The organism is Enterobacter sp. UPMP2061, assembly GCF_053709615.1.
On sequence record NZ_JBSKJP010000005.1, the window covers coordinates 1 to 57,671 of the forward strand.

General features: G+C 54.4%; 53 protein-coding genes (1 of these 53 running past the window's edge). 34 read left to right on the forward strand and 19 right to left on the reverse strand.

Going from position 1 to position 57,671, the window contains the following annotated elements; genetic code table 11:
• Window positions 1-305: 305 nt before the first annotated feature.
• Entirely contained in the window at window positions 306-1,013 is a 708-nt protein-coding gene (locus ACWKXX_RS12030; RefSeq protein WP_003862405.1) for a FadR/GntR family transcriptional regulator, read from the forward strand.
• Window positions 1,010-2,443, forward strand: coding sequence for a multidrug transporter subunit MdtD (gene mdtD / locus ACWKXX_RS12035; protein WP_015570156.1), 1,434 nt, complete (start codon window positions 1,010-1,012; stop codon window positions 2,441-2,443). Before ACWKXX_RS12030 ends, mdtD begins: the two co-directional genes overlap by 4 nt.
• On the opposite strand, the gene rbsR is transcribed toward mdtD, so the two are convergent.
• The 7 genes from rbsR to kup form a co-directional block, all read right to left on the reverse strand.
• Window positions 2,409-3,401 (reverse strand): ribose operon transcriptional repressor RbsR, encoded by a 993-nt coding sequence (rbsR, locus tag ACWKXX_RS12040; RefSeq protein WP_003862402.1) that lies wholly within the window; start codon window positions 3,399-3,401, stop codon window positions 2,409-2,411. The two genes, mdtD and rbsR, sit on opposite strands and share 35 nt — an antisense overlap.
• 3 nt (window positions 3,402-3,404) lie before the next feature.
• Window positions 3,405-4,334, reverse strand: coding sequence for a ribokinase (gene rbsK, locus ACWKXX_RS12045; protein WP_015570155.1), 930 nt, complete (start codon window positions 4,332-4,334; stop codon window positions 3,405-3,407).
• A 108-nt stretch (window positions 4,335-4,442) separates the two neighbouring features.
• A complete protein-coding gene (rbsB, locus tag ACWKXX_RS12050) occupies window positions 4,443-5,333 on the reverse strand; it encodes a ribose ABC transporter substrate-binding protein RbsB (protein ID WP_003862397.1) in 891 nt (296 codons plus the stop codon).
• Window positions 5,334-5,360: 27 nt separating this feature from the next.
• Window positions 5,361-6,326 (reverse strand): ribose ABC transporter permease, encoded by a 966-nt coding sequence (rbsC, locus tag ACWKXX_RS12055; RefSeq protein WP_003862395.1) that lies wholly within the window; start codon window positions 6,324-6,326, stop codon window positions 5,361-5,363.
• 4 nt (window positions 6,327-6,330) lie between these two features.
• Window positions 6,331-7,836, reverse strand: coding sequence for a ribose ABC transporter ATP-binding protein RbsA (rbsA, locus tag ACWKXX_RS12060; RefSeq protein ID WP_015570154.1), 1,506 nt, complete (start codon window positions 7,834-7,836; stop codon window positions 6,331-6,333).
• 7 nt (window positions 7,837-7,843) lie between these two features.
• Window positions 7,844-8,263: a D-ribose pyranase gene (gene rbsD / locus ACWKXX_RS12065; protein ID WP_003862392.1), complete on the reverse strand. Its 420-nt coding sequence runs from the start codon at window positions 8,261-8,263 to the stop codon at window positions 7,844-7,846.
• Window positions 8,264-8,458: 195 nt separating this feature from the next.
• Complete coding sequence (kup, locus tag ACWKXX_RS12070) at window positions 8,459-10,327, reverse strand: low affinity potassium transporter Kup (RefSeq protein ID WP_006808744.1); 1,869 nt, start codon at window positions 10,325-10,327, stop codon at window positions 8,459-8,461.
• Window positions 10,328-10,549: 222 nt separating this feature from the next.
• Between kup and ravA the strand changes: the two genes are divergently transcribed.
• Window positions 10,550-12,046: an ATPase RavA gene (ravA, locus tag ACWKXX_RS12075; protein WP_454540825.1), complete on the forward strand. Its 1,497-nt coding sequence runs from the start codon at window positions 10,550-10,552 to the stop codon at window positions 12,044-12,046.
• Window positions 12,040-13,491: an ATPase RavA stimulator ViaA gene (viaA, locus tag ACWKXX_RS12080; protein WP_261665873.1), complete on the forward strand. Its 1,452-nt coding sequence runs from the start codon at window positions 12,040-12,042 to the stop codon at window positions 13,489-13,491. Before ravA ends, viaA begins: the two co-directional genes overlap by 7 nt.
• On the opposite strand, the gene asnA is transcribed toward viaA, so the two are convergent.
• Window positions 13,492-14,484, reverse strand: coding sequence for an aspartate--ammonia ligase (gene asnA, locus ACWKXX_RS12085; RefSeq protein ID WP_003862385.1), 993 nt, complete (start codon window positions 14,482-14,484; stop codon window positions 13,492-13,494).
• Window positions 14,485-14,635: 151 nt separating this feature from the next.
• On the opposite strand from asnA, the gene asnC reads away from it, so the two are divergent.
• From asnC to phoU, 24 genes are all read left to right on the forward strand, one after another.
• Window positions 14,636-15,094 (forward strand): transcriptional regulator AsnC, encoded by a 459-nt coding sequence (gene asnC / locus ACWKXX_RS12090; RefSeq protein ID WP_003862383.1) that lies wholly within the window; start codon window positions 14,636-14,638, stop codon window positions 15,092-15,094.
• A gap of 90 nt (window positions 15,095-15,184) precedes the next feature.
• The gene (mioC, locus tag ACWKXX_RS12095; RefSeq protein ID WP_003862381.1) at window positions 15,185-15,634 is read left to right on the forward strand and encodes an FMN-binding protein MioC; all 450 of its coding nucleotides are present in this window, start codon (window positions 15,185-15,187) and stop codon (window positions 15,632-15,634) included.
• A 374-nt stretch (window positions 15,635-16,008) separates the two neighbouring features.
• Entirely contained in the window at window positions 16,009-17,898 is a 1,890-nt protein-coding gene (gene mnmG, locus ACWKXX_RS12100; protein ID WP_003862379.1) for a tRNA uridine-5-carboxymethylaminomethyl(34) synthesis enzyme MnmG, read from the forward strand.
• A gap of 107 nt (window positions 17,899-18,005) precedes the next feature.
• Entirely contained in the window at window positions 18,006-18,629 is a 624-nt protein-coding gene (gene rsmG, locus ACWKXX_RS12105) for a 16S rRNA (guanine(527)-N(7))-methyltransferase RsmG (RefSeq protein WP_261665871.1), read from the forward strand.
• Between the two features lie 615 nt (window positions 18,630-19,244).
• Entirely contained in the window at window positions 19,245-19,625 is a 381-nt protein-coding gene (gene atpI, locus ACWKXX_RS12110; RefSeq protein ID WP_003862375.1) for a F0F1 ATP synthase subunit I, read from the forward strand.
• Between the two features lie 8 nt (window positions 19,626-19,633).
• Window positions 19,634-20,449 (forward strand): F0F1 ATP synthase subunit A, encoded by an 816-nt coding sequence (gene atpB, locus ACWKXX_RS12115; RefSeq protein ID WP_261665870.1) that lies wholly within the window; start codon window positions 19,634-19,636, stop codon window positions 20,447-20,449.
• 49 nt (window positions 20,450-20,498) lie between these two features.
• Window positions 20,499-20,738, forward strand: a complete 240-nt coding sequence (gene atpE, locus ACWKXX_RS12120) for a F0F1 ATP synthase subunit C (RefSeq protein WP_000429386.1) — start codon at window positions 20,499-20,501, stop codon at window positions 20,736-20,738.
• A gap of 48 nt (window positions 20,739-20,786) precedes the next feature.
• Window positions 20,787-21,257, forward strand: coding sequence for a F0F1 ATP synthase subunit B (gene atpF / locus ACWKXX_RS12125; protein WP_003862370.1), 471 nt, complete (start codon window positions 20,787-20,789; stop codon window positions 21,255-21,257).
• 14 nt (window positions 21,258-21,271) lie between these two features.
• Window positions 21,272-21,805, forward strand: a complete 534-nt coding sequence (atpH, locus tag ACWKXX_RS12130) for a F0F1 ATP synthase subunit delta (RefSeq protein ID WP_015570151.1) — start codon at window positions 21,272-21,274, stop codon at window positions 21,803-21,805.
• Window positions 21,806-21,817: 12 nt separating this feature from the next.
• Window positions 21,818-23,359: a F0F1 ATP synthase subunit alpha gene (atpA, locus tag ACWKXX_RS12135; protein WP_003862367.1), complete on the forward strand. Its 1,542-nt coding sequence runs from the start codon at window positions 21,818-21,820 to the stop codon at window positions 23,357-23,359.
• A gap of 51 nt (window positions 23,360-23,410) precedes the next feature.
• Window positions 23,411-24,274, forward strand: a complete 864-nt coding sequence (gene atpG, locus ACWKXX_RS12140) for a F0F1 ATP synthase subunit gamma (protein WP_003862364.1) — start codon at window positions 23,411-23,413, stop codon at window positions 24,272-24,274.
• 31 nt (window positions 24,275-24,305) lie between these two features.
• Window positions 24,306-25,688: a F0F1 ATP synthase subunit beta gene (gene atpD / locus ACWKXX_RS12145; protein WP_015570150.1), complete on the forward strand. Its 1,383-nt coding sequence runs from the start codon at window positions 24,306-24,308 to the stop codon at window positions 25,686-25,688.
• Window positions 25,689-25,708: 20 nt separating this feature from the next.
• Complete coding sequence (locus ACWKXX_RS12150) at window positions 25,709-26,128, forward strand: F0F1 ATP synthase subunit epsilon (protein ID WP_006177560.1); 420 nt, start codon at window positions 25,709-25,711, stop codon at window positions 26,126-26,128.
• Window positions 26,129-26,266: 138 nt separating this feature from the next.
• Window positions 26,267-27,637 carry a bifunctional UDP-N-acetylglucosamine diphosphorylase/glucosamine-1-phosphate N-acetyltransferase GlmU gene (gene glmU, locus ACWKXX_RS12155; protein WP_063624058.1) on the forward strand — a complete coding sequence of 457 codons (1,371 nt, stop codon included), beginning with the start codon at window positions 26,267-26,269 and terminating at the stop codon, window positions 27,635-27,637.
• Window positions 27,638-27,862: 225 nt separating this feature from the next.
• The gene (gene glmS / locus ACWKXX_RS12160; protein WP_015570148.1) at window positions 27,863-29,692 is read left to right on the forward strand and encodes a glutamine--fructose-6-phosphate transaminase (isomerizing); all 1,830 of its coding nucleotides are present in this window, start codon (window positions 27,863-27,865) and stop codon (window positions 29,690-29,692) included.
• Window positions 29,693-30,023: 331 nt separating this feature from the next.
• On the forward strand, window positions 30,024-30,548 hold the full coding sequence (locus ACWKXX_RS12165) for a fimbrial protein (protein WP_049134783.1): 525 nt from the start codon (window positions 30,024-30,026) through the stop codon (window positions 30,546-30,548).
• Between the two features lie 95 nt (window positions 30,549-30,643).
• Complete coding sequence (locus ACWKXX_RS12170) at window positions 30,644-31,327, forward strand: fimbrial chaperone (protein ID WP_049134782.1); 684 nt, start codon at window positions 30,644-30,646, stop codon at window positions 31,325-31,327.
• A gap of 38 nt (window positions 31,328-31,365) precedes the next feature.
• The gene (locus ACWKXX_RS12175; protein WP_261666489.1) at window positions 31,366-33,843 is read left to right on the forward strand and encodes a fimbria/pilus outer membrane usher protein; all 2,478 of its coding nucleotides are present in this window, start codon (window positions 31,366-31,368) and stop codon (window positions 33,841-33,843) included.
• 9 nt (window positions 33,844-33,852) lie between these two features.
• Window positions 33,853-34,905 carry a fimbrial protein gene (locus ACWKXX_RS12180; protein ID WP_261665864.1) on the forward strand — a complete coding sequence of 351 codons (1,053 nt, stop codon included), beginning with the start codon at window positions 33,853-33,855 and terminating at the stop codon, window positions 34,903-34,905.
• Window positions 34,906-35,151: 246 nt separating this feature from the next.
• Window positions 35,152-36,192, forward strand: a complete 1,041-nt coding sequence (pstS, locus tag ACWKXX_RS12185) for a phosphate ABC transporter substrate-binding protein PstS (protein WP_017383706.1) — start codon at window positions 35,152-35,154, stop codon at window positions 36,190-36,192.
• 128 nt (window positions 36,193-36,320) lie between these two features.
• Window positions 36,321-37,280 (forward strand): phosphate ABC transporter permease PstC, encoded by a 960-nt coding sequence (pstC, locus tag ACWKXX_RS12190; protein ID WP_015570141.1) that lies wholly within the window; start codon window positions 36,321-36,323, stop codon window positions 37,278-37,280.
• Window positions 37,280-38,170 carry a phosphate ABC transporter permease PstA gene (gene pstA / locus ACWKXX_RS12195; RefSeq protein WP_003861156.1) on the forward strand — a complete coding sequence of 297 codons (891 nt, stop codon included), beginning with the start codon at window positions 37,280-37,282 and terminating at the stop codon, window positions 38,168-38,170. The genes pstC and pstA overlap by 1 nt, the downstream gene beginning before the upstream one ends.
• 47 nt (window positions 38,171-38,217) lie before the next feature.
• Entirely contained in the window at window positions 38,218-38,991 is a 774-nt protein-coding gene (gene pstB / locus ACWKXX_RS12200; protein ID WP_003861154.1) for a phosphate ABC transporter ATP-binding protein PstB, read from the forward strand.
• Between the two features lie 26 nt (window positions 38,992-39,017).
• Window positions 39,018-39,743: a phosphate signaling complex protein PhoU gene (phoU, locus tag ACWKXX_RS12205; protein ID WP_003861153.1), complete on the forward strand. Its 726-nt coding sequence runs from the start codon at window positions 39,018-39,020 to the stop codon at window positions 39,741-39,743.
• 44 nt (window positions 39,744-39,787) lie between these two features.
• On the opposite strand, the gene yieH is transcribed toward phoU, so the two are convergent.
• Entirely contained in the window at window positions 39,788-40,453 is a 666-nt protein-coding gene (gene yieH / locus ACWKXX_RS12210) for a 6-phosphogluconate phosphatase (protein WP_017383705.1), read from the reverse strand.
• A gap of 165 nt (window positions 40,454-40,618) precedes the next feature.
• On the opposite strand from yieH, the gene adeP reads away from it, so the two are divergent.
• Window positions 40,619-41,956, forward strand: coding sequence for an adenine permease AdeP (gene adeP, locus ACWKXX_RS12215; protein ID WP_017383704.1), 1,338 nt, complete (start codon window positions 40,619-40,621; stop codon window positions 41,954-41,956).
• Between the two features lie 88 nt (window positions 41,957-42,044).
• Here adeP and ACWKXX_RS12220 read toward each other — a convergent pair whose 3' ends face one another.
• From ACWKXX_RS12220 to rpmH, 9 genes are all read right to left on the reverse strand, one after another.
• Window positions 42,045-42,611 carry an NADPH-dependent FMN reductase gene (locus ACWKXX_RS12220; RefSeq protein ID WP_003861147.1) on the reverse strand — a complete coding sequence of 189 codons (567 nt, stop codon included), beginning with the start codon at window positions 42,609-42,611 and terminating at the stop codon, window positions 42,045-42,047.
• A gap of 36 nt (window positions 42,612-42,647) precedes the next feature.
• Window positions 42,648-43,394 carry a 4'-phosphopantetheinyl transferase family protein gene (locus ACWKXX_RS12225; RefSeq protein WP_017694032.1) on the reverse strand — a complete coding sequence of 249 codons (747 nt, stop codon included), beginning with the start codon at window positions 43,392-43,394 and terminating at the stop codon, window positions 42,648-42,650.
• A gap of 122 nt (window positions 43,395-43,516) precedes the next feature.
• Window positions 43,517-44,488 (reverse strand): HTH-type transcriptional regulator YidZ, encoded by a 972-nt coding sequence (gene yidZ / locus ACWKXX_RS12230; protein ID WP_261665863.1) that lies wholly within the window; start codon window positions 44,486-44,488, stop codon window positions 43,517-43,519.
• Entirely contained in the window at window positions 44,457-45,632 is a 1,176-nt protein-coding gene (locus ACWKXX_RS12235) for an MFS transporter (protein WP_015570137.1), read from the reverse strand. The genes yidZ and ACWKXX_RS12235 overlap by 32 nt, the downstream gene beginning before the upstream one ends.
• A 111-nt stretch (window positions 45,633-45,743) precedes the next feature.
• On the reverse strand, window positions 45,744-47,108 hold the full coding sequence (gene mnmE / locus ACWKXX_RS12240) for a tRNA uridine-5-carboxymethylaminomethyl(34) synthesis GTPase MnmE (protein WP_015570136.1): 1,365 nt from the start codon (window positions 47,106-47,108) through the stop codon (window positions 45,744-45,746).
• Window positions 47,109-47,180: 72 nt separating this feature from the next.
• Window positions 47,181-48,824: a membrane protein insertase YidC gene (gene yidC, locus ACWKXX_RS12245; RefSeq protein WP_003861138.1), complete on the reverse strand. Its 1,644-nt coding sequence runs from the start codon at window positions 48,822-48,824 to the stop codon at window positions 47,181-47,183.
• A 2-nt stretch (window positions 48,825-48,826) separates the two neighbouring features.
• The gene (yidD, locus tag ACWKXX_RS12250) at window positions 48,827-49,084 is read right to left on the reverse strand and encodes a membrane protein insertion efficiency factor YidD (protein ID WP_001307474.1); all 258 of its coding nucleotides are present in this window, start codon (window positions 49,082-49,084) and stop codon (window positions 48,827-48,829) included.
• Window positions 49,048-49,407 (reverse strand): ribonuclease P protein component, encoded by a 360-nt coding sequence (rnpA, locus tag ACWKXX_RS12255; protein WP_006808764.1) that lies wholly within the window; start codon window positions 49,405-49,407, stop codon window positions 49,048-49,050. Before rnpA ends, yidD begins: the two co-directional genes overlap by 37 nt.
• 16 nt (window positions 49,408-49,423) lie before the next feature.
• A complete protein-coding gene (gene rpmH, locus ACWKXX_RS12260; protein ID WP_000831330.1) occupies window positions 49,424-49,564 on the reverse strand; it encodes a 50S ribosomal protein L34 in 141 nt (46 codons plus the stop codon).
• A gap of 638 nt (window positions 49,565-50,202) precedes the next feature.
• On the opposite strand from rpmH, the gene dnaA reads away from it, so the two are divergent.
• Genes dnaA through gyrB form a run of 4 tightly spaced genes read left to right on the forward strand, consistent with a single transcriptional unit; the run spans window position 50,203 to window position 56,215 of the window.
• Window positions 50,203-51,597 (forward strand): chromosomal replication initiator protein DnaA, encoded by a 1,395-nt coding sequence (dnaA, locus tag ACWKXX_RS12265; protein ID WP_017383700.1) that lies wholly within the window; start codon window positions 50,203-50,205, stop codon window positions 51,595-51,597.
• Between the two features lie 4 nt (window positions 51,598-51,601).
• Complete coding sequence (dnaN, locus tag ACWKXX_RS12270) at window positions 51,602-52,702, forward strand: DNA polymerase III subunit beta (RefSeq protein ID WP_015570134.1); 1,101 nt, start codon at window positions 51,602-51,604, stop codon at window positions 52,700-52,702.
• Window positions 52,702-53,775: a DNA replication/repair protein RecF gene (recF, locus tag ACWKXX_RS12275; RefSeq protein WP_214587281.1), complete on the forward strand. Its 1,074-nt coding sequence runs from the start codon at window positions 52,702-52,704 to the stop codon at window positions 53,773-53,775. The genes dnaN and recF overlap by 1 nt, the downstream gene beginning before the upstream one ends.
• Window positions 53,776-53,803: 28 nt before the next feature.
• Window positions 53,804-56,215, forward strand: coding sequence for a DNA topoisomerase (ATP-hydrolyzing) subunit B (gene gyrB / locus ACWKXX_RS12280; RefSeq protein ID WP_006808766.1), 2,412 nt, complete (start codon window positions 53,804-53,806; stop codon window positions 56,213-56,215).
• 33 nt (window positions 56,216-56,248) lie between these two features.
• Here gyrB and ACWKXX_RS12285 read toward each other — a convergent pair whose 3' ends face one another.
• Entirely contained in the window at window positions 56,249-57,184 is a 936-nt protein-coding gene (locus ACWKXX_RS12285; RefSeq protein WP_017694028.1) for a LysR family transcriptional regulator, read from the reverse strand.
• Between the two features lie 113 nt (window positions 57,185-57,297).
• Between ACWKXX_RS12285 and ACWKXX_RS12290 the strand changes: the two genes are divergently transcribed.
• Window positions 57,298-57,671: the 5' portion of a zinc-dependent alcohol dehydrogenase family protein gene (locus ACWKXX_RS12290; RefSeq protein WP_017694027.1), read on the forward strand. 652 nt of this gene lie beyond the right edge of the window; only the first 374 of its 1,026 coding nucleotides appear in the window; it begins with the start codon at window positions 57,298-57,300; the stop codon falls past the right edge of the window.

The following is a 57,671-nucleotide window of genomic DNA, read 5'->3' on the forward strand; positions in this document are numbered from 1 at the left end:
CCGCTTCGTTTTCGCTGCGGCGCGGGGTGTGCATATTACGCTTTCCCGCTTCAGAGTCAAGCGTTTGTTTTGCTTTTCTCTGCTGACCCGGCGGCTTGCGTGCCGTTGTTCCGTGTCAGTGGAGGCGCATTATAGGGAGTTCTTCTGAAGTGACAAGAGGAAATTTAAAAAAAGTTTCTGACCGTGTTTTTTTTCACCAAAAGCGATGAGATCCAGCTACAAATTGTTCTATTTGATGTATCTGCAACCACAATCACACCTGAGATGGCATAATTAACCGCATCAATATTTAAGGAATAAAAGCGATGCCATTAAGCGCACAACAGCTGGCAGCTCAAAAAAACCTGTCCTATGTGCTGGCAGAGAAACTGGCGCAGCTGATCTTAGCGGGTAAATATGCTCCAGGTAGCATCCTGCCAAGCGAGATGGAGCTGGGAGATCAGTTTGGCGTTAGCCGTACCGCCGTTCGCGAAGCGGTAAAAACATTAACGGCGAAAGGGATGGTGCTTCCACGTCCGCGCATTGGCACCCGCGTTATGCCTCAGGGAAACTGGAACTTTCTCGATCAGGAGTTACTCACCTGGTGGATGACCGAAGATAACTTTAATCAGGTCGTCGATCACTTTCTGGTCATGCGCAGCAGTCTTGAGCCTCAGGCCTGCCTGCTTGCCGCCACGCTCGGCACAGCAGAGCAAAAAGCGCAGCTCAATACTTTGATGGAAGAGATGGTGGATCTGAAAAAGCACTTTAACCGCGAGCGCTGGATAGCGGTCGATATGGCCTGGCATGAACATATCTATAATATGAGCGGAAATCCTTTCCTGACCTCCTTTGCTTCTTTATTCCATTCTGTGTACCACACTTACTTTACCTCTATTACGCAGGATGAGGTGGTGAAGCTGGATCTGCATCAGGCGATAGTCGATGCCATTCAGGAGAGCGACGGGCAGCGAGCCCTGAGTGCGTGCCAGGCGTTGCTGGCCGCGCCAACCCACCAGCAGGTAAATAAATGACAGAGAAAAAAGCACGCAGTATGGCCGGACTGCCGTGGATTGCAGCCATGGCGTTCTTTATGCAGGCACTGGATGCCACTATCCTCAATACCGCCCTTCCCGCCATAGCCCAAAGCCTTAACCGCTCCCCGCTGGCGATGCAATCCGCCATCATCAGCTACACCCTGACAGTGGCGATGCTTATTCCGGTCAGCGGCTGGCTGGCCGATCGTTTCGGCACACGCAAAGTGTTCATGCTGGCGGTGACGCTGTTCACGCTCGGTTCTCTGGCTTGCGCCCTCTCCACCTCTCTGACGGAACTGGTTATCTTCCGCGTTCTACAGGGGATAGGCGGCGCGATGATGATGCCCGTCGCGCGTCTGGCGTTATTACGCGCCTATCCGCGCAGCGAACTGCTCCCGGTGCTCAACTTTGTGACTATGCCGGGGCTGGTCGGCCCGATACTTGGCCCGGTTCTCGGCGGCGTACTGGTGACCTGGGCTAGCTGGCACTGGATCTTCCTGATTAATATTCCGATTGGTGTGGCAGGGCTGATTTATGCCCGCAAATATATGCCGAACTTCACCACGCCAAGACGCAGCTTCGATATGGGTGGTTTCTTCCTGTTTGGCCTGAGCCTGGTCCTGTTCTCCAGCGGGATGGAGCTGTTTGGCGAGAAAATCGTAGCGACGTGGCTGGCGCTGGCCGTCATCCTCAGCGGTATTCTGCTGTTCCTTCTATATATACGTCATGCGCGTCGCCATCCGACACCGCTTATCTCTTTATCTCTGTTTAACACCCGAACGTTCTCCGTCGGGATCGCGGGCAATATTGCCTCGCGTCTGGGCACGGGCTGCGTACCGTTCCTGATGCCGCTGATGCTCCAGGTCGGTTTCGGCTATCCAGCCCTGATTGCTGGCTGCATGATGGCGCCCACGGCGATGGGCTCGATTCTGGCAAAATCGACGGTCACGCAGGTGCTGCGCTGGTTTGGCTATCGTAAGACGCTGGTTGGCGTGACGATCTTTATCGGATTGATGATTGCGCAGTTCTCCCTGCAATCTGCGGCGTTACCAATCTGGATGCTGATCCTGCCGCTGTTTGTGCTGGGTATGGCCATGTCGACGCAGTTTACGTCGATGAACACCATCACCCTTGCGGACCTCACCGACGAGAATGCCAGCAGCGGCAACAGCGTACTGGCGGTCACTCAACAGCTGTCGATCAGCCTCGGGGTTGCCGTGAGCGCGGCGGTACTGCGGTTTTATGAAGGGTTCGAGGGAACCAATACCGTTGAGCAGTTCCACTATACCTTTATCACTATGGGCGCGCTTACCGTGGTATCGGCGGTGGTCTTTATGTTGTTAAAACCAAAAGACGGCCGGAACCTGATTAAAGAGCGTCACAAAGAGAAGGCTAAACCGAACCGCGTTCCATCAGAACAGGAGTAAGCTGCAAACGTTGCTGTTGCAGCGTGGGCTGGGCCATGCGGTGGATCAACACATCGATGGCCAGCTCGCCCAGTTCATCTTTCGGCTGATGGATGGTGGTCAGTGGGGGCGTCATGTAGCGCGCCAGTTCGATATCATCGTAACCGACGATCGCCATGTCGTCCGGAACACGTAATCCCGCCTGATACAGCGCCTGATATGCTCCGAATGCCATCGCATCGTTACCGATAAACACCGCCTGCGGACGCGGCTCTTGCGCCAGCAGTTTCTGCATTGCTTCAAATCCACCGTTAAATTCGAAATCGCCGGTGATGCGATAGCCATCAGGAATGGCAAGCCCCGCCCGTTCCATGGCCGAAAGATAGCCTTCCAGACGCAGGCGCGCCGGGGTTTTATCCAGCGGGCCGGTAATACAGGCAATGCGGGTATGACCTTTATCGATCAGATGCTGAGTCGCCATATCGCCGCCCAGCAGCGAGTTATCCTGAATCAGATCGCTGGTGCCGTCGAACGGCGCCCAGTCCATCATCACCGTGGGAATAGAAGGGTAGCGCTGGATGATCTCTTTCGAGGGTTGATGCGTTTCGGTACAGAGCAGCAGCAGCCCGTCGACGCGTTTTTGCATCAGCGTTTCCAGGTTACGGTTCATGCGCTGCTCATCGCCTTCGGTATTGCACAGCACCAGGCTGTAGCCGCGCTCGAAGCAGCTGCGCTCCACGCCGCGCACCAGTTCAGAATAAAAAGGGTTGGTACTGGCTGTGATCAGCATGCCGATGGTGCGCGTTTGGTTGAGCTTCAGGCTGCGGGCCAGCGCAGACGGCGCATAGTTGAGTTCTTTAATTGCAGCGTCAACTTTCTCCCGAATCGCCTCGCTGACGAAGCGATCGTTATTGATTACGTGGGAGACAGTCGAGGTAGAAACGCCCGCCATACGGGCGACATCTTTCATTGTGGCCAAGCGTTACCCCTGCTGACTTAAGAATTCATCAATCTCTTTACGCCATGGAACAGAAGGCTGAGCGCCTTTACGCGTCACCGCAATCGCAGCGGCGGCATGCGCGAAGCGGATCGCGTCATCCATTGCTTTTCCTTCCAGCAGCGCCGTTACCAGTGCACCGTTGAAGGTGTCTCCTGCGGCGATGGTATCAATGGCTTTGACCTTAAAGCCCGGTACGCGACGGCCTTCGCCATTGACGCTAGCCCACACCCCACGGCTGCCGAGGGTGATGATTACGGTGCCGATGCCTTTTTCATGCAGTGCAAGCGCGGCACGCGCGGCATCGTCATCATTTTCGACACGGATACCCGTCAGCTTTTCCGCTTCGGTTTCGTTCGGGGTGATGATATCCACCAGCGCCAGCAGCTCATCTGATAATACACGGGCAGGCGCAGGGTTAAGTACGACAGACGTATGATTTTCATGCGCAATTTTCGCGGCGGCCAGCACGCTTTCAACCGGTGACTCCAGCTGCATCAGCAGGGCTTCCGCTCCGGCGATGATTCCACGCTGCGCTTCGACGCGTTCAGTCGTTAACGCGGCATTAGCCCCTGCATGAATACCGATGACATTCTCACCTTCCGCATTGACGAAAATCAGCGCCACGCCGGTAGATTCCCCTGCAACCACGCTGACGGGTGCAATGTCGATGTTGTCGCTTGCCAGCTGTTTGCGTACGCGCTCGCCGGTATCGTCATCACCCGTACAGGCGATAAACGCGATATTCGCCCCGCTGCGTCCGGCGGCAACCGCCTGGTTTGCGCCCTTACCGCCGAACGCCACCTGATACTGATTGCCAGTGACGGTTTCGCCCGGAGTGGGGAACGTTTCAAGGTTAAGAATGTGATCGGCATTGATACTGCCAAGGACGACGAGGTTGCCTGCGGTTTTCATGTATTGAGGTGTCCATCTGAGAGCGCCACCGGTCTTACCCGGTGGCGTATGCCACACTTTTCTTTTATTTGGTGTCCCTCAGGCAGCCAGCGACTGCCTGAATCGCCTTTACTGCTTAATGACCAATTTCAGGTCAACAGGATATTTGGCCTGAACTTTTTCGCCCTTCAGCACTTTATCGGCAGTTTGCACGCCAGTCGCGCCAATCTGCTCAGGCAGCTGAGCGATGGTCGCAGCCAGTTTGCCATCATTTACTGCTTTTTCACCATCCGGCGTGCCGTCAAATCCGACAACCATCACATCTGATTTACCCGCAGTCTGGAGCGCACGCAGCGCACCGAGCGCCATTTCGTCGTTCTGTGCGAATACCGCCTGCACATCAGGATGCGCGGTCAGCAGGTTCTGCATGACGTTCAGGCCCTTTGTACGGTCGAAGTCTGCCGGCTGGCTCGCCAGCACGTTGAATTTGTGCGCCGCTACAGCCTGCTGGAAGCCTTCACCACGTTCACGGGCTGCGGAAGTCCCGGCGATACCCTGCAACTCGATCACTTTCGCGCCTTCACCTGCTTTCTTCGCGATGTAGTCACCGGCGATTTTACCGCCCAGTACGTTATCAGACGCAATGTGGCTGACCACATCCCCTTTCGTTGCCTGACGGTCAAGGGTGATGACCGGGATCTTCGCCTGGTTTGCCATCTTCACGGCGTTACCGACCGCGTCGGAATCGGTTGGGTTGATCAGCAGGATTTTGGTACCACGAACGGTTAAGTCCTGAACGTTAGCCAGCTCTTTCGCCGGGTTGTTCTGAGAATCCAGCACCACCAGGTTGTAGCCCAGTTTATCTGCTTCTTTCTGCGCGCCATCCTTCAGGGAGACGAAGAACGGGTTGTTCAGGGTAGAGACAACCAGCGCGATGGTGTCCTTCGCCATGGCGTTAGCACTTACGGTTGCGCTCAGCGCGACAGCAGAAACCAGGGTAGCCAGTTTTTTCATGTTCATATCTAAGATGTCCTGTAGTGTCGTCAGTTACTGTTTTTTGTTGTCTACCAGTACCGCCAGCAAAATCACCACTGCCTTAACGATCATCTGGTAATAGGAGGAAACACCTAACAAATTCAAACCATTATTCAGGAAACCGAGGATCAGTGCGCCGATCAATGTCCCAACAATGCGACCTTTACCACCCGCAAGGCTCGTACCGCCCAGAACCACTGCCGCGATGGCATCCAGCTCATAGCCCGTACCCGCCGTTGGCTGCGCGGAAGAGAGGCGCGCCACTTCGATGATGCCCGCCAGAGACGCCAGCAGGCCGCACAGGGAGTAAACGATAATTTTGACTTTATTAACGCTGATACCGGACAGGCGCGTTGCCGCTTCGTTACCGCCCAGCGCATAGATATAACGACCCAGACGGGTATGGTGCAGCATGTACCATGCCGCCAGGAAGACGATAGCCATGATCCAGACCGGGGTCGGGACACCCAGCGGGCGACCAATACCGAACCAGCCAAACAGATCGGCGTTATCGGTAAAACCGGTATTAATCGGGCTGCCGTTGGTGTACACCATGGTCACACCGCGCAGCAGCAGCATCATCACCAGCGTGGCGATGAACGCCTGAACGCGACCTTTCGCCACAATCACGCCGGTTACGGCGCCAATTGCCGCACCTGCCGCCAGCGCAGCGGCAACGGCCACCAGCGCGTTGACCTCAATACCAACAATCGACGCGGCGATCGCGCCGGTGAGGGCCAGCAGGGAACCGACGGACAGATCGATACCCGAGGTCAAAATCACCAGCGTCATCCCCACCGCCATAATGGCGTTGACGGAGGTCTGCTGAAGAATGTTGAACAGGTTATTGACGGTAAAAAAGTTCGGGCTCATGGTCGAGACAATCGCGATCAGCACCAGCAGGGCAATCAGCGATTTTTGTTCCATCAGCCATGCCTTTGTGAAATAGCGGCGACCAGAAACAGCCTGGGTAGTCATCTTCTTACTCCTGATTCACGCGATTAAGCTTGCCCACAGCGGCAGCCATCAGAACTTCCTGGGTGGCCTGCTCGCGAGTGAATTCACCGCCGAGATGCCCTTCATGCATGACGATAATGCGATCGCTCATGCCTAATACCTCTGGCATCTCGGAAGAGACCAGAATGATGCTCAGACCGTCGGCCTTGAACTGGTTAATCAGCTGATAGATCTCTTTCTTCGCGCCCACGTCCACGCCGCGGGTGGGCTCATCCAGGATCAGCACTTTCGGGCGCGTCATCAGCCCGCGGGCAATCGCCACTTTCTGCTGATTCCCGCCGGACAACAGGCCAATCGCCTGCTCCATAGACGGGGTTTTAACGTTAAAGAGACGGATAAAATCGCTGACCGCCTGCTGCTCATCTTTGTGTTTCAGGCTGCCGCCGCTGCGGCTGAAATAGCCTAGCGCAGTCAGGGACATGTTCTCTTTCACCGACATGCCCAGCACTAAGCCGTCGCGCTTACGGTCTTCGGAAATATAGACAATGCCGTTCGCCAGGCCATCCTGAGGCGAGCGGGTGACCACCTCATGGCCGTCGAGGGTAACGTAGCCGCTGGTGCGCGGCAGTGCGCCATAGAGCACTTTCATCAGTTCGGTGCGCCCCGCGCCCATCAGGCCCGCGACGCCAAGGATCTCGCCCTTGCGCAGAGTAAAGGAGACGTCATTCACGCCCGGCCCGCAGAGATTATCCACCTTCAGGCGGATCTCTCCCGGCGCTTTCTCCAGATGCGGATACTGATCTTCGAGCTTACGTCCCACCATCATTTCAATCAGCGTATCTTCGGTCAGGGTTGCTACTTCGCGCTCGGCAATAAACTGCCCATCGCGAAACACGGTGACGTCGTCGCAGATCTCGAAGATCTCTTTCATGCGGTGTGAGATATAGACAATGCCGCGGCCCTGGGATTTCAGCTCACGGATCACGCGGAACAGGGATTCGGTTTCGGTATCGGTCAGGGCGTCGGTCGGTTCATCCATAATGATGACCTTCGACTCGAAGCTCAGCACCTTCGCGATTTCCACCATCTGCTGATCGCCGATGGAAAGGTCGCCCACCAGTCGGTCGCTCTTAAAGCGCAGATTCAGCTTCGCCAGCAGTTTGTCCGCTTCGGCATACATGGTTTTCCAGTCGATTTTGCCAAACCGGTTCACGAACTCACGGCCGAGGAAGATGTTCTCCGCAATGGTGAGCTGCGGGATCAGGTTCAACTCCTGGTGGATGATGCCGATGCCCGCTTCCTGAGAGGATTTCGGGCCGTTAAAGGTGGTCTCTTTACCCAGCCACAGCAGCGAACCGGCATCGCGTTGGTAGATACCGGTCAGCACTTTCATCATGGTGGATTTGCCGGCGCCGTTTTCGCCCACCAGCGCCATGACGCGCCCGGAATAGACGTTCAGCGCCGCACCGGAGAGGGCTTTTACGCCCGGGAACGACTTATCGATCCCTTTGAGTTGCAGTAATGCGTCCATGATGGCCTCAGAAGGTGACGCCAGCACAGAGAATGATATTCGCATACGGGGAGCACTCCCCGCTGCGAATCACCGCCTGACTGTCTGCGGTTTGTTGTTTGAACTGCTCGTGCGTTGTGTAACGAATTTCTATGGTGTTTCCCTGGTGCTGTTGCAGTTGCTCAATGTGGCTGAGCAACGTTTCGTGGAGTTGCGGATTATGTTGTTTGATTTCCGCCGCGAGAATGGCCGCCTCAACCTGCATCTCCGCGGTGACCACTTCCAGTACCTGCATGAACGAGGGTACGCCCTGCGTTAACGCCATATCGATACGGGTTGTGCTGCGCGGAACCGGTAAGCCTGCATCGCAAACCACCAGCGTATCGGTATGCCCAAGACGGGAAATCACCGATGAGATTTCTGAGTTGAGTACTGTGCCTTTCTTCATTTTTTGCTCCACTAGCGAAACGTTTCGCTAAAAACAGTGTAGCCGCAGAAGTGTTCAGAAAACCATCATGACGTAACGGATTTGTGATCAACGTCGAAACGTTTCGCTAAGTGAAACGTAGAGGTAATTTAGGCAGGTATGTTGAGGGTTTAGTAGGCCGGGTAAGCGCAGCGCCACCCGGCATATTCAGAAGGGTTAAATCTCGACCTGCGTCCCCAGCTCAATCACGCGGTTAGGCGGGATCTCAAACTGGTCAGGCGCACGCAGGGCGTTACGTTGCAGAATGAGATACAGCTTGCCGCGCAGGCGCAGATACCATGGGCGCTTGCCGATGATCAGCGACTCGTGGGACATAAAGAACGACGTCTCCATCATGCGGCAACTCAGGCCTTCCAGACCGCAGCGGTGGAACACCTCTTCCACGTTCGGCGTTTCGCGCCAGCCGTAGCTTGCCACCACGCGCCAGAAGGTTGGCGATAGCTGTTCAATCTGTACGCGACGCACGTTGTGAACGTACGGCGCATCTTCGGTACGCAGCGTCAGCAGGATCACGCGCTCGTGCAGCACTTTGTTGTGCTTGAGGTTATGCATCAGCGCAAACGGGATCACGTTCAGCGCGCGAGACATATACACCGCTGTGCCCGGCACGCGCACCGGTGGGGATTTCTCCAGCGAGGCGATCATCGCCTCCAGAGAGTTACCGTGCTCGTGCATACGACGCAGCAGGCGGAAACGTTCGCTCTTCCACGTCGTCATCACAATAAACATCACCAGACCCAGCGTCAGCGGCAGCCAGCCGCCGGAGACAATCTTGTCGAGGTTCGCAGAAAACAGCGGCACGTCGATGCAGAGGAAGCCAACCAGGATCAGCCCCACGAGGAACTTATTCCAGTGCCAGTTACGGTACGCCACGGTAGTGGAGAGAATAGAGGTCAACACCATCGTTCCGGTTACCGCGATACCGTACGCCGCCGCCAGATTACTGGAGTGCTCAAAGCTGACGATAACAATCACCACCGCGAAATAGAGCAGCCAGTTGACGAAGGGAATGTAGATCTGGCCAGACTCCATCTCCGAGGTATGGATAATGCGCATTGGGGAGAGATAACCCAAACGCACGGCCTGACGCGTCAGGGAGAATACGCCGGAAATGACAGCCTGAGAGGCAATGACCGTCGCCAGCGTCGCCAGGATCAGCATCGGAACCAGCGCCCAGTCCGGCGCCAGCAGGAAGAACGGGTTTTTAATCGCTTCAGGGTGTGCAAGCAGCAGAGCGCCCTGACCGAAGTAATTCAGCACCAGTGAAGGCAAGACCACGCTAAACCAGGCGACGCGAATAGGGAGTTTCCCGAAGTGGCCCATATCCGCATACAGCGCTTCAACACCGGTAATGGACAGCACCACCGCGCCCAGCGCCACAAACGACACCACTTTATATTCAAGGAAGAAATGCACCGCCCACATTGGGTTCAGCGCGTGCAGGACATCCGGGTTGGCGATAATACTGCGTAAGCCCAGCGCCGCCAGGATCAGGAACCAGGCCAGCATAATAGGCGCGAACAGCTTACCCACCAGCCCGGTACCGTGTTTTTGTATGGCAAACAGCAACGTCAGCACGATAATAGCGAGTGGCACCACCCACGTATCAAGCTGTGGCGCGACAATCTCCAGCCCCTCTATGGCCGACATTACAGAAATCGCCGGCGTAATCACGACTTCTCCATAGAAGAAGCTGCCGCCAATCAGGCCGATGATGACCAGCACGGAGGTCATTCTTGCAGACGTATTGCGCCCGGCAAGGGACATCAGGGTCAGAATACCGCCCTCGCCCGCGTTATCAGCCCGCATTACGAAAGAGAGATACTTAAGGGAGACCACCAGGATCAGCAGCCAGAAGATGAGCGAGAGGAAACCAAATACGGCGTCACGCTCTACACCAAAACCAAACTGACCGGACAGACATTCACGAAGCGTATAAAGCGGGCTGGTGCCGATATCACCGTAGACAACCCCGATCGCCGCAAGCGTTACAGCGGGTAATGATTGCTTATTATCAGTGCTCATAGACTAGTCTTTTCGTTTGAATAACAAATGTGTGCTTAGTCCCTTGGCCCACAAAAAGCGCACAGTATGCACGATTCAATGCAAAATCGTACCCCTAAATGCAGCCGCATTAATGTAGCGCAAAGAAAATAGCGCCGCACTTCAGCCTATTACCAGGCCAGACCGAAACGTCTATACTCGCTTCAATTAGCCGCCACGACGGCGAAAGGATGCAAAACTATTATGGCTCACTCACATTTATTAGCAGAAAGAATTTCCCGCCTCAGCAGTGCGCTGGAGAAAGGCCTTTACGAGCGTAGCCACGCCATTCGCCTCTGTTTACTGGCGGCGCTGAGTGGGGAAAGCGTATTTCTGCTGGGCCCGCCGGGCATTGCCAAAAGTCTGATCGCACGCCGCCTCAAATTCGCTTTCCAGAACGCGCGCGCATTCGAGTATTTGATGACGCGCTTCTCCACGCCGGAAGAAGTTTTCGGCCCACTCTCCATTCAGGCGTTAAAAGATGAGGGACGCTATGAACGTCTGACGGCGGGCTATCTTCCGGAAGCGGAAATCGTCTTTCTTGATGAGATCTGGAAAGCCGGCCCGGCCATACTGAATACCCTGTTGACGGCAATTAACGAACGCCGCTTCCGCAACGGCGCCAGCGAAGAGAAGATCCCCATGCGCCTGCTGGTGGCCGCGTCTAACGAATTGCCCGAAGCCGACAGCAGCCTGGAAGCGCTGTATGACCGTATGCTGATCCGCCTGTGGCTGGATAAAGTCAAGGATAAATCAAACTTCCGTTCCATGCTGGTAAGCCAGCAGGATGAAAACGAAAACCCGGTGGCAGCGTCATTGCAGGTCACGGACGAGGAATACCACCAGTGGCAGGAGGAGATCGGCAAGATAAAACTGCCCGATCCCGTTTTTGAGCTGATCTTTATGCTGCGCCAGCAGCTTGATTTGCTGCCCTCCGCGCCGTACGTCTCCGATCGTCGCTGGAAAAAAGCCATTCGCCTGCTCCAGGCAAGCGCGCTGTTTAGCGGCCGCGATGCTGTCGCCCCAATCGATCTGATCCTGCTGAAAGACTGCCTGTGGCACGACGCAGAAGGGATGAATCTGATGCAACAGCAGCTGGACGTTTTGATGACCGGACACGCGTGGGGTCAGCAGTCGATGCTCAATCAGCTGGGAGCGATTGCCCAACGTCGCCTTCAGCTCCAGCAGCAGCAAAGTGACAAAACCGCGCTGAAGGTGAACCGTCTTGGCGGGATGTTTACCCGTAAACCGCACTATGAACTGCCCGCCGGGCTGACTGACGCCTCGCTCACGCTTCTTCTTCAGCAACCGCTGAAGCTTCATGATATGCAGGTTGTGCACGTGACGATCGAACGCGTTGCGCTGGTTCAGTGGCTGGATAAAGGCGGTGAGATCCGCGGTAAACTCAACGGTATCGGCTTTGCACAGCCGCTGTCGATGGAAGTCGACAGCAGCCAGCACCTTGTGATCCGCGACGTCAGCCTTCAGGGATCGCGCCTGGCGCTGCCGGGCACGGCCTCCGATACTGTTCCGGAGGAGATCAAACAGCAGCTCGACGCGCTGGATAACGAATGGCATCAGCAGCACACGCGCTTCAGCGAGCAGCAGAAATGCCTCTTTATCCATAGCGACTGGTTAGGTCGCATTGAAGCCAGCTTGCAGGATGTCAGCGCGCAGATCAAACAGGCGCGTCAATGCTAACGCTGGACACGCTTAACGTCATGCTGGCGGTTAGCGAGGAAGGGTTGATCGAAGAGGTCGTCATTACCCTGCTCGCTTCACCGCAGCTGGCGGCCTTCTTTGAAAAATTCCCGAAGCTCCGAAAAGCAATGACGGACGATCTGCCCCGCTGGCGCGATAACCTGCGACAGCGGTTTAAGGAGACGGAAGTCCCGCCGGAACTGACAGAGGAAGTGGCTGGTTACCAGCAGTGCCAGCGGCTTTCAACGCCGCAGTTTATTGCCCAGCTACAGCAAACCCTGACGCTGCTTGATAACGTTCACTCCCCGTTTGCCAGCCAGGCCAGAGCGCTGGTCACGGACAACCCCAGCTTTACTCCCGCCCTGCATACGCTGTTTTTACAGCGCTGGCGTCTGAGCCTTGTGGTCCAGGCCACGGCCCTTAATCAGCAGTTGCTGGACGAAGAGCGCGAACAGTTGCTCAGTGAAGTCCAGGAGCGAATGACCCTGAGCGGCCAGTTAGAACAGGTGCTGGTGGAGAATGAAAACGCCGCCGGTCGACTCTGGGATATGAGTGCCGGCCAGTTAAAGCGGGGCGATTATCAGCTGATCGTGAAGTACGGCGACTTTCTGGCACAACAGCCGGAGCTGATGAAGCTCGCAGAACAGCTCGGCCGCTCCCGGGAGGCCCGGTCGGTCCCAAAGAAAGATGCGCCGATGGAGACCTTCCGTATGCTGGTACGCGAACCCTCCACCGTACCGGAGCAGGTGGACGGGCTACAGCAAAGCGATGACATCCTGCGCCTGCTGCCCACGGAACTCAGCACGCTGGGAATGACCGAACTGGAGTATGAGTTTTATCGTCGGCTAGTGGAAAAACAGCTCATTACCTATCGACTGCATGGCGAAGCCTGGCGCGAGAAGATCAGCCAGCGTCCGGTAGTGCACCAGGATTTTGATGAGCAACCGCGCGGCCCATTCATTGTTTGCGTCGATACGTCTGGATCGATGGGGGGCTTTAATGAACAGTGTGCAAAAGCGTTCTGCCTGGCTCTGATGCGCGTGGCGCTTGCCGATCGTCGTCGCTGCTACATCATGCTCTTTTCCAGCGAAGTTGTTGGGTATGAACTGACCAGCCCACAGGGGCTGGAGCAGGCGATCCGCTTTTTAAGCCAGCGCTTTCGCGGCGGCACCGATCTGGCCAGCTGTTTTCGCAGCATCATTGAGCGCATGCAGGGCGGAGACTGGTACGACGCGGATGCGGTGGTGATTTCCGATTTTATCGCCCAGCGGCTGCCGGACGACGTCGTGAATAAAGTGAAGGAGATGCAGCGCGTGCACCAGCACCGTTTCCATGCCGTGGCGATGTCTGCACATGGAAAACCCGGCATCATGCGCATCTTCGATCACATCTGGCGCTTTGATACCGGGTTGCGTAGCCGCCTGCTCAGACGCTGGCGACGTTAATTAAAGAAGAGAACCGACGCTCTCACGTACCTGCTGCGGCCAGACCCCACACTGTACCTGACCAATGTGAGAGAGTTGCAGCAGCAGCATGGTCAGACGAGACTGGCCAATACCACCGCCGATGGTCTGCGGCATTTCACCGCGCAGCAGTGCCTGGTGCCACTCCAGTTGCAGACGATCTTCATCACCGGTCACGGCCAGCTGACGCTTCAGTGCTTCAGCATCCACGCGGATCCCCATCGAAGAGAGTTCAAACGCATCTTCCAGAACCGGGTTCCAGACCAGAATATCGCCGTTCAGACCGGCATATTCGCTTTCGCCCACGGTGCTCCAGTCATCGTAATCCGGCGCACGGACGTCGTGACGTTTACCATCAGACAATTTCCCGCCAATGCCGATAAGGAATACCGCGCCCAGCTCTTTGGCGATCGCGCGTTCACGGCCTTTGGCATCCAGATCCGGGAAACGGCTCAGCAATTCCTGACTGTGAACAAAGTGGATCGTTTCCGGCAGGAACGGTGCCAGACCAAACTCTTTGCTCACGGCCGCTTCGGTTGCTTTGATCCCGGCGTAGATCGCCTCAACAGTGGATTTCAGCGTACCGACGTGACGCTCGCCATCTCCCATTACACGCTCCCAGTCCCACTGGTCAACGTAGACAGAGTGAATCGGGGAAAGGCGGTCTTCATCGGGGCGAAGGGCTTTCATGTGCGTGTAAAGCCCTTCGCCCGCGCTGAAGTCGTGTTGTCCCAGGGTTTGACGCTTCCACTTCGCCAGGGAATGAACCACTTCGAACTGGGCGTCTGGCAGTGTTTTCACTTTTACCTGTACCGCTTTTTCGCAACCAGACAAGTTATCCTGCGTCCCGTCACCCACGCGGCTCAGAATCGGCGCCTGAACTTCAATAAGGCCAAGCTTCTCTTCCAGCTGGCGGGAAAAATGGGATTTTACGAAACTGATCTGGCGTTGTTTTGCGATGTAAGCGGTTTTCATTATTTATACTCCTGCGTCCTGTTGATACTGATTAAGCAACAGAACAGGCGCTTAATTCAATAACCCATCAACAAAAAGCCGCCTTCACTTTTTATTCGTTAAAATAAGACGCTAGAATAGAGGGAATCATTAATCTTCATAAGAAAAACCTATGGAAAATTATCAGATCGACAATCTGGACCGCGGCATTCTGGAAGCGCTAATGGCCAACGCACGCACCGCGTATGCCGAACTGGCGAAACAATTTGGCGTCAGCCCGGGGACCATTCACGTTCGCGTCGAGAAAATGAAGCAGGCCGGGATCATCACCGGCGCACGCATTGATGTCAGCCCGAAGCAACTTGGCTACGACGTCTGCTGCTTCATTGGCATTATTCTGAAAAGCGCCAAAGATTACCCCTCCGCGCTGGAGAAACTGAACGCGCTGGATGAAGTCACCGAGGCGTACTACACCACCGGGCACTACAGCATCTTTATAAAGGTGATGTGCCGATCCATTGACGCCCTCCAGCAGGTACTTATCAACAAGATCCAAACAATCGATGAAATTCAGTCCACTGAAACCCTGATCTCCCTGCAAAACCCGATCATGCGTACTATCCGCCCGTGATCGGGCAATTTCATTCCCACATTTTCCACAGGTAGATCCCAGCTCGTTCACAGCGTACAATGGCCGCCTCTTTATCTGAGCGAGCGATCAATGGCGGACATTACTCTTATCAGCGGCAGCACCCTGGGCGGTGCGGAATATGTAGCGGAACATCTGGCTGAGAAGCTGGAAGATGCGGGCTTTTCTACACAAACGCTGCACGGACCGCTGCTGGAAGATCTCCCGACTGACGGGGTCTGGCTGCTGATCACCTCCACGCACGGCGCGGGCGATCTGCCGGATAACCTGCAACCTTTATATGACGAACTGCTGGAACAACAGCCCGATCTGTCAAACGTCCGGTTTGGCGCTGTGGGGATCGGCAGCCGTGAATATGACACTTTCTGTGGCGCCATAGAGAAAGTAGAAGCTGCGGTGACCGCCTGCGGAGCAAAACAGCTGGGTGAAACGCTGAAGATCAACATCCTCGATCATGACATTCCCGAAGATCCAGCCGAGATCTGGCTCGCGGAATGGAAAAATTTACTCAAAAACGATTAAAGATCGTGCGATCAGATGTGGATAACTCTGGTTAAAAGCTCGTATTAAGCCGTAGTTATCCAAAGAACAACGTTGGTTTAGTTTTTGACCTGTGTATAAAGTGGCGATCTGATCCCAGCTTATACGGTCCAGGATCACCGATCATTCACAGCAAACGATCCTTCCTAACTGCATGATCTTATTTATGGGATCGGACTTATCCACAAAGGTCTGCGATCCTAATAAGAGATCACAATAGAACAGATCTCTAAATAAAAAGATCTTCTTTTTAATAGCCCAGGATCCCAATGCTTTCTCGAAAGACTAAAGTTGAGTAGAATCCACGGCCCGGGCTTCAATCCATTTTCATACCGCTTTACGCGAGGCAGACCACCATGTTTTATCAGGATCCTTTTGACGTCATCATCATTGGCGGGGGTCACGCAGGCACTGAGGCCGCAATGGCCGCAGCGCGAATGGGTCAGCAGACCCTGCTTTTGACACACAATATCGACACGCTGGGACAAATGTCCTGTAATCCGGCGATTGGCGGCATTGGGAAAGGACACCTGGTAAAAGAAGTGGATGCACTTGGCGGCCTGATGGCGAAAGCGATCGATCATGCGGGCATCCAGTTTAGGATACTAAACGCGAGTAAAGGGCCTGCTGTTCGTGCGACCCGCGCACAGGCAGACCGCGTGCTTTACCGTCAGGCTGTGCGCACCGCGCTGGAAAACCAGCCGAACCTGATGATCTTCCAGCAGGCAGTTGAAGATCTTATCGTCGAGAACGATCGCGTCGTGGGTGCCGTAACCCAGATGGGGCTCAAGTTCCGCGCAAAAGCGGTGGTGCTGACCGTCGGGACATTCCTGGACGGTAAAATCCATATTGGTCTGGACAACTACAGCGGTGGCCGTGCTGGCGATCCGCCGTCGATTCCGTTATCTCGTCGTCTGCGTGAACTGCCGCTGCGCGTCAGCCGCCTGAAAACCGGTACGCCGCCGCGTATTGACGCGCGCACCATTGATTTCAGCGTGCTGGCGCAACAGCACGGTGATAATCCGATGCCGGTGTTCTCGTTCATGGGCAATGCGGCTCAGCATCCGCAGCAGGTACCGTGCTACATCACGCATACCAACGAGAAAACCCATGACGTGATCCGCAATAACCTCGATCGCAGCCCAATGTATGCTGGCGTGATCGAAGGGATCGGCCCGCGCTACTGCCCGTCGATCGAAGACAAGGTGATGCGCTTTGCCGATCGTAACCAGCACCAGATCTTCCTGGAGCCGGAAGGGCTGACCTCAAATGAAATTTACCCGAACGGCATCTCCACCAGCCTGCCGTTCGACGTGCAGATGCAGATTGTGCGTTCAATGCAGGGCATGGAAAACGCGAAGATCGTTCGTCCTGGCTACGCTATTGAGTACGATTTCTTCGATCCGCGCGACCTGAAGCCGACGCTGGAAAGCAAATTCATCCAGGGTCTGTTCTTCGCAGGCCAGATTAACGGTACCACCGGGTACGAAGAAGCTGCCGCACAAGGGTTGCTGGCCGGTCTGAACGCCGCTCGCTTCTCTGCCGAGAAAGAGGGCTGGGCACCGGCGCGTTCTCAGGCTTACCTGGGCGTTCTGGTCGACGATCTCTGCACGCTGGGGACCAAAGAACCGTACCGCATGTTTACTTCTCGTGCGGAATATCGCCTGATGCTGCGCGAAGACAATGCCGATCTGCGTCTGACTGAGGTGGGCCGTGAATTGGGTCTGGTGGATGACGAACGCTGGGCGCGCTTCAACGAGAAGCTGGAGCGTATCGAACAGGAACGTCAGCGCCTGAAAACCACCTGGGTGAATCCGCAGGCGGAAACCGCTGCCGAAGTAAACGCTCACTTAACAGCACCGCTGTCGCGCGAAGCCAGCGGGGAAGATCTGCTGCGTCGTCCTGAAGTCACTTACGAGAATCTGGTCAAACTGACCGCGTTCGCGCCGGGCCTTGAAGACGCGGAAGCGGCTGAACAGGTCGAGATCCAGGTGAAATACGAAGGCTACATCGCGCGTCAGCAGGATGAGATCGAAAAACAGCAGCGCAACGAAAACACGCTGCTGCCGGAAATGCTGGACTATCGTCAGGTGACGGGCCTTTCCAACGAAGTGATCGCTAAGCTGAACGATCACAAACCTGTGTCGATTGGCCAGGCCTCACGTATCTCCGGCGTCACACCTGCCGCGATTTCGATTCTGCTGGTGTGGCTGAAAAAGCAGGGTATGCTGCGCCGCAGCGCGTAATGCTCTGAAAATTGCCCGGTGGCGCTGCGCTTACCGGGCCTACTGAACCCGTAGGGCGGGTTAGCGAAGCGCCACCCGCCACTTAAGTTTCTCAACAGGTATCCACCGTGCTCAATAATCTCTCTCGTCTGCTGGAACAGGCAGGTATTTCGCTCACCGATCACCAGAAAAATCAGCTGGTGGCCTATGTCGATATGCTGAACAAATGGAATAAAGCGTACAACCTCACCTCCGTACGCGATCCCAACGAGATGCTGATTCGCCATATTCTCGATAGCATCGTCGTGGCGCCATATCTGAACGGGGAACGTTTTATCGACGTGGGCACCGGCCCGGGCTTGCCGGGCGTTCCGTTGTCTATTGTTCGACCGGAGAGTCAATTCACGCTGCTGGACAGCCTGGGTAAGCGCGTACGCTTTTTACGCCAGGTCCAGCATGAGCTGAAGCTGGAAAACATCATGCCCGTGCAGAGCAGGGTAGAGGAGTTCCCGGGTGAGCCACCGTTTGACGGCGTTATCAGCCGCGCATTTGCGTCACTCAATGACATGGTGAGCTGGTGCAAACACCTGCCGGCGGAGAAGGGGCGTTTTTATGCGCTGAAAGGGCAACTTCCGGGGGACGAAATCGAGCAGCTTCCGGACGGTTTTGCTGTCGAATCCATTGAGAAACTTCAGATCCCTCAGCTCGAAGGTGAGCGTCATCTGGTGATAATTAAGCCAAACACTTTTTAAAAATTAATAAAAAATGTGGAATTTGTGCTGTTCTGATCGTGTTAAAAAGCAGCACATCCCGTCTGTTTTGGCCGTTGTTAATTTAACCTTGTTGTTACCATGGGTTTTCTTATGGTTAACCTGAAGTGAGTTGTTCACTCTGAGGATAATCAACCATGAAAATATCAGCCTGCTAAAAGTGGGTAAAGGCAACAAGAATGGAATGTTAAATATTTATTAAGAATGTCAATAAAAGGTTTTTGTTGTATACGGCTCTGTTTTAAAAATAGTTGCGATTTTTTTGCTTTAATTTCATACAGATGAAATAAATCGTTTTACGTCTTTGATAAATACCACTTTATCGCAAATGTGTATTTTGTGATCTCGTGCACGCTTTATCACCAACGTTTCCGCGCTGTTTGCAGTTTTGCCTGAAGGTCGGCACTTAGGTCAAAAGTTGAAAAATAGGACTGGGGAAAAATATTTAAACATTTATTCACCTTTTCGCTACTTAATGTTTGAAATCACGGGTACGCACCGTATAATTTGACCGCTTTTTGATGCTTGACTCTGAGCCTTAAAGGACGTTTTATACGACACGCGGCATACCTCGAAGGGAGCAGGAGTAAAAACGTGATGTCTGTGTCGCTCTTGAGTAGAAACGTTGCTCGTAAGCTTCTGTTCATTCAGTTTCTGGCTGTGATAGCAAGTGGACTGCTGTTTAGCCTCAAAGACCCCTTCTGGGGCATCTCCGCCGCGTGCGGAGGTTTGGCGGTGGTTCTGCCAAACGTGTTGTTTATGATTTTTGCCTGGCGTCATCAGGCGCATACACCCGCCAAAGGCCGCGTGGCCTGGTCCTTCGCTCTCGGCGAAGTGTGTAAGGTGTTGCTGACCTTTGCTCTACTGGTGATGGCGCTGGCGGTTTTGAAAGTGGTATTCATGCCGCTGATAGCAACGTGGGTTTTGGTGCTGGTGGTACAAGTTCTGGCTCCAGCTGTAATCAATAACAAAGGGTAAAAGGCATCATGGCTTCAGAAAATATGACGCCGCAGGATTACATAGGTCACCATCTGAATAACCTTCAGCTGGACCTGCGTACATTCTCGCTGGTGGATCCACATAACCCCCCGGCCACCTTCTGGACGATCAACATCGACTCCATGTTCTTCTCGGTGGTTTTGGGTCTTCTGTTCCTGGCCATGTTCCGCAGCGTTGCTAAAAAGGCGACCAGCGGTGTTCCAGGGAAATTCCAGACGTTCATCGAGATGATCATCGGCTTCGTCCATGGCAGCGTGAAAGACATGTACCATGGTAAGAGCAAACTGATTGCTCCGCTGGCCCTGACCGTGTTCGTTTGGGTCTTCCTGATGAACCTGATGGACCTCCTGCCTATCGATTTCTTACCTTGGATCGGTGAGCATGTACTCGGCCTGCCTGCACTGCGCGTGGTTCCGTCTGCCGACGTGAACATCACCCTGTCTATGGCGCTGGGCGTATTTATCCTCATTCTGTTCTACAGCATCAAAATGAAAGGCGTAAGCGGCTTTGTGAAAGAGCTTACCTTGCAGCCGTTCAACCACTGGGCGTTTATTCCGGTCAACCTGATCCTGGAAGGCGTTAGCCTGCTGTCCAAACCTGTTTCACTGGGTCTGCGACTGTTCGGCAACATGTATGCGGGTGAGCTGATTTTCATTCTGATCGCGGGTCTTCTGCCGTGGTGGTCACAGTGGATTCTGAATGTGCCATGGGCCATTTTCCACATCATGATCATTACGCTGCAAGCCTTTATCTTCATGGTTCTGACGATCGTCTATCTGTCGATGGCGTCTGAAGAGCACTGATTTTTTACCAACACTACTACGTTTTAATTGAAACAAACTGGAGACTGTCATGGAAAACCTGAATATGGATCTGCTGTACATGGCTGCCGCTGTGATGATGGGTCTGGCGGCTATCGGTGCTGCGATCGGTATCGGCATCCTCGGGGGCAAATTCCTGGAAGGCGCAGCGCGTCAACCTGATCTGATTCCTCTGCTGCGTACTCAGTTCTTTATCGTTATGGGTCTGGTGGATGCAATCCCAATGATCGCTGTAGGTCTGGGTCTGTACGTGATGTTTGCTGTCGCGTAGTAGTTGTTTTAAAACCCCAAGCCACAGAAATTTAAGAGGTATTGTGCTGTGAACATGAACGCAACAATCCTCGGCCAGGCCATCGCGTTTATTCTCTTTGTCTGGTTCTGCATGAAGTATGTATGGCCGCCTTTAATGGCTGCCATCGAAAAACGTCAGAAAGAAATTGCTGACGGTCTGGCTTCCGCAGAACGCGCTAAGAAAGATTTGGACCTTGCACAGGCCAACGCGACAGACCAGCTGAAAAAAGCGAAAGCTGAAGCTCAGGTAATCATTGAACAGGCTAACAAACGCCGTTCTCAGATCCTGGACGAAGCCAAAGCTGAAGCAGAACAGGAACGTACTAAGATCGTGACACAGGCTCAGGCTGAAATTGAAGCTGAGCGTAAACGTGCTCGTGAAGAACTGCGTAAGCAGGTTGCGATTCTGGCTGTTGCTGGCGCCGAGAAGATCATCGAACGTTCCGTGGATGAAGCTGCTAACAGCGACATCGTGGACAAACTTGTCGCTGAACTGTAAGGAGGGAGGGGCTGATGTCTGAATTTGTTACGGTAGCTCGCCCCTACGCCAAAGCAGCTTTTGACTTTGCTGTCGAACACCAAAATGTCGATCGCTGGCAGAATATGCTGGCGTTTGCCGCTGAGGTGACGAAAAACGAACAAATGGCCGAGTTGCTTTCTGGTGCGTTAGCGCCTGAAACCCTCGCCGCGTCGTTTATCGCCGTGTGCGGAGAGCAACTGGATGCCAACGGCCAGAACCTGATTAAGGTGATGGCGGAAAATGGTCGTCTCCGTGTGCTCCCGGATGTTCTCGAGCAGTTTGAGCACTTACGTGCCCTTAGTGAAGCTACCGCTGAAGTTGAAGTAACTTCTGCGACTGAACTGAGTAACGAACAGCTTGCGAAAATCACCGCCGCGATGGAAAAACGTCTGTCACGCAAAGTTAAGCTGAATTGCAAAATCGATAAGTCTGTAATGGCAGGCGTAATCATCCGCTCGGGTGATATGGTCATTGATGGCAGCGTACGCGGCCGTCTTGAGCGCCTTGCAGACGTCTTGCAGTCTTAAGGGGACTGGAGCATGCAACTGAATTCCACCGAAATCAGCGAACTGATCAAGCAGCGCATTGCTCAGTTCAATGTTGTGAGTGAAGCTCACAACGAAGGTACTATTGTTTCTGTAAGTGACGGTGTTATCCGCATCCACGGCCTGGCCGATTGTATGCAGGGTGAGATGATTTCCCTGCCGGGTAACCGTTACGCTATCGCACTGAACCTGGAGCGCGACTCCGTAGGTGCCGTTGTGATGGGTCCATACGCTGACCTTGCCGAAGGCATGAAGGTTAAGTGTACTGGCCGTATTCTGGAAGTACCGGTTGGCCGTGGCCTGCTGGGTCGCGTTGTTAACACCCTGGGTGCGCCAATCGACGGTAAAGGTCCGGTTGAGCACGATGGCTTCTCCCCAATCGAAGTTATCGCACCAGGCGTTATCGACCGTCAGTCCGTTGATCAGCCAGTGCAGACGGGTTATAAGTCCGTTGACGCCATGATCCCAATCGGTCGTGGTCAGCGTGAACTGATCATCGGTGACCGTCAGACCGGTAAAACCGCGATGGCAATCGACGCCATCATCAACCAGCGTGATTCCGGCATCAAATGTGTGTACGTGGCTATCGGCCAGAAAGCGTCCACCATTTCCAACGTGGTTCGTAAACTGGAAGAGCACGGCGCACTGTCTAACACCATCGTTGTGGTAGCAACCGCGTCTGAATCTGCTGCACTGCAATACCTGGCGCCATACGCCGGTTGCGCAATGGGCGAATACTTCCGTGACCGCGGTGAAGATGCGCTGATCGTATACGATGACCTGTCTAAACAGGCCGTTGCTTATCGTCAGGTTTCCCTGCTGCTCCGTCGTCCACCAGGACGTGAAGCATTCCCGGGCGACGTATTCTACCTCCACTCTCGTCTGCTGGAGCGTGCTTCCCGCGTTAACGCGGAATACGTCGAGAACTTCACCAAAGGTGAAGTGAAGGGTAAAACAGGTTCTCTGACCGCTCTGCCGATCATTGAAACCCAGGCGGGTGACGTTTCTGCGTTCGTTCCGACCAACGTAATCTCCATTACCGATGGTCAGATCTTCCTGGAAACCAACCTGTTTAACTCCGGTATTCGTCCGGCGGTTAACCCGGGTATCTCCGTATCCCGTGTGGGTGGTGCTGCTCAGACCAAGATCATCAAGAAACTGTCCGGTGGTATCCGTACCGCGCTGGCACAGTATCGTGAACTGGCTGCGTTCTCTCAGTTCGCATCCGATCTGGACGAAGCAACCCGTAAACAGCTGAGCCACGGTCAGAAAGTGACCGAGCTGCTGAAGCAGAAACAGTACGCGCCAATGTCTGTTGCTCAGCAGGGCCTGGTACTGTTCGCGGCTGAACGCGGTTACCTCGAAGATGTGGAACTGGCGAAAATCGGTAGCTTCGAAGCCGCTCTGCTGGCTTACGTCGACCGTGATCACGCTCCGCTGATGCAAGAGATCAACCAGACCGGTGGCTATAACGACGAAATCGAAGGCAAGCTGAAAGCTATCCTCGATTCCTTCAAAGCAACCCAATCCTGGTAATCGTCCGGCGGCTTGTCTCAGGACAAGCCGTCTGGCATTGAGGAGAAGCTCATGGCCGGCGCAAAAGAGATACGTAGTAAGATCGCAAGCGTCCAGAACACGCAAAAGATCACTAAAGCGATGGAGATGGTCGCCGCTTCCAAAATGCGTAAATCGCAGGATCGCATGGCGGCCAGCCGTCCTTATGCAGAGACCATGCGCAAAGTGATTGGTCACCTTGCGAACGGTAATCTGGAATATAAGCACCCTTACCTGGAAGAACGCGACGTTAAGCGCGTGGGCTACCTGGTGGTGTCGACTGACCGTGGTCTGTGTGGCGGCTTGAACATTAACCTGTTCAAAAAACTGCTGGCGGATATGAAAGGCTGGTCCGATAAAGGCGTTCAGTGCGATCTGGCACTGATTGGCTCTAAAGGCGTCTCTTTCTTTAACTCCGTTGGCGGCAACATTGTCGCTCAGGTGACCGGTATGGGTGATAACCCGTCCCTGTCCGAACTGATCGGCCCGGTTAAAGTGATGTTGCAGGCCTACGATGAAGGCCGTCTGGACAGACTGTACGTTGTCAGCAACAAATTTATTAACACCATGTCTCAGGTGCCTACGCTCACTCAGATGCTGCCGTTACCGGCATCAGAAGATGACGAGCTGAAACAGAAAGCCTGGGATTACCTGTATGAACCCGATCCGAAACCGCTGCTGGATACCCTGCTGCGTCGTTACGTTGAATCTCAGGTTTATCAGGGCGTTGTAGAAAACCTGGCCAGCGAGCAGGCCGCACGAATGGTGGCGATGAAAGCCGCGACCGATAATGGCGGCAGCCTGATTAAAGAGCTGCAGTTGGTTTACAACAAAGCTCGTCAGGCCAGCATTACTCAGGAACTCACCGAGATCGTCTCGGGGGCCGCCGCGGTTTAACCAGGTTTACGAATTACGTAGAGGATTCAAGATGGCTACTGGAAAGATTGTCCAGGTAATCGGCGCCGTGGTGGACGTCGAGTTCCCTCAGGACGCCGTACCACGCGTGTACGACGCGCTTGAGGTACAGAATGGTAACGAGAGCCTGGTGCTGGAAGTTCAGCAGCAGCTCGGCGGCGGTATCGTGCGTACCATCGCCATGGGTTCTTCCGACGGTCTGCGTCGTGGTCTGGAAGTAAAAGACCTTGAGCACCCGATCGAAGTCCCGGTAGGTAAAGCAACACTGGGTCGTATCATGAACGTATTGGGTCAGCCAATCGACATGAAAGGCGACATCGGTGAAGAAGAGCGTTGGGCTATCCACCGCGCGGCACCTTCCTACGAAGAGCTGTCCAGCTCTCAGGAACTGCTGGAAACCGGCATCAAAGTTATCGACCTGATGTGTCCGTTCGCGAAGGGCGGTAAAGTCGGTCTGTTCGGTGGTGCGGGTGTAGGTAAAACCGTAAACATGATGGAGCTGATCCGTAACATCGCGATCGAGCACTCCGGTTACTCCGTGTTTGCGGGCGTGGGTGAACGTACTCGTGAGGGTAACGACTTCTACCACGAAATGACCGACTCCAACGTTCTGGATAAAGTATCCCTGGTTTACGGCCAGATGAACGAGCCACCAGGAAACCGTCTGCGCGTTGCGCTGACCGGCCTGACCATGGCTGAGAAGTTCCGTGACGAAGGTCGTGACGTTCTGCTGTTCGTTGATAACATCTACCGTTACACCCTGGCCGGTACTGAAGTATCTGCACTGCTGGGTCGTATGCCTTCAGCGGTAGGTTATCAGCCTACGCTTGCGGAAGAGATGGGTGTTCTTCAGGAACGTATCACCTCTACCAAAACCGGTTCTATCACCTCCGTTCAGGCGGTATACGTACCTGCGGATGACTTGACTGACCCATCCCCAGCCACCACCTTTGCTCACTTAGATGCAACCGTGGTACTGAGCCGTCAGATCGCGTCTCTGGGTATCTACCCGGCCGTTGACCCGCTGGACTCCACCAGCCGTCAGCTGGATCCACTGGTTGTTGGCCAGGAGCACTACGACACCGCGCGTGGCGTACAGTCCCTGCTGCAACGTTATCAGGAACTGAAAGACATCATCGCCATCCTGGGTATGGATGAACTGTCTGAAGAAGATAAACTGGTGGTAGCACGTGCGCGTAAGATCCAGCGCTTCCTGTCCCAGCCGTTCTTCGTTGCGGAAGTATTCACCGGTGCTCCGGGTAAATACGTTTCCCTGAAAGACACCATCCGTGGCTTTAAAGGCATCATGGAAGGCGAATACGATCACCTGCCAGAGCAGGCGTTCTACATGGTTGGTTCCATCGAAGAAGCCGTGGAAAAAGCCAAAAAACTTTAACGCCTTAATCGGAGGGTGATATGGCAATGACTTACCACCTGGACGTCGTCAGCGCAGAGCAACAAATGTTCTCTGGTCTGGTCGAGAAAATCCAGGTAACGGGTAGTGAAGGTGAACTGGGTATTTTCCCGGGTCACGCACCGCTGCTCACCGCCATTAAGCCTGGTATGATCCGCATCGTTAAACAGTTCGGTCATGAAGAGTTTATCTATCTGTCCGGCGGCATTCTTGAAGTGCAGCCAGGCAGTGTGACCGTTCTGGCCGATACCGCTATTCGTGGCCAGGATCTCGACGAAGCGCGAGCCCTGGAATCGAAGCGTAAGGCTGAAGAGCACATTAGCAGCTCTCATGGTGACGTGGATTACGCTCAGGCGTCTGCGGAGCTGGCCAAAGCGATCGCGAAACTGCGCGTTATCGAGTTGACCAAAAAAGCGATGTAACACCGGCTTGAAAAGCACAAAAGCCAGTCTGGATCCCAGGCTGGCTTTTTTTTTCGGCCTTAATTCATGATGAAAAAGATGTAGAATTTTAAGCATCAAACGTTTTTACTTCTCACACAAACTACCGTCAGGATGCGTATGTTAAACAGTGCGATGAGCGTGGTGATCCTTGCCGCAGGCAAAGGTACCCGCATGTATTCCGATCTGCCTAAGGTGCTCCACACGCTGGCAGGAAAGCCAATGGTTCAGCATGTTATTGATGCAGCGAATGAATTAGGCGCCAGCCAGGTGCATCTGGTTTATGGACATGGCGGCGATCTGCTGAAAAAAACGCTGCATGACGACAATCTCAACTGGGTGCTACAGGCAGAACAGTTGGGTACAGGCCATGCGATGCAGCAGGCTGCACCCTTCTTCTCTGATGATGAAGATATCCTGATGCTCTACGGCGACGTCCCGCTGATCTCCGTTGAAACCCTCACTCGCCTACGTGAAGCCAAACCGCAGGGCGGCATCGGTTTGTTGACCGTCGTGCTGGACGATCCAACCGGCTATGGCCGCATTACGCGTGAAAACGGCAAGGTAACCGGGATTGTTGAGCATAAAGATGCCACTGACGAACAGCGCCAGATTCAGGAGATCAACACCGGCATCCTGATTGCGAACGGTGCGGATATGAAGCGCTGGCTGTCCAGACTCAACAATAACAACGCGCAGGGTGAATACTACATCACCGACATCATTGCGATGGCGTACCAGGAAGGGCGTGAGATTGCCGCCGTTCACCCGGCTCGCATCAGCGAAACGGACGGGGTAAACAACCGTCTCCAGCTTTCTCGCCTGGAGCGTATTTACCAGTCCGAGCAGGCAGAAAAGCTGTTGCTCGCGGGCGTTATGCTGCGCGATCCGGCGCGTTTCGATCTGCGTGGCACGCTGACCCACGGGCGCGACGTTGAAATAGATACTAACGTTATCCTGGAAGGTAACGTCACGCTGGGCAACCGCGTCAAAATCGGCACTGGCTGCGTGATTAAAAACAGCGTGATCGGTGACGACTGCGAAATCAGCCCGTACAGCGTGGTGGAAGATGCCCATCTTGAGGCGGCATGTACCATCGGCCCGTTTGCGCGTCTGCGCCCGGGCGCTGAGCTGCTGGAAGGCGCTCACGTAGGTAACTTTGTGGAAATGAAAAAAGCGCGTCTGGGTAAGGGCTCGAAAGCCGGTCATCTGACCTATCTGGGCGATGCGGAAATTGGCGACAACGTAAACATCGGTGCTGGAACCATCACCTGTAACTATGACGGTGCCAATAAGTTTAAAACCATCATCGGTGATGATGTGTTTGTAGGCTCCGATACCCAGCTGGTGGCGCCCGTTACCGTGGGCAAAGGCGTGACCATTGCCGCCGGGACAACCGTTACGCGCGATGTGGCCGAGAACGAGCTGGTGTTAAGCCGTGTGCCGCAGGTCAGCAAGCAGGGCTGGAAACGCCCGGTGAAGAAGAAGTAACAACAAGGCGGGTGGCGCTATGCTTACCCGCCCTACGATTGAGTAGGCCTGATAAGGCGTAGCCGACATCAGGCAAACCTGGGAGAGGAGATAAATATATATCTCCCCCCACAAGCAGTACCCATAAAAATAACCCCACTCTCTACAAGGCTCGGGGCGCCCGGAAAGGGCAAATACAGGTCAGCGACAACGCATGGCATAACGCCATAATCAGGAAATCTAACTATGTGTGGAATTGTTGGCGCAGTTGCGCAGCGTGATATTGCTGAAATCCTTCTCGAAGGTTTACGTCGTCTGGAATACCGTGGTTACGACTCAGCCGGTCTGGCTGTGGTCGATGCAGAAGGTCATATGACCCGTCTGCGTCGTCTCGGTAAAGTGCAGATGCTGGCCCAGGCTGCGGAAGAACATCCGCTGCACGGTGGCACCGGTATTGCACATACCCGCTGGGCGACCCACGGTGAGCCATCTGAAGGCAACGCACACCCGCATGTGTCTGAACACATTGTGGTGGTGCATAACGGCATTATCGAAAACCACGAACCGCTGCGTGAAGAACTGAAAGCGCGCGGCTATACCTTCGTCTCTGAAACCGACACCGAAGTGATTGCTCACCTGGTGCACTGGGAGCTGGCAAAGGGCGGTACACTGCGTGATGCGGTGCTGCGCGCTATCCCTCAGCTGCGTGGTGCTTACGGTACGGTGATCATGGATTCCCGCGACCCGTCCACGCTGCTGGCCGCGCGTTCCGGTAGTCCGATGGTGATTGGTCTGGGCATGGGTGAAAACTTTATCGCTTCCGACCAGCTGGCGCTGCTGCCAGTTACCCGTCGCTTTATCTTCCTGGAAGAGGGAGACATTGCCGAGGTGACACGTCGCAGCGTGACCGTATTCGACACGAAAGGCGAGCAGGTTAAGCGTCAGGAGATCGAATCAAACCTGCAATACGACGCGGGCGACAAAGGTGCTTACCGTCACTACATGCAGAAAGAGATCTACGAACAGCCAAACGCCATTAAAAACACCCTGACCGGGCGCATCAGCCACGGCGAAGTGGATCTGAGTGAGCTGGGCGCCAATGCCAACGAACTGCTGGGCAAAGTCGAGCACATTCAGATCGTGGCCTGCGGTACCTCTTATAACTCCGGTATGGTCTCGCGCTACTGGTTTGAATCCCTGGCGGGCGTGCCGTGTGATGTGGAAATCGCGTCTGAGTTCCGCTACCGCAAATCTGCGGTGCGTCGTAACAGCCTGATGATCACCCTTTCTCAGTCTGGCGAAACGGCTGATACCCTGGCGGCGCTGCGTCTGTCTAAAGAGTTGGGTTACCTGGGCTCGCTGGCCATCTGTAACGTGCCGGGCTCTTCGCTGGTACGTGAATCCGATCTGGCGCTGATGACCAAAGCCGGTACTGAAATTGGCGTGGCTTCCACCAAGGCGTTTACCACTCAGTTAACCGTTCTGCTGATGCTGGTGGCGAAACTGGCGCGTCTGAAAGGTCTGGATGCCTCCGTTGAACACGACATTGTGCATGGCCTTCAGGCGCTGCCGAGCCGTATCGAGCAGATGCTGTCTCAGGACAAACGCATTGAGGCGCTGGCGGAAGATTTCTCTGACAAACATCACTCCCTGTTCCTGGGGCGTGGCGATCAGTATCCGATTGCGCTGGAAGGCGCACTGAAGCTGAAAGAGATCTCTTACATTCACGCTGAAGCTTACGCGGCAGGTGAACTGAAACATGGCCCGCTGGCGCTGATCGACGCGGATATGCCGGTTATCGTGGTGGCACCGAACAACGAACTGCTGGAAAAACTGAAATCTAACATCGAAGAAGTGCGCGCCCGTGGTGGTGTTCTGTACGTCTTTGCGGATAAAGATGCCGGTTTCGCCAGCAGCGACAACATGCACATCATCGAGATGCCGCATGTGGAAGAGGTGATTGCGCCGATCTTCTATACCGTTCCGCTGCAACTGCTGGCTTATCACGTCGCGCTGATCAAAGGCACCGACGTTGATCAGCCGCGAAATCTGGCGAAGTCTGTTACCGTAGAATAATATTATATATCACTTAGGAATAACCCCGTTAATTTATGATTACGGGGTTATTTTTATATCAAAACATAAATATTTTCTGAAAAATAAAGTTTCCCACTTCTTATTAAATAAAAACTAATTACAGTGTGTCGACTTTTCTGTGTGATATAAAATTATATTAAGTAATAAAACGCTTATGTTTATTCTCTTATTCCATCAGTAATAATTAATACAATATTATTTCTCCTTGTTATTTTCATTTTTCAGTTTACTATTTCCTGGCCGGGATGGTTCGGCAATATTTGTTTTAATAATGAAACATGATTATTCATAACTTCAGGATAATGTCATAATGAATGGAAAACTTTTTAAAAGCGCATTAGTTTGCTCATCTTTGATTTTAGGTTGGCAGGCGCACGCGGGGAACGGCAATGGTACTGTACACTTTACAGGCGAAATTATTGACAGCACCTGTGAGGTTACTGCGCCAACACAAACTCAAACCGTTGACCTTGGTAAAGTCAATAAATCCGCCTTTTCTGGTGCAGGCTCGACGGCTTCCGTACAGGCTTTCCAGATCGATCTTGAAAATTGCCCTGATACATATAAAAAAGCCACCGCTCGCTTTGATGGTACAGAAGATGGAGACGGTTACCTTAAACTGAACGCTGGCGGAGCTACAGGGGTTGCCGTTGCCATCTACAACCGTGCTGACAACACCTTGCTGAAGCTCTACAACCAGTCAGTCAGTGCAGATATCGACGCTGATGGCAAGGCGACACTGCCGTTCATGGCTCGCTATATTGCTACCTCCGCAACCGTAACGCCTGGTGTGGCAAATGCGGATTCTGAATTTACTATCACTTACAGTAATTAACCTCTAGCTTTCCGAAATATAATCAGGCCTGGCAAGGCAGGTTTCTTTACGTCTAATGGACAGCGAAACCTCGCAGGCCTGTCACAGGATATGATATGCGCAGGCGTTTTATCGACATTTTTATTATTCTCTTTTTAGTCGTGTGTGCCTCTCCCTCCTGGGGGGGGATTATTATCGGTGGTACGCGGGTTATTTTCCCCAGCAATAAAACAGATACCACTATTTCTGTAATTAATAATGATACTTCCTTACCCTATCTGATTCAGGCATGGATTGATCCTTTTTTAGCCACAGAGAAAACGAAACCACCGTTTACCGTTATTCCTCCTGTTTCAAGGCTGGAGCCAAAACAGGAGCGCGTATTGCGCATTATTAAAACAAAAGGCGATTTACCCACCGAGCGGGAATCTGTCTTTTGGCTGAATGTTAAGAATATCCCTCCAACGCCGGACAAACAGAACAGCAAGCTGGAAATCGCGATTAAAACACGCATTAAGTTATTCTGGCGCCCTGCCAGCATTACTGAAAAGCCTGAAACCGCCAGCCTAAAAGTCATCTGGCGCAAACAAGGCAATACCCTGGTGGTTAATAATCCTACGGCTATCCATATCAACGTTATTGATGTTGCTGTAGACGGCAAACCGCTGGATTTGGCGATGATTAAGCCCTTTGAGACGCTCAACATTCCCTTACCCGCTGGTGTCGCGAGTAAGACACTCATCTGGCATAGCATCAATGATTATGGCGCGATAAGCGACGCCATCAAACACCCCCTTTGACTCAGGCGAGATGGTTAACGTTGAAGCGCATCTATTTTATGTTATCCCTGGTGTCGCTGTGGGTCAGCGGCACGTATTCCGGGCACGCTGCTGGTGAAACCTTTAACTCACGATTGTTAGAACTTGAACATCCGGTCGACATTGATATCAGTCAGTTTAGCCGGCCTGATAATCTCCCTGAAGGGGATTATCAGGTTGATATTTATATCAACGAGCGCTTTTTTGAGCGCCGTGAAATCCATTTTTTTCGAACAAACAACGAGAGCGCACTCCAGCCCTGTTTCCGCGACTTAAAAAATACGCTGGCTACGTTTGGCATAAAAGTGGATGCCATAAAAGCACTGGCTACGATTAACACCAGCCGCTGCGAGCCCATTCCCCCGCTGGCGGGAGCTACATGGGTTCTGGATGACGAAAAGCTCGCGTTACGGGTCTCTATCCCGCAGATTTATATGGATTCTTCAGCGCGTGACGCCATTCCGCCTTCACGCTGGGATCAGGGTATTAATGCCCTGATGGTGAATTATGATTTTTCAACCACCCAGACGTTGAAATCAGACTATGACAGTGACGATCTGTATTATCTGAACATGCGTAGCGGTATTAACCTTGGCAGCTGGCGACTTCGCAACTACAGCACCCTCAATGCGGTAAACAGCAACGGCAGTTATCATTCTGCGAGTACGTATTTACAACGTGATATTGCCAGCCTGCGAAGCCAGATAATGATGGGGGATACCTGGACGGCAAATGATCTATTCGATAGCAGCCAGGTGCGCGGCGTGCGCCTGTACACCGATAATGACATGCTGCCGGATAGTCTGAACGGCTTCGCACCCGTCGTCCGGGGCATTGCTAAAAGTAATGCCGTCGTCACCATTCGTCAGAATGGCTACATTATCTATCAATCTGCTGTTCCTCAGGGGCCGTTTGCCCTGACCGATCTCAACACCACCAGCAGTGGGGGCGATCTCGACGTTACGATCAAAGAAGAAGACGGTAGTGAGCAGCATTTTACGCAGCCTTATGCTTCCCTGGCGATATTGCGACGGGAAGGCCAGACGGACTTTGATATCAGCATTGGCGAACTGAACAACAGCGATCGCTATTCACCTGATTTATTGCAGGCTCAGCTTTTACGCGGCATGCAAGGGGGAATGACGCTGTATGGCGGCACACAGTTAGCTGAGAATTACACTGCCATAGCGGCTGGTATTGGTCAGGATCTCGGCGAGATCGGGGCGATATCGATGGATGTCACCCATGCGGCGTCTCGTTTTGTCGATGATACGGAGCAGGGGCAATCCTGGCGTTTTCTCTATTCCAAGACGTTCGATGTAAGTAATACCAGCCTGCGAATAGTAGGCTATCGCTATTCAACGGAAGGATTTTATACCCTGGATGAGTGGGCTTCCCGCAGGAGCGATAGCGAGACGTTCTGGCAAACGGGTAACCGCAGAAGCCGTCTGGAGGGAACGTGGACACAACCTTTTGCGCAGGGGTATGGAAATATTTACCTGACGCTGAGCCGTGAACAGTACTGGCGAACGGATAACGTTGAACGGCTGATCCAGATTGGTTACAGCAACAGCTGGAAACAGATGACGTGGAATGCGTCATGGAACTATACCGATACTGCGAATCATCACGATGGGGACTGGGAAAAGGATGGCGAAAACGAACACGTTTTCATGCTGTCACTCTCGCTTCCGCTCTCCCAGTGGTTACCGAACACCTACGCCAACTATAACGTTACTGGCAACAATAAAAACAGCGTCTCCCATCAGGTAGGCCTGAACGGAAGGCTGCTTCAGAACAACAACTTGAACTGGAACATACAGCAATCCGTTGATGAAAGTGGCGGCAGTACGGGGGGGAATGCGGGACTGGAATGGGACGCGGCTTATGGCTCCATGAAAGGTAACTATGCCTGGAGCAACGAAACCCGAAGTCTCAATTATGGCGTCAGCGGCGGCATTCTACTGCATTCAGAAGGTGTCACCTTCTCACAGGAAATGGGAGAAACCGTCGCGCTGGTGAAAGCTCCAGGAGCGGCGGGCCTGGCGGTGGAAAACAGCAGCGGTGTCGCGACGGACTGGCGCGGCTACACCGTAAAAACGCAGCTGTCACCCTATGATGAAAATCGTATCGCAATTGGCGACAGCGACTTTGCCTCTGGCAATGTTGAACTGGAAAAAAGCGTCCAGAATCTGGTTCCCACCCGTGGAGCGGTAGTAAAAGCGGAATTCGTTACGCATATCGGCTACCGCATCCTTTTCAGCGTTCATCTCAGCAATGGCAAACCTGCGCCTTTTGGGGCAACGGGATCGGCAACGCTGGACACCGGAAGCGTTACGGGCATTGTCGGAGAAGAGGGCGAACTCTATCTCTCAGGCCTGCCGGAAAAGGGGCAATTCACGTTGACGCTAAACGACGGCGCAACCTGTCGGGCGGAATACACGCTTCAACAACAGCCTGACGCTGGACTGGTGCAGATGCCCGTCACGTGTCGATAAAGGATTAAAATGAAACTGCAATACTGGCTTTTAGCCTTACTGACCTGCGTCTTTTATGCGCATGCGGCCCCAACCGGTTATTGTGTGCCAGACAATGGCAAATATCATAACTACCTCAATTTTACAGAGCAGTTTTCCATTACGGACAATATAGCCGGGACGACAACGCTTATTAATGTGAATAATAACAACACCTCGTTTAAAGGTACCTGCTACTGTCTGACCGGGTCGAATCAGAGTTACGATCACACCTACATAACCAGCGTCGTTAATCCGGCGCTGGTGCCCGCGGGAAGCAGGAACAATGTCGCCTATTTTAACCTGAATGAAAACGTTGATATCGGCCTGCTTGTTTACATACTTGGTGTCGGTTATACGGCCGTGCCTTTTGATCATCTGCCGAATAAAACCGGTACTCCCTATCAATGTCATAACGGCGTGAGTTCCGCCACCACGTTTTATAGTGGCGGCTCGGGGCAGGTCTATTTGTACGTTAAAAAAGCCTTTACCGGGGTGATGACGATCCCGGCGACGCTGGTGGCGAATATCTATGCCACGATCGACCCGCGTACTGTTTCGAATGAGATTATTTCTGATGTGATTGTTCAGGGAACAGTGACGGTTCCTCAATCTTGTGAGATTGACGAGGGGCAGGCCATTGTTTTTGATTTCAATAAAATCCTGGCGTCAGAGTTTTCGTCGACGAAAGGGAAAGCGCTGACCGATCGCAAAATCACTCGTACCGTGAACATCAAATGCACCAATATGATGTTCTACGACAAGCTCGACGCAACCCTGCATGCCTCAGCCGTGGCTTCTGATAATTCGATGATTGCGACGGACAACGAAGACGTAGGAATTAAAGTCTACGATAAATATAATCGGGAAGTGAATACGAATGGCGGTGCCCTTGAAGCGGAAACGACTAAAATTCCCGACATCATGGGGGATACGCTGGGCACGCTGACATTTTCAAGCGCGCCTGCCAGCGCGACAGGAGCGAGGCCCAAACCAGGCCAGTTCAATGCAACGGCAACTCTGACGATTGAAATCGCTCATTAAAATGACAACGGCTGTTTATGACAGCCGTTGTCATATCAGCTACGCTAAAACTGATTCATTGCAAAAAAGATGACAAAAATATGACCATGCTGTGAATTAATGGCTTTATTTTTCATGTGGTTACATCCATCGCTGGCTTTGTCATAAAACTGTCATATTTCGTACATTTATCTGTCACCTGTTTGTCCTATTTTGCTCATCGTAGCCACTTAAACAATGATTTACGAAATCCTTGCAGGAGACATTATGAAAGTTATGCGTACCACTGTCGCAACTGTTGTCGCCGCGACCTTATCAATGAGCGCTTTCTCTGCCTTTGCAGCAGCAAGCCTGACTGGCGCTGGTGCAACCTTCCCTGCGCCGGTGTATGCCAAATGGGCGGATACCTACCAGAAAGAGACCGGCAACAAGGTCAACTATCAGGGTATCGGCTCCTCCGGTGGCGTAAAACAAATTACCGCGAATACCGTTGATTTCGGCGCATCCGACGCTCCGCTGTCTGATGAGAAACTGAATCAGGAAGGCCTGTTCCAGTTCCCGACCGTGATCGGCGGCGTTGTGCTGGCTGTTAACATCCCTGGCCTGAAATCAGGCGAGCTGGTGCTGGACGGCAAAACCCTGGGTGACATCTACCTGGGCAAAATCAAAAAATGGGATGACGAAGCCATCACTAAGCTGAACCCGGGCGTTAAGCTGCCTTCGCAGAATATCGCGGTGGTTCGTCGTGCTGACGGCTCTGGTACCTCTTTCGTGTTCACCAGCTACCTGGCGAAAGTGAACGAAGAGTGGAAATCTAAAGTCGGTTCCGGCTCTACCGTTAACTGGCCAACCGGTCTGGGCGGTAAAGGCAACGACGGTATCGCAGCCTTTGTACAGCGTCTGCCTGGCTCTATCGGCTACGTAGAATACGCTTACGCTAAGCAGAACAACCTGGCTTACACCAAACTGGTTTCTGCCGACGGCAAACCGGTTAGCCCGACCGAAGAGAACTTCGCCAACGCCGCGAAAGGCGCTGACTGGAGCAAATCCTTCGCGCAGGACCTGACCAACCAGAAAGGCGACGATGCATGGCCTATCACGTCTACCACCTTCATTCTGGTCCACAAAGAGCAGAAGAAGCCTGAGCAGGGTGCTGAAGTGCTGAAGTTCTTCGACTGGGCATATAAAAATGGCGGCAAACAGGCTAACGATCTGGATTACGCCAGCCTGCCAGACAGCGTGGTTGAGCAGATCCGTGCTGCATGGAAAACCAACGTGAAAGACAGCAGCGGTAAAGCGCTGTATTAACAGGATATATTTAACGAAGATGGCGGGTGGCGCTGCGCTTACCCGCCCTACGGTTTACTCTGTAGGCCCGGTAAGCGTCAGCGCCGCCGGGCATATTCGTAAAAACGTCTCAAACAGAAGAGTAATTTATGGCTGCAACCAAGCCTGCATTTAACCCTCCGGGTAAAAAAGGTGACATGATTTTCAGCGCGCTGGTGAAACTGGCTGCGCTGATTGTGCTATTGCTGCTGGGCGGCATTATCGTGTCCCTGATTTTCTCCTCCTGGCCGAGCATTCAAAAATTTGGTTTCGCCTTCCTGTGGACCAAAGAGTGGGATGCGCCGAACGATATTTACGGTGCGCTGGTGCCGATTTACGGCACGCTGGTGACCTCTTTTATCGCCCTGCTGATTGCGGTTCCGGTGAGCTTTGGTATTGCCCTGTTCCTGACGGAACTGGCGCCAGGCTGGCTGCGACGTCCGCTGGGTATCGCCATTGAACTGCTGGCGGCCATCCCAAGTATCGTTTACGGCATGTGGGGCCTGTTTATCTTCGCGCCGCTGTTTGCGACGTACTTCCAGGAGCCGGTCGGTAACGTTCTCTCTGCCATTCCGTTTGTGGGGGCGCTGTTCTCCGGCCCGGCATTCGGTATCGGCATTCTGGCGGCAGGTGTGATCCTCGCCATCATGATTATTCCGTACATTGCGGCGGTCATGCGCGATGTCTTCGAACAAACCCCGGTGATGATGAAAGAGTCCGCCTACGGTATCGGCTGCACCACCTGGGAAGTTATCTGGCGCATCGTCCTTCCGTTCACCAAAAACGGGGTGATTGGCGGCATTATGCTGGGCTTAGGCCGCGCGCTGGGTGAAACCATGGCGGTCACCTTTATCATCGGCAACACCTACCAGCTCGACAGCGCCTCGCTTTATATGCCGGGGAACAGTATTACCTCTGCGCTGGCGAACGAATTTGCCGAAGCAGAATCCGGGCTGCACGTCGCCGCGCTGATGGAACTGGGTCTGATCCTGTTTGTTATCACCTTTATTGTGCTGGCTATCTCCAAGCTGATGATTATGCGTCTGGCTAAAAACGAGGGGGCACGCTAATGGCGACTCTCGACATGCAAAACACCGCTCAGCTTGCGGAATCCCGTCGCAAAATGCAGTCAAAGCGCCGGATTAAAAACCGCATTGCGTTGACGCTTTCCATGGCGACGATGGCGTTCGGCCTGTTCTGGCTGATCTGGATCCTGATGTCCACCATCACCCGGGGTATTGATGGAATGTCCCTGGCGCTGTTCACCGAGATGACGCCGCCGCCGAACACGGCGGGTGGTGGTCTGGCAAACGCTCTGGCGGGCAGCGGCCTGTTGATCCTGTGGGCGACCGTTTTCGGTACGCCGTTGGGCATCATGGCGGGTATCTATCTGGCGGAATATGGCCGCAAGTCCTGGATCGCTGAAGTCATCCGCTTCATTAACGACATTCTGCTTTCTGCCCCGTCGATTGTCGTGGGTCTGTTTGTTTACACCATCGTGGTGGCGCAAATGGAACACTTCTCCGGCTGGGCGGGTGTGATTGCGCTGGCGCTGTTGCAGGTGCCTATCGTTATTCGTACCACTGAAAACATGCTGAAACTGGTGCCGGACAGCCTGCGTGAAGCGGCTTACGCGCTGGGTACGCCTAAATGGAAGATGATTTCGGCGATCACCCTGAAAGCGTCCGTCTCGGGGATCATGACCGGTATCCTGCTGGCTATCGCCCGTATCGCCGGTGAAACCGCACCGCTGCTGTTTACCGCCCTCTCCAATCAGTTCTGGAGCACGGACATGATGCAGCCGATCGCCAACCTGCCGGTGACGATCTTTAAATTTGCGATGAGCCCATTCGCGGAATGGCAGCAGCTGGCCTGGGCCGGGGTGCTGATCATCACCCTTTGCGTACTGTTGCTGAACATTCTGGCGCGCGTCATTTTCGCGAAGAAGAAACACGGTTAAATTTTTACGGCGCGGCAGCTCGCGGCGCCGAATGAGGAAATGAGTCAATGAGTATGGTTGATACTGCCCCGGGTAAGATTCAGGTTCGTGATTTGAACTTCTACTACGGCAAATTCCATGCCCTGAAGAATATCAACCTGGATATCGCAAAGAACCAGGTAACGGCATTTATCGGTCCGTCCGGCTGTGGCAAATCCACGCTGCTGCGCACCTTTAACAAAATGTATTCGCTCTATCCGGAGCAGCGCGCAGAAGGTGAAATTCTGCTGGACGGTGACAACATCCTGACCAATACCCAGGATATCGCCCTGCTGCGTGCGAAAGTGGGGATGGTATTCCAGAAACCCACGCCGTTCCCGATGTCGATCTATGACAACATCGCCTTTGGTGTGCGTCTGTTTGAGAAGCTCTCCCGTGCGGATATGGACGAGCGCGTGCAGTGGGCATTGACCAAGGCCGCATTATGGAACGAAACCAAAGATAAACTTCACCAGAGTGGGTACTCTCTCTCCGGTGGTCAGCAGCAGCGTCTGTGCATTGCGCGCGGTATCGCCATTCGCCCGGAAGTCTTGCTGCTGGATGAGCCGTGCTCAGCCCTGGACCCGATCTCAACCGGGCGTATCGAAGAGCTGATCACCGAGCTGAAGCAGGATTACACCGTGGTGATCGTGACCCACAACATGCAGCAGGCTGCACGTTGTTCTGACCACACGGCGTTTATGTATCTGGGCGAGTTGATTGAGTTCAGCGATACGGACGCGCTGTTCACTCGTCCGGCGAAGAAACAAACCGAAGATTATATTACTGGCCGCTACGGTTGATTTGCCTTAGTGCATGTGGAGAAACCATGGACAACCTCAATCTTAATAAACACATTTCCGGCCAGTTTAACGCAGAGCTGGAAAGCATTCGCACCCAGGTGATGACCATGGGCGGCATGGTCGAGCAGCAGCTTTCTGATGCGATCACGGCGATGCACAACCAGGACAGCGAGCTGGCGAAGCGCGTTATTGAAGGCGACCACAACGTCAATATGATGGAAGTCGCCATCGACGAAGCCTGCGTGCGCATCATTGCGAAGCGTCAGCCGACGGCGAGCGACCTGCGTCTGGTGATGGCGATCATCAAAACCATCGCCGAGCTGGAGCGTATCGGTGACGTGGCGGATAAAATCTGCCGTACCGCGCTGGAGAAATTCTCCCAGCAGCACCAGCCGCTGCTGGTGAGCCTGGAGTCTCTCGGGCGCCACACCGTGCAGATGCTGCACGACGTGCTGGACGCTTTCGCGCGCATGGATCTGGACGAAGCGGTCCGTATCTACCGTGAAGACAAGAAAGTTGACCAGGAATACGAAGGCATTGTGCGTCAGCTGATGACCTACATGATGGAAGATTCTCGTACCATTCCAAGCGTACTGACCGCGCTGTTCTGCGCGCGCTCCATCGAGCGTATCGGTGACCGTTGCCAGAACATTTGCGAATACATTTTCTATTTCGTGAAGGGGCAGGATTTCCGACACGTGGGCGGCGACGAGCTGGACAAGCTGCTGGCGGGTAAAGATCCGAAAGAGTGATATGTGTGGCGGGTGGCGCTAACGCTTACCCGCCCTACGTTAATTCAACGCGTAATATCCCACCCGCGCGCCTTCCACAACGCTGGCAGTTGCGCCAGATCGGTAAAGGTTGTCACTTTTGGATGGTCGATCGGCTTGTTGTGCGGATCGGCGCAGAAGTAAAACACCTCCATCCCCGCATCAATCCCTGACTGCGCGCCGGCAGATGAGTCATCCACCAGAATGCAGTTCTCCACGTTGACGTTCATCGCCTTCGCCGCGTGGAACATCAGCGCCGGATCGGGCTTCCAGCGCTGGATATCGTAGCCGCTGAACAGTTTTTCCGGGAAGTGGTGCAACATCTCCAGCTTGCCGAGCGAGTGCTGCATTTTGCTGACCGGGCCGTTAGAGACCACGCAGATCGGCACCGTCATCGCATCCAGCAGCGCGTTAGCGCCGGCGATAACTTCCAGCTCGGCGTCGAAGAGGCGTGCGACCTCGGCGCGGTACACCGGTTCCAGATCCGCTTTCACCAGATCCACCCCGTGCTCTTCGTTAATGATGTCGATGATCTCGTACAGCTTCACGCCCTTAAAGCGTTTAAACACCTCTTCGAGATCGAGCGTAATACCAAATTCCTGGAACATGGCGACATACGCGCGGGAACAAATGACCTCACTGTCGACCAGCGTACCGTCACAGTCGAAAAATACCGCTTCAATTCCGGACATGCCTTTCCCTTTTAACAAGTTTAACGTTTTCGTACGGCAGTTCACCGGGACGCAATCGTTGCCGTATAAGCAAAATCAATGAAAAAAGTATCCCGTAACCGCCACTATTGTCGCATTTTGGTATAGGATAGCGACGAATTTTCCCTCCTTGTTCGGAAATTGATGATGAGTCAACAACACACTACCCAGACATCTGGTCAGGGGCTGCTTGAGCGCGTGTTCAAACTGCGCGAGCACGGCACAACGGCACGCACCGAAGTGATCGCCGGTTTTACTACCTTCCTGACGATGGTCTATATCGTTTTCGTTAACCCGCAAATTCTGGGCGTGGCTGGCATGGACACCAGCGCCGTCTTTGTAACCACCTGTCTGATCGCGGCCCTTGGCAGCATCCTGATGGGCGTTTTCGCTAATCTGCCCGTGGCGCTGGCCCCGGCAATGGGTCTGAATGCGTTCTTTGCGTTCGTGGTGGTTCAGGCGATGGGCCTGCCGTGGCAGGTTGGGATGGGCGCTATTTTCTGGGGCGCGGTCGGCCTGCTGCTGCTGACCATCTTCCGCGTGCGCTACTGGATGATTGCGAACATTCCCGTGAGCCTGCGCGTGGGCATCACCAGCGGTATCGGTCTGTTCATCGGCATGATGGGGCTGAAAAACGCTGGCGTTATCGTGGCGAACCCGGAAACGCTGGTGAGCATTGGTAACCTGACCTCTCACAGCGTGCTGCTGGGCGTGCTGGGCTTCTTTATCATCGCGATCCTGGCATCGCGCAACATCCATGCTGCGGTGCTGGTCTCTATCATTGTGACCACGCTGCTGGGCTGGATGCTGGGTGACGTGCATTACAACGGTATCGTCTCTGCGCCACCGAGCGTCTCTACCGTGATTGGCCACGTTGATCTGGCGGGCTCGCTGAACCTGGGACTGGCCGGGGTGATTTTCTCCTTCATGCTGGTCAACCTGTTTGACTCCTCCGGTACGCTGATTGGCGTGACCGACAAAGCGGGTCTGGCAGATGAAAAAGGCAAATTCCCGCGCATGAAGCAGGCGCTGTATGTGGATAGCATCTCTTCCGTTGCTGGCTCTTTCATCGGTACCTCGTCTGTTACCGCTTACATTGAATCCTCTTCCGGTGTGTCCGTGGGCGGTCGTACCGGCCTGACGGCGGTAGTTGTGGGTCTGCTGTTCCTGCTGGTGATCTTCCTCTCTCCGCTGGCGGGGATGGTGCCACCATACGCGGCAGCCGGCGCGCTGATTTACGTCGGCGTGCTGATGACCTCAAGCCTGGCGCGCGTGAAGTGGGAAGATCTGACGGAAGCCGTTCCGGCATTTATTACCGCGGTGATGATGCCGTTCAGCTTCTCGATCACTGAAGGTATCGCGTTGGGCTTTATCTCTTACTGTGTGATGAAGATCGGTACCGGCCGCTTCCGCGAACTTAGCCCGTGCGTGATTATTGTGGCGCTGCTGTTTGTGCTGAAGATTGTGTTTATTGATGCACACTAAGATGCTGGTGGTGTCAGGTGGCGCTTCGCTTACCTGACCTACTGACGAGTGTAGGCCCGGTAAGCGCTAGCGCCACCGGGCTTTTTTATCAGGCCTTCACCCGCTTAATATAATCCCCAAACGCGGTCAGCTGGCCAGAGAGATGGTCACGCGTACTCTGATCCACCACTTCACCCGTCTGCGGGTCGACCTTGTTCTGAATCACGCCGCCCATAAATTCCGGCTTGTTCATCACCATCGCATCCAGGAACACCAGGATCTGACGCAGGTGATACTGGCAGCGCGCGCCGCCGATGGCGCCCATTGAGCTGGTCTGGATCAGCACAGGTTTACCAGACAGCGGCTGCTCCGGTAAACGGGACAGCCAGTCAATGGCGTTCTTCAAACCACCCGGCACCGAGTAGTTATACTCAGGCGTCACAATCACCACGCCGTCAGCCTGACGGATTTGCTCGGCTATCGCTTCCACACTCTGCGGGAACCCTTCTTCCTGCTGAACGTCAGCATCATAAAGCGGGATGTCGCCAATGGACGGCAGGGCACTGATCTCCATTCCCGCAGGCGCCAGCTGCGGCAGCGTACGGGCAACCATCCCGTTAAAAGAACCTTTGCGCAGGCTTCCCAGTAACGTAACAACTTTCAACGTATCAGACATGATTACTCCTGTTTCATCATGATGATCCTGGACGGATCAGCTATGGGTGTATGCTTTTTCTGCCGGTAAACTGGTTAATCGCATCAGGCGCGCGGCGGGCTCGTTCGCGCGCTCAGGTACATCCGGAAGACTACGCCAACCGCGAGTGCTGTCAAACTCCCAGATTTTCAGCCGTTCGATGGCGGGGGTCACCGCAACGGACCAGATCAGTACGTCCTCAGCGTCGCAGAGTGCCTCTACCAGCGAGGCTTTTGTCGCGCGCAGGCGTCCGGAGCCGGGGAGCAGCTGCAACAGGCTGGCGTCGTCTGACGCCGCGCCGCTCAGTTTGCGGATGCTCTGGCGAAGGGTGATGAGCTGCGCTCTGGCTTCAACGGGGTCGTTCTGGTTACGTATCCACAGCTTCTCATTGCTGGAGAGCGGGTATTCATCGAGCGCATTAGCACCATGGAAGCTGCGCGTGACGCGTTGTAGCTCCATATCCAGGCCGCAATCACCTTCCGTCGTCAGCGCGACGCCAACAATGTTGCCGGTGTACGCAATGGAAAAATGGGGGAGTGCCGGGTCCGCAAAAACCGGGCGACCTTCTGGCTGGGTGAGTATGTCCGGTAATTCGCTGGTGCCGTAGAGCATAAAAAGCAGTTCTGCGAGGAGCGCTCTGGAAGCTAAAAACCGCGTCCTGCGGTGTTCAGGTAGTTTGAGCGCCTCACTGTGACAGGCTGAAGAAAGTCTGGCCGATACGAGATGCCCTTCCGTTAATGTTCCTCGTGCAAAGTGCGTAGCCATTTTTCGCTCCTTGATAATGGTCGTAGTCGGTTAAACGGTTACATGATTATCGCTTAACTCAGCTTCTGTTTTAATCAGTAAATGGAAATAAGAGAAGCCTGAGCACCGAACTTTACATTATCTTAGGCAAAAACCTGACCTGGTGCGGTATACAGCGCTTTGATCGTCTCGCGCAGCCAGAGGATTTTCGGATTATGGCTGTTCCGTTTATGCCAGATCAGCGTGAAGGGGACGGTGAGCTTTTCTGCCTGCGCCTCATCGATGGGAATGGGCAGACAGACCAGATTACGCTGGTGGAGTTGATTGTAGTGATGGCAGTAGTGCGGCGCAGTGGCAATGTAGTTGTGATCCGGCTGAGCCGCCATAAACATCGACTGTTCAAAACCGGGCAAACTCATGGCGATGTTACGCTCCCGACCCATCTCTCTTAGCACCTCGTCGAGCGCCCAGGTGTCGCTGCGTTCCCAGAAGATGCTGATATGCGGGTAGCGCAGAAACGTCCCCAGATCCCACGCTTCCTGGAGCGCGGGATGATCCTCGCGCAAATACACGCACGGACGGTCACTGAACAGGATTTCGTAGTCGATAAACCACGGCATCAGCTTTAGCAGTTCGCGCGAGCGAGGGTGCGTTTCACGCCCGGTGAAGCCTAGATCCACTTCTCCGCGCGTAATGGCGTCCAGCGAATCGTAATCCCATTGGCGCAGCTTCACCGTCGCCTGTGGGTAGCGTTCATTCACCTGCTCCAGCAGGGTATTAAAGCGGATCAGCATCAGCGGTGTTTCGGCGGCGAGCACAAACTTAAGCCCGCCAGGAGAGCTATGGTGGAATTTATCGAGGATCTGGTTGCCAATCTGCATCCAGTCGGCCAAATCCTGTTCCAGACTCACCGTCAGCGGCGTGGGCAATAGCCCTAAAGGCGTTTTCACAAACAGCGGATCGTCGAACCAGTCGCGCAGCTTCGCCAGCGATTTACTCACCGCGGACGGCGTCACGTTCATCCGCTTCGCGGCTTTGGTGACGCTGCGCTCCTGCAACAAAAGTTGCAGGCAAAGTAAAAGATTAAGATCGAGACTGCTGATGGGCTTCTTCATAGTGCGCCGCGGGCTGGATGACCATAAGTAAGGTAATGCAGAGTATGCTACAGCCAATCAGAACCCCGATCAGCATATTCAGCGCGTTAAGGCCAATCACCGCCGCCAGCCAAATCCACAGTGACGAACCGCAGACCTGCGCAATGCCCAGCACCGAGCTTGCCACGCCTGCCCGCAATGAAAACGGGCCAAGTGCCTGACTCATCGCCACACCAAAGCCGACGGAGAATCCGGCGCAGATCAGAGTAATGCCCACCAGCATTACAGCGTGTGAGGTGGCGGTCGCCAGGATCACGCCTGCGGCGAGGAACAGCGTCTGTGAGGTGAGCATCAGCGTGCGCTGGCGGAAGATGTTGAGCGCAAAGGGCGTGGAGAATGAAACCGCCATGCTCACCATCGCGGTTAGCGCCATCACCGTCGAATACTCACCGCGATCGAAGCCCATCGTCTCCATCAGCAACACCGGGGAAACGTTTACATAGGTGAGGATCACCGCCACGCTAAGCGTGGTGATTGTCAGCCGACTCAGGAAAAAGCGATTCATCAGCTTTTCAGCCGGATGGAGGGTTGCGGTGTGATATGGCTGTTGCGAACCGGGATGGGTCTCTTTCAGCACCGTCACGGACAGGATAAAGACGATGGCGCCCATTGCGGCCATGGTCCAGAAAAGACTCTGCCACGGAAATTTAAGCATAATCAGGTAGCCTACAACCGGTGCCAGCACCGGGATGATGCAGGTAATGCCGTTCAGCATCGACAGCACTTTAGCGCGGCGCTGGGCGCTTAAGGTATCGCGAAGAATAGCAAACGCCACCACGTAACAGCCACCCGCGCCAATGCCCTGGATAAAACGGCCTGACAGGAACATTGTGCTTTCCTGAGCTACTGAAGACAGTACTGATGCCAGCGCAAAGATAACTGCACCCGTAATGGCGACGGGCTGACGGCCTGCTTTATCCGCGATTTTCCCGGCAAACACCATCGACGACGCCATTCCCGCGAGGTAGGCCGAAAACGCGATGTGCAGCTGCGCCTCGCTGGCGCCCAGATCGCGGGCAATATGCGGTAGCCCCACCAGATACATATCAATGCCGGACGGATACAGCAGAACCAGCGCAAAACTACAGAACAGAAAACGAGCCATAAATCCCCCATAGATGCAGGCAAGCAGGATAGGGGGCGTGGAGGGATTAAGCGAGTTGCCATTTGGACAATGGTGATTTCCCTGGAGGAAATCACTCTGTATTAACGGGAATTACTTACCAATGCAGAAGCTCGAGAAAATCCGTCCCAGCAGATCGTCCGACGTAAACTCCCCGGTGATCTCGCTCAGGTTCTGCTGCGCCAGACGCAGCTCTTCCGCCAGCAGTTCACCGGCCCACGCGCCGATCAGCTGGGCTTTACCCTGCTCAAGGTGGCGAGCCGCCTCTTCCAGCGCCTGCAAGTGACGACGACGTGCCAGGAAGCCGCCCTCCATACTGGTGTCGAAGCCCATGCTCTGTTTGAGATGGCTACGCAGGGCTTCCACGCCTTCACCGGTACGGGCCGACAGGCGAATAAGTGAGTGACCATTCACATCGCTGATGCCCAGCGTTTCGCCGGTAACGTCGGCCTTGTTGCGCACCACGGTGATCGGCAGTTTAGCCGGGAGACGGGCGATAAAGTCTGGCCAGATTTCAGCCGGGTCAACGGCGTCGGTTGTCGTGCCGTCCACCATAAACAGCACGCGGTCGGCCTGCTCGATCTCCTGCCAGGCGCGTTCGATACCGATACGCTCGACTTCATCGCTCGCATCGCGCAGGCCAGCGGTGTCGATGATGTGCAGCGGCATGCCGTCGATATGGATATGCTCGCGCAGGACATCGCGGGTGGTGCCGGCTATGTCGGTCACGATCGCCGCTTCACGGCCCGCCAGGGCGTTCAGCAGGCTCGATTTTCCGGCATTGGGGCGACCAGCAATCACCACCTTCATTCCTTCACGCAGCAGGCTGCCCTGGCGCGCTTCGGCGCGAACGGCATCGAGATCGTTCATCACCTGGTTGAGCTGAGCTTCAATTTTACCGTCTGAGAGGAAGTCGATCTCCTCGTCCGGGAAGTCGATAGCCGCTTCGACATAGATTCGCAGGTGAGTAAGTGCTTCCACAAGGTGATTCACGCGTGCGGAAAATGCCCCCTGCAACGAGTTCAGCGCGGAGCGGGCTGCCTGTTCGGAACTGGCGTCGATCAGATCAGCAATCGCCTCGGCCTGCGCCAGGTCGAGCTTATCGTTGAGGAAAGCACGCTCGGAGAACTCACCCGGCTTTGCAATGCGCAGGCCAGGCAGGGTCAGAATACGTTTTAACAGCAGGTCGAGGATCACCGGGCCGCCGTGACCCTGAAGCTCCAGCACATCTTCGCCGGTAAAGGAGTTTGGGCCGGGGAACCACAGCGCGATGCCCTGGTCCAGCGGTGTGCCGTCGGCATCCTTAAACGGCAGATAATCAGCGTAGCGCGGCTTTGGCAGTTTACCCAGCACCGCTTCGGCCACCTCACGCGCCTTCAGGCCGGAGATGCGCAGAATGCCTACACCACCGCGTCCCGGTGGGGTTGCCTGGGCGACGATAGTGTCGTTATGGCTCATGGTTGCTCTCGTTCAATACAAATAAAAAAGGCGGTCAATCGACCGCCCTTATTTTAGCGTTAAGTTACCGAATCAGGACTTTTTCTTTTCGCGGCTATGCAGGCCACGTTTTTCCAGACCACGGTAAATCAGCTGCTGCTGGATGATGGTCACCAGGTTGCTGACGATATAGTACAGCACCAGACCTGACGGGAACCACAGGAAGAACACGGTGAAGATGACCGGCATAAAGGTCATGATCTTCTGCTGCATCGGGTCGGTCACGGTGGTCGGAGACATCTTCTGAATGAAGAACATCGTCACGCCCATCAGGATCGGCAGGATGTAGTACGGGTCCTGTGCGGACAGGTCATGGATCCACAGAGCGAACGGCGCGTGGCGCAGCTCAACGGAACCCATCAGCATGTAATACAGCGCAAGGAAGATTGGCATCTGAATCAGCAGCGGGAAGCAACCACCCAGTGGGTTCACTTTCTCTGCTTTATACAGGGCCATCATCTCCTGGCTCTGACGCTGTTTGTCATCGCCCAGACGCTCACGCATAGCCTGAATCTTCGGCTGTAGCATACGCATCTTCGCCATGGAGGTGTACTGCGCTTTAGTCAGCGGGTACATGATGCCACGAACGATAAAGGTGATAACGATGATGGAGAAGCCCCAGTTACCCAGGAAGCTGTGGATGAACTTCAGCAGCTTAAACAGCGGCTGAGAGATGAACCACAACCAACCGTAATCGACGGTCAGATCCAGGTGCGGCGCAACGGCAGCCATTTTGTCCTGGATTTCCGGGCCGACCCACAGGGTGCTTGCCAGTTTACCGGTTTGACCCGGCTGCACCAGAACCGGCTGAGATTTGTAGCCGATGGCTGCAATACCGTTGCCGAGGTTCGCGGTGTAGAAGTTGTTCGTACCGTCGTTATTCGGTACCCACGCCGTCGCGAAATACTGTTGCAGCATTGCGACCCAACCGCCTTTAGAGCTGACGTTCAGGTTTTCGTTATCGGCAATGGTGTCGAATTTGTATTTCTCGTACTTGGTATCTGGCGTGGAGTAAGCCGCGCCACGGAAGGTATGCAGCGCAAAGTTGCTGCTTCCGGTGTCACGGTGAGACGGCAGATTGATGGACTGCTTCAACTGACCAAAGGTAGAGATTTCCAGTGGTTTCGCACCGGCGTTCTGTACGCTGTAGCCCACGTTCACCGCATACTCACCGCGTTTCAGGGTGAAGGTTTTGGTGAAGGTGTTGCCTGCCGCGTCGGTGTAGGTCATCGGGATAACCAGTTCGTTCTGACCATCAGCCAGCACAAACGTGTCATTCTCGACGTTATACAGTGGACGCGCACCGTTAGCCGGGTTATCCGGGCCATCACGACCGGTCAGGCCGCTCTGCGCCTGGTAGATAAATTCAGGCGTGGTTTCCAGTAACTGGAACGGTTCGGTAGACTTCAGCTCTTTCGGGTAGGTCAACAGCAGCGCCTGCTCAACATCACCACCACGGGTGTTGATAGTCAGCTCAAGCACATCGGTCTTAACCGTAATCTGTTTCCCCTGGCCACTGGCCGGTACGCCCTGGTCGGCGGCGCTACCCGCTGCGGTGGTCGTGGTCTGCGTGGTCTGCTGCTGGGGTTGAGGATTTTTATCCTGCTCCCATGCCTGCCAGATCATGAAAGACACGAACAACAAAGCGATGATAAGAAGATTGCGTTGCGAATCCATCGTTAGTGTTCTCTGGTATCAAAAGGTCCTGGAGGGACGGGGTCGTCTCCACCTGGGTGTAAAGGGTGGCATTTTAATACGCGTTTCACCGTCAACCAACTGCCTTTTATCACTCCAAACCTGCGCAATGCCTCAATTCCGTAGCTTGAGCATGTTGGCGTGAAACGGCAGTGTGGCCCGAGTAGCGGACTAATCAGGCGTTGATAGACCCGAATGAGGGCTATCAGGACCCGCGAGCCAGGCGACAGTGGCGGCGCCATAATTTTTCCAACGCTTCCGAGAGAGCACGGTTATCGAGGTCGGCAACCCCTTTTTTAGCCACCACCACGAAATCCATTGAAGGCAGTTCGTGCTGACGTAAACGGAAGCTTTCACGCGTCAGACGTTTAATCCGGTTGCGTTCATGCGCACGCTTAACGTTTTTCTTGGCGACTGTGAGACCGATGCGGGGATGCCCCAGCGAATTTTGGCGGCCGAGGATGGTGATTTGCGGCGTGCCAGCCCGTAATGGCTGCTGGAAGACGAAAGTGAAATGAGTGGGAGTTAACAAACGTAACTCCCTGGGAAATGCGAGCTTAACCACTCAGGGGTTAGCTTTATTACTTGGAAACGGTCAGACGAGCGCGGCCTTTAGCACGACGACGTGCCAGAACCTGACGACCATTTTTAGTAGCCATACGAGCACGGAAGCCGTGAGAACGGTTGCGCTTCAGTACAGACGGTTGAAAAGTGCGTTTCATGGCGATTTCTACCTAAACTTGAAAAAATTCATGACTTTTGCGGATGCCCGACCGAGTTTCGAATGACGGACGCCGAAGCCGTGGGTGATTAAAGAGGCCGGATTGTAATAATTGTACACTCCGGAGTCAATTCTCTTTCCTTAAATCCCTGTGTATTTCCGCACGTTTTCGCGTGGAAAATGAGCAGCGGACGACGCAGGAAGATGAGCATCACGCGCCGGGTCGAGGATTATACGGGCTCAACGATAAAGCGCAAGGATCGTCCCGGATCTTCGTTAGATCATTTAAGCCAAAAATTGTCTGTGCTCATTAAATTTTCCAATATGCGGCCTAAATCGCGAGGCACTCGCGTCAGGATCGTTTACACTTACCCGATTCCGGATCTTCCTGTGGATAAATCGGGAAGAATCTGTGAGAAACAGAAGATCTCTGGCTCAGTTTAGGCTATGATCCGCGGTCCCGATCGGGATCCAGCGATCCTGGTCGGGCATAAACACAACATCGTTCAGGTTGTATCAACGATAGCGTGTATAACCGCAGATAGCGGTTCGCACATCACCCTGATGGGGTCATGTCGATGTGCGCCAACAATCATGAATATTCAATAGTTTTCTTTTATTGTTCGAGTGGAGTCCGCCGTGTCACTTTCGCTTTGGCAGCAGTGTCTTGCCCGATTGCAGGATGAGTTACCAGCCACAGAATTCAGTATGTGGATCCGCCCGTTGCAGGCGGAACTGAGCGATAACACGCTGGCTTTGTATGCGCCAAACCGTTTCGTGCTCGATTGGGTAAGGGATAAATACCTTAATAACATCAATGGACTGCTGAACGATTTCTGCGGGTCAGATGCCCCACAGCTGCGTTTTGAAGTGGGCACAAAGCCGGTCACCCAAACCGTTCGTGAAGTTGTCAATGTGGCAGCCCCTGCACAGGCGGCGCCCGCTCCAGCGCCTCGCGTTGCACCGGTTCGTCAGGGCTGGGATAACGTTCCGGCCCCCGCTGAGCCTACCTACCGCTCTAACGTTAACGTGAAACACACGTTCGATAACTTCGTTGAAGGTAAGTCGAACCAGCTGGCACGCGCGGCGGCTCGTCAGGTTGCCGATAACCCCGGTGGCGCTTACAACCCGCTGTTCCTGTATGGCGGCACGGGTCTCGGTAAAACGCACCTGCTGCATGCGGTGGGCAACGGCATTATGGCGCGTAAGCCCAATGCCAAAGTAGTGTATATGCACTCCGAACGCTTCGTTCAGGACATGGTAAAAGCCCTGCAAAACAATGCGATCGAAGAGTTTAAACGCTACTACCGTTCCGTTGATGCGCTGCTGATCGATGACATTCAGTTCTTTGCCAATAAAGAACGATCGCAGGAAGAGTTTTTCCATACCTTTAACGCCTTGCTGGAAGGCAATCAGCAGATCATTTTGACCTCGGATCGTTATCCAAAAGAGATCAACGGCGTTGAAGATCGTCTCAAATCCCGCTTCGGCTGGGGCCTGACCGTGGCGATCGAGCCGCCGGAGCTGGAAACCCGCGTCGCGATCCTGATGAAAAAAGCCGACGAGAACGACATTCGCCTGCCGGGTGAAGTGGCGTTCTTCATTGCCAAGCGCCTGCGTTCCAACGTGCGTGAGCTGGAAGGGGCGCTGAACCGCGTTATCGCCAACGCCAACTTCACCGGTCGGGCGATCACCATCGATTTTGTGCGTGAAGCGCTGCGCGATTTATTGGCTTTGCAGGAAAAACTGGTCACTATCGACAATATTCAGAAGACGGTGGCTGAGTACTACAAGATCAAAGTGGCAGATTTACTGTCTAAACGTCGTTCCCGCTCGGTGGCGCGTCCGCGTCAGATGGCGATGGCGCTGGCAAAAGAGCTAACCAACCACAGCCTGCCGGAAATCGGTGATGCGTTTGGTGGCCGTGACCATACGACCGTGCTGCACGCCTGTCGCAAGATCGAGCAGTTACGCGAAGAAAGCCACGACATAAAAGAAGATTTTTCCAATTTAATCAGAACATTATCATCGTGACGCTATGAAATTTACCGTTGAACGTGAACATTTATTAAAACCGCTGCAACAGGTGAGTGGCCCATTAGGCGGCCGCCCTACGCTGCCTATTCTTGGAAACCTGCTGCTTCAGGTCGCGGACGGCACGCTGTCGCTGACCGGCACAGATCTGGAAATGGAAATGATCGCGCGCGTTACGCTGACTCAGCCGCACGACGCGGGCGCGACCACGGTTCCGGCACGTAAATTCTTTGATATTTGCCGTGGGCTGCCGGAAGGCGCTGAAATCGCCGTGCAGCTGGAGGGCGACCGCATGCTGGTGCGCTCTGGCCGCAGCCGTTTCTCCCTCTCCACGCTGCCCGCTGCGGACTTCCCGAACCTGGATGACTGGCAGAGCGAAGTTGAATTTACCCTGCCGCAGGCGACGATGAAGCGTCTGATTGAAGCCACGCAGTTCTCCATGGCGCATCAGGACGTTCGTTACTACTTAAACGGCATGCTGTTCGAAACCGAAGGTGAAGAGCTGCGTACCGTGGCGACCGACGGTCACCGTCTGGCGGTTTGTTCCATGCCGATTGGCGATTCACTGCCAAACCATTCGGTGATCGTACCGCGTAAAGGCGTAATTGAACTGATGCGTATGCTCGACGGCGGTGAAACGCCGCTGCGCGTGCAGATTGGCAGCAACAATATTCGTGCCCACGTGGGCGATTTTGTCTTCACATCGAAGCTGGTAGACGGTCGTTTCCCGGATTATCGCCGCGTATTGCCGAAGAACCCGGATAAAACGCTGGAGGCGGGTTGCGACATCCTCAAGCAGGCGTTCGCGCGTGCCGCTATTCTCTCCAACGAGAAATTCCGCGGCGTACGTCTGTACGTGAGTGAAAACCAGATCAAAATCACCGCCAACAACCCGGAGCAGGAAGAGGCAGAAGAGATTCTGGACGTCACCTACGCCGGGGCTGAGATGGAAATCGGCTTCAACGTCAGCTATGTGCTGGATGTGCTGAATGCACTGAAATGCGAGAACGTTCGCATCCTGCTGACTGACTCCGTTTCGAGCGTACAGATTGAAGATGCCGCATCACAGTCGGCTGCTTATGTTGTCATGCCAATGAGACTGTAATGTCGCTCACCCGTCTGTTGATCCGCGATTTTCGCAATATCGAAAGCGCGGATCTCGCTTTATCCCCTGGCTTTAACTTCCTGGTTGGCGCGAACGGCAGCGGCAAAACCAGCGTGCTGGAAGCCATCTATACGCTCGGCCACGGCCGGGCGTTTCGCAGTTTGCAGATTGGTCGCGTGATTCGCCACGAGCAGGAATCTTTTGTTCTGCACGGGCGTTTGCAGGGCGCAGAGCGGGAAACCGCCATCGGCCTGACCAAAGACAAGCAGGGCGACAGCAAGGTGCGTATCGACGGCACCGATGGCCACAAGGTGGCGGAGCTGGCGTTGCTGATGCCGATGCAGCTGATTACGCCCGAGGGGTTTACTTTACTCAACGGCGGCCCCAAATACAGAAGAGCGTTCCTCGACTGGGGATGCTTTCACAATGAAGCCGGTTTCTTTAACGCCTGGAGCAACCTGAAGCGTCTGCTTAAACAGCGTAACGCCGCATTGCGCCAGGTCACGCGCTACGCTCAGCTGCGTCCGTGGGACATGGAACTCATCCCTCTTGCGGAACAAATCAGCCGCTGGCGTGCCGAATACAGCGCAGGTATCGCCGAAGACATGGCCGACACCTGCAAACAGTTTTTACCCGAGTTCTCTCTCACCTTCTCTTTTCAGCGTGGCTGGGAAAAAGAGACGGATTATGCCGAGGTGTTAGAGAGAAGCTTCGAGCGCGATCGCATGTTGACCTACACCGCGTACGGCCCGCACAAGGCGGATTTCCGCATTCGTGCCGACGGTGCGCCGGTGGAAGACACGCTGTCGCGCGGGCAGCTGAAGCTCCTGATGTGCGCGCTGCGCCTGGCGCAGGGGGAGTTCCTCACTCGAGAGAGCGGGCGACGCTGCCTGTACCTGATAGATGATTTTGCCTCGGAACTTGACGACGCGCGGCGCGGGCTGCTTGCCAGCCGCTTAAAAGCCACGCAGTCGCAGGTTTTCGTCAGCGCCATTAGCGCTGAACACGTTATAGACATGTCGGACGAAAATTCGAAGATGTTTACCGTGGAAAAGGGTAAAATAACGGATTAACCCAAGTTGAAATGAGCGAGAAACGTTGATGTCGAATTCTTATGACTCCTCCAGTATCAAAGTCCTGAAAGGGCTGGATGCGGTGCGTAAGCGCCCGGGTATGTATATCGGCGACACGGATGACGGCACCGGTCTGCACCACATGGTATTCGAGGTGGTAGATAACGCTATCGACGAAGCGCTCGCGGGTCACTGTAAAGACATCGTGGTCACGATCCATGCGGACAACTCCGTGTCCGTTACCGATGACGGTCGTGGTATCCCAACCGGTATTCACCCGGAAGAGGGCGTATCTGCTGCGGAAGTCATCATGACCGTTCTGCACGCAGGCGGTAAGTTCGATGATAACTCCTATAAAGTTTCCGGCGGTCTGCACGGCGTAGGCGTCTCCGTGGTTAACGCCCTGTCGCAGAAGCTGGAGCTGGTTATCCAGCGCGAAGGCAAAATTCACCGTCAGATCTATCAGCACGGCGTGCCTGACGCTCCGCTGGCCGTCACGGGTGATACCGATAAAACCGGTACCATGGTGCGTTTCTGGCCGAGCCTCGAAACCTTCACCAACGTCACCGAATTCGAGTACGACATTCTGGCGAAACGCCTGCGTGAACTGTCGTTCCTGAACTCCGGCGTGTCGATTCGTCTGCGCGACAAACGCGACAACAAAGAAGACCACTTCCATTACGAAGGTGGTATCAAGGCGTTCGTTGAGTATCTGAACAAGAACAAAACGCCAATTCACCCGAATATCTTCTACTTCTCTACTGAAAAAGACGGTATCGGCGTGGAAGTGGCCTTGCAGTGGAACGACGGTTTCCAGGAAAACATCTACTGCTTCACCAACAACATTCCACAACGCGATGGCGGTACGCACCTGGCGGGCTTCCGCGCGGCGATGACCCGAACCCTGAACGCCTACATGGACAAAGAAGGCTACAGCAAAAAAGCGAAAGTCAGCGCCACCGGTGACGATGCCCGTGAAGGCCTGATTGCCGTGGTCTCCGTGAAGGTGCCGGATCCGAAGTTCTCCTCACAGACCAAAGACAAGCTGGTCTCTTCTGAGGTGAAATCGGCGGTTGAACAGCAGATGAACGAACTGCTGAGCGAATACCTGCTGGAAAACCCGTCCGACGCGAAAATCGTGGTGGGTAAAATTATCGATGCGGCGCGTGCCCGTGAAGCGGCGCGTAAAGCGCGTGAAATGACCCGTCGTAAAGGCGCGCTGGACCTGGCAGGCCTGCCGGGCAAACTGGCTGACTGTCAGGAACGCGACCCGGCGCTGTCTGAACTGTACCTTGTGGAAGGGGACTCCGCGGGCGGTTCTGCGAAGCAGGGCCGTAACCGCAAGAACCAGGCGATTCTGCCGCTGAAGGGTAAAATCCTTAACGTTGAGAAAGCGCGCTTCGACAAGATGCTCTCTTCTCAGGAAGTGGCGACGCTCATCACCGCGCTCGGCTGCGGCATTGGTCGCGACGAGTACAACCCGGACAAACTGCGCTATCACAGCATCATCATCATGACCGATGCGGACGTCGACGGCTCGCACATTCGTACGCTGCTGTTGACCTTCTTCTATCGTCAGATGCCGGAAATCGTTGAGCGCGGCCACGTCTACATTGCCCAGCCGCCGCTGTACAAAGTGAAGAAAGGCAAGCAGGAACAGTACATTAAAGATGACGACGCGATGGATCAGTACCAAATCGCGATCGCCCTTGATGGTGCGACCCTGCACGCAAACTCCAGCGCGCCAGCGCTGGCCGGTGAGCCGCTGGAGCGTCTGGTCTCCGAGTTCAACGCCACGCAGAAAATGATTGGCCGTATGGAGCGTCGCTATCCGAAAGCGCTGCTGAAAGAGCTGATTTACCAGCCGACCCTGACCGAAGCCGATCTGAGCAACGAGCAGACCGTCACCCGCTGGGTGAACACCCTGGTGAGCGAGCTGAACGAGAAAGAGCAGCATGGCAGCCAGTGGAAGTTCGACGTCCAGCAGAACGCTGAGCAGCAGTTCGAGCCGATCGTCCGCGTGCGTACCCACGGCGTCGATACCGACTACCCGCTGGAGCACGAATTTGTGACCGGTCCGGAATACCGCCGTATCTGCACCCTCGGCGAGAAGCTGCGCGGTCTGATCGAAGACGATGCGTTTATCGAACGTGGCGAACGTCGTCAGCCGGTAGCCAGCTTCGAACAGGCGCTGGAGTGGCTGGTAAAAGAGTCCCGTCGTGGTCTCTCTATTCAGCGTTATAAAGGCCTGGGCGAAATGAACCCGGATCAGCTGTGGGAAACCACCATGGATCCGGAAAGCCGTCGCATGTTGCGCGTCACCGTTAAAGACGCAATCGCAGCGGATCAGCTGTTCACGACCCTGATGGGCGATGCGGTTGAACCACGTCGCGCCTTCATCGAAGAGAACGCCCTGAAGGCGGCGAATATCGATATTTAATCGTCGCTTTACGACAGCATAACTGGCCGCGCTTCAGCGCGGCTTTTTTATGGACGCAGGAAACTCCAGCGACATCACTGCCGGTAAACGTTTGACCAGCATATCTATGGCAATTCTTACCCTTAGCGGCAGGTGTGGCGTCTGCTGCCAGACGGCATGAACGTCGAAGCGTACATCCGGGGCCTGCTTTAAGAGCGGGACAAGATCTCCCTGCTGAATTTCTTTAATGACCATCCAGCAGGGTAACCATGCAAGGCCGTGGCCGGCCAGCGCCGCGTCGCAGATCGCCTGCAAATCATCCATATTGAGCGATGAGCGGGGAATAAACGTGCGCGACGTGCCATCGTAATCCATCAGCTGCCAGGGTAGGACTCTGCCCGCACGCGTGTAGTTAATGGCCGTATGCTGGCGTAGATCATCAACGGTTTGCGGCTGGCCATTCTTAAGCAGATAATCCGGCGCGGCGCACAGAACCATCCGGTGCTCCCCCAGCCTTCTGGCGACCAGCACGCTGCTGTCAGCCAGAGCGCCATTGCGCACCGCCATATCAAACCCTTCTTCCACGAGATCCACGACGCGGTCGCTGAAGGACATTTCAAGCTCAAGCCCGGGATGCTCCTGCGCCAGCTCTATTAGCAGCGGGGCGATACACTGGCGACCAAACAGCACCGGCACGGCAACACGCAGCCGACCGCTGACCTGATGTTTTCCGGTTTCAAGCTGCGATTCAGCGCCACGGATCTCCTCCAGCGCGCGCAGGCAGCGTTCATAAAAAAGCGCGCCGTTATCGGTCAGCCTCTGACTGCGGGTGGTCCGATGAAACAGACGAACCCCCAGCCTCTCTTCAAGACGAGCAATGCTTTTTCCTACCGCCGAGCGCGACAAATGCAGACGGACGGCGGCCTGGGCAAAACTTCCTGCCTCAACGGAGGCAACGAAAACGGGAATATCTTTCAGCGTATCGGTCATGGACGGATTGTGTCAATTTGGTCATCAATGAAGGGAAAACTTATCGCCACTGGCGACGCTGAGTCAACGGTAGACTGTCAGAACTGAAAATCATCTGATGACAGGAGAAAAAAATGACTGAAACAATGCAACGCTGGTCAATGGATGCCCTTGGTCGTGAAAGCCTCAGGCTCGTTCAGGAGCCTGTTCCACAGCCAGGCCCGGGGGAGGTTCGCGTAAGGGTTAATGCCGTTGCGCTCAACTACCGGGATAAAATGGTGATTGAAGGCACGATGCCGATTCCGCTTTCCTTCCCGTTTACCCCAGCATCTGACATGGCAGGCGTGGTGGACAGCATCGGCGAAGGCGTTACGCGTTTCAAGCCCGGCGCACGCGTCATCTCAACCTTCTTCCCGGAATGGATCGACGGCAAGCCGCAGGCAGACGCGCGCGATTTGCCCTATAAAACGTCCGGTGGATACTTCCAGGGCATGCTGGCCGAATATGT

Coding starts and splice junctions, on each gene's coding strand:
- ACWKXX_RS12030 (WP_003862405.1), top strand. CDS start 306: ATGCCATTAAGCGCACAACAGCTGGCAGCTCAAAAAAACCTGTCCTAT.
- mdtD (WP_015570156.1), top strand. CDS start 1,010: ATGACAGAGAAAAAAGCACGCAGTATGGCCGGACTGCCGTGGATTGCA.
- rbsK (WP_015570155.1), bottom strand. CDS start 4,334: ATGAAAACCGCAGGCAACCTCGTCGTCCTTGGCAGTATCAATGCCGAT.
- rbsB (WP_003862397.1), bottom strand. CDS start 5,333: ATGAACATGAAAAAACTGGCTACCCTGGTTTCTGCTGTCGCGCTGAGC.
- rbsC (WP_003862395.1), bottom strand. CDS start 6,326: ATGACTACCCAGGCTGTTTCTGGTCGCCGCTATTTCACAAAGGCATGG.
- rbsA (WP_015570154.1), bottom strand. CDS start 7,836: ATGGACGCATTACTGCAACTCAAAGGGATCGATAAGTCGTTCCCGGGC.
- rbsD (WP_003862392.1), bottom strand. CDS start 8,263: ATGAAGAAAGGCACAGTACTCAACTCAGAAATCTCATCGGTGATTTCC.
- kup (WP_006808744.1), bottom strand. CDS start 10,327: ATGAGCACTGATAATAAGCAATCATTACCCGCTGTAACGCTTGCGGCG.
- ravA (WP_454540825.1), top strand. CDS start 10,550: ATGGCTCACTCACATTTATTAGCAGAAAGAATTTCCCGCCTCAGCAGT.
- viaA (WP_261665873.1), top strand. CDS start 12,040: ATGCTAACGCTGGACACGCTTAACGTCATGCTGGCGGTTAGCGAGGAA.
- asnA (WP_003862385.1), bottom strand. CDS start 14,484: ATGAAAACCGCTTACATCGCAAAACAACGCCAGATCAGTTTCGTAAAA.
- asnC (WP_003862383.1), top strand. CDS start 14,636: ATGGAAAATTATCAGATCGACAATCTGGACCGCGGCATTCTGGAAGCG.
- mioC (WP_003862381.1), top strand. CDS start 15,185: ATGGCGGACATTACTCTTATCAGCGGCAGCACCCTGGGCGGTGCGGAA.
- mnmG (WP_003862379.1), top strand. CDS start 16,009: ATGTTTTATCAGGATCCTTTTGACGTCATCATCATTGGCGGGGGTCAC.
- atpI (WP_003862375.1), top strand. CDS start 19,245: ATGTCTGTGTCGCTCTTGAGTAGAAACGTTGCTCGTAAGCTTCTGTTC.
- atpB (WP_261665870.1), top strand. CDS start 19,634: ATGGCTTCAGAAAATATGACGCCGCAGGATTACATAGGTCACCATCTG.
- atpE (WP_000429386.1), top strand. CDS start 20,499: ATGGAAAACCTGAATATGGATCTGCTGTACATGGCTGCCGCTGTGATG.
- atpH (WP_015570151.1), top strand. CDS start 21,272: ATGTCTGAATTTGTTACGGTAGCTCGCCCCTACGCCAAAGCAGCTTTT.
- atpA (WP_003862367.1), top strand. CDS start 21,818: ATGCAACTGAATTCCACCGAAATCAGCGAACTGATCAAGCAGCGCATT.
- atpG (WP_003862364.1), top strand. CDS start 23,411: ATGGCCGGCGCAAAAGAGATACGTAGTAAGATCGCAAGCGTCCAGAAC.
- atpD (WP_015570150.1), top strand. CDS start 24,306: ATGGCTACTGGAAAGATTGTCCAGGTAATCGGCGCCGTGGTGGACGTC.
- ACWKXX_RS12150 (WP_006177560.1), top strand. CDS start 25,709: ATGGCAATGACTTACCACCTGGACGTCGTCAGCGCAGAGCAACAAATG.
- glmU (WP_063624058.1), top strand. CDS start 26,267: ATGTTAAACAGTGCGATGAGCGTGGTGATCCTTGCCGCAGGCAAAGGT.
- glmS (WP_015570148.1), top strand. CDS start 27,863: ATGTGTGGAATTGTTGGCGCAGTTGCGCAGCGTGATATTGCTGAAATC.
- ACWKXX_RS12165 (WP_049134783.1), top strand. CDS start 30,024: ATGAATGGAAAACTTTTTAAAAGCGCATTAGTTTGCTCATCTTTGATT.
- ACWKXX_RS12170 (WP_049134782.1), top strand. CDS start 30,644: ATGCGCAGGCGTTTTATCGACATTTTTATTATTCTCTTTTTAGTCGTG.
- ACWKXX_RS12175 (WP_261666489.1), top strand. CDS start 31,366: ATGTTATCCCTGGTGTCGCTGTGGGTCAGCGGCACGTATTCCGGGCAC.
- ACWKXX_RS12180 (WP_261665864.1), top strand. CDS start 33,853: ATGAAACTGCAATACTGGCTTTTAGCCTTACTGACCTGCGTCTTTTAT.
- pstS (WP_017383706.1), top strand. CDS start 35,152: ATGAAAGTTATGCGTACCACTGTCGCAACTGTTGTCGCCGCGACCTTA.
- pstC (WP_015570141.1), top strand. CDS start 36,321: ATGGCTGCAACCAAGCCTGCATTTAACCCTCCGGGTAAAAAAGGTGAC.
- pstA (WP_003861156.1), top strand. CDS start 37,280: ATGGCGACTCTCGACATGCAAAACACCGCTCAGCTTGCGGAATCCCGT.
- pstB (WP_003861154.1), top strand. CDS start 38,218: ATGAGTATGGTTGATACTGCCCCGGGTAAGATTCAGGTTCGTGATTTG.
- phoU (WP_003861153.1), top strand. CDS start 39,018: ATGGACAACCTCAATCTTAATAAACACATTTCCGGCCAGTTTAACGCA.
- yieH (WP_017383705.1), bottom strand. CDS start 40,453: ATGTCCGGAATTGAAGCGGTATTTTTCGACTGTGACGGTACGCTGGTC.
- adeP (WP_017383704.1), top strand. CDS start 40,619: ATGAGTCAACAACACACTACCCAGACATCTGGTCAGGGGCTGCTTGAG.
- ACWKXX_RS12220 (WP_003861147.1), bottom strand. CDS start 42,611: ATGTCTGATACGTTGAAAGTTGTTACGTTACTGGGAAGCCTGCGCAAA.
- ACWKXX_RS12225 (WP_017694032.1), bottom strand. CDS start 43,394: ATGGCTACGCACTTTGCACGAGGAACATTAACGGAAGGGCATCTCGTA.
- yidZ (WP_261665863.1), bottom strand. CDS start 44,488: ATGAAGAAGCCCATCAGCAGTCTCGATCTTAATCTTTTACTTTGCCTG.
- ACWKXX_RS12235 (WP_015570137.1), bottom strand. CDS start 45,632: ATGGCTCGTTTTCTGTTCTGTAGTTTTGCGCTGGTTCTGCTGTATCCG.
- mnmE (WP_015570136.1), bottom strand. CDS start 47,108: ATGAGCCATAACGACACTATCGTCGCCCAGGCAACCCCACCGGGACGC.
- yidC (WP_003861138.1), bottom strand. CDS start 48,824: ATGGATTCGCAACGCAATCTTCTTATCATCGCTTTGTTGTTCGTGTCT.
- yidD (WP_001307474.1), bottom strand. CDS start 49,084: ATGGCGCCGCCACTGTCGCCTGGCTCGCGGGTCCTGATAGCCCTCATT.
- rpmH (WP_000831330.1), bottom strand. CDS start 49,564: ATGAAACGCACTTTTCAACCGTCTGTACTGAAGCGCAACCGTTCTCAC.
- dnaN (WP_015570134.1), top strand. CDS start 51,602: ATGAAATTTACCGTTGAACGTGAACATTTATTAAAACCGCTGCAACAG.
- recF (WP_214587281.1), top strand. CDS start 52,702: ATGTCGCTCACCCGTCTGTTGATCCGCGATTTTCGCAATATCGAAAGC.
- gyrB (WP_006808766.1), top strand. CDS start 53,804: ATGTCGAATTCTTATGACTCCTCCAGTATCAAAGTCCTGAAAGGGCTG.
- ACWKXX_RS12285 (WP_017694028.1), bottom strand. CDS start 57,184: ATGACCGATACGCTGAAAGATATTCCCGTTTTCGTTGCCTCCGTTGAG.